Source organism: Rhizobium sp. NPDC090275 (genome assembly GCF_044772225.1).
Lineage (GTDB): Bacteria > Pseudomonadota > Alphaproteobacteria > Rhizobiales > Rhizobiaceae > Rhizobium.
Genome location: NZ_JBIVYL010000006.1, coordinates 1 through 57671, shown reverse-complemented (window position 1 = coordinate 57671; position 57671 = coordinate 1). Strand labels below are relative to the sequence as shown.

At 56.8% G+C, this 57671-nt stretch carries 50 protein-coding genes and 4 pseudogenes; 33 read left to right on the top strand and 21 right to left on the bottom strand.

All coding sequences use genetic code 11. The features are described from left to right. Positions 1-223: 223 nt before the first annotated feature. A complete protein-coding gene (locus ACIQUB_RS16450) occupies positions 224-1132 on the bottom strand; it encodes an HNH endonuclease (protein ID WP_402930664.1) in 909 nt (302 codons plus the stop codon). A 116-nt stretch (positions 1133-1248) separates the two neighbouring features. On the opposite strand from ACIQUB_RS16450, the gene ACIQUB_RS16445 reads away from it, so the two are divergent. The 10 genes from ACIQUB_RS16445 to ACIQUB_RS16400 all read left to right on the top strand — a co-directional run bounded on the left by ACIQUB_RS16445 (position 1249) and on the right by ACIQUB_RS16400 (position 10918). Further along, the gene (locus tag ACIQUB_RS16445) at positions 1249-2142 is read left to right on the top strand and encodes a DUF4238 domain-containing protein (RefSeq protein ID WP_402930662.1); all 894 of its coding nucleotides are present in this window, start codon (positions 1249-1251) and stop codon (positions 2140-2142) included. A 164-nt stretch (positions 2143-2306) separates the two neighbouring features. Continuing rightward, positions 2307-3437: a hypothetical protein gene (locus ACIQUB_RS16440; RefSeq protein WP_402930660.1), complete on the top strand. Its 1131-nt coding sequence runs from the start codon at positions 2307-2309 to the stop codon at positions 3435-3437. A gap of 71 nt (positions 3438-3508) precedes the next feature. Then, complete coding sequence (locus ACIQUB_RS16435; RefSeq protein ID WP_402930658.1) at positions 3509-3766, top strand: hypothetical protein; 258 nt, start codon at positions 3509-3511, stop codon at positions 3764-3766. Then, positions 3763-5172 (top strand): His-Xaa-Ser system radical SAM maturase HxsB, encoded by a 1410-nt coding sequence (hxsB, locus tag ACIQUB_RS16430; RefSeq protein WP_402930657.1) that lies wholly within the window; start codon positions 3763-3765, stop codon positions 5170-5172. The genes ACIQUB_RS16435 and hxsB overlap by 4 nt, the downstream gene beginning before the upstream one ends. Then, a complete protein-coding gene (hxsC, locus tag ACIQUB_RS16425) occupies positions 5169-6257 on the top strand; it encodes a His-Xaa-Ser system radical SAM maturase HxsC (RefSeq protein WP_402930655.1) in 1089 nt (362 codons plus the stop codon). Before hxsB ends, hxsC begins: the two co-directional genes overlap by 4 nt. After that, a complete protein-coding gene (gene hxsA / locus ACIQUB_RS16420) occupies positions 6254-6856 on the top strand; it encodes a His-Xaa-Ser repeat protein HxsA (protein WP_402930653.1) in 603 nt (200 codons plus the stop codon). Before hxsC ends, hxsA begins: the two co-directional genes overlap by 4 nt. Positions 6857-6881: 25 nt before the next feature. Further along, complete coding sequence (locus ACIQUB_RS16415) at positions 6882-7559, top strand: VWA domain-containing protein (protein WP_113198217.1); 678 nt, start codon at positions 6882-6884, stop codon at positions 7557-7559. Next, positions 7559-8329 carry a PP2C family serine/threonine-protein phosphatase gene (locus ACIQUB_RS16410; RefSeq protein ID WP_402930650.1) on the top strand — a complete coding sequence of 257 codons (771 nt, stop codon included), beginning with the start codon at positions 7559-7561 and terminating at the stop codon, positions 8327-8329. Before ACIQUB_RS16415 ends, ACIQUB_RS16410 begins: the two co-directional genes overlap by 1 nt. Further along, a complete protein-coding gene (locus ACIQUB_RS16405; RefSeq protein ID WP_402930648.1) occupies positions 8326-10236 on the top strand; it encodes a protein kinase domain-containing protein in 1911 nt (636 codons plus the stop codon). The genes ACIQUB_RS16410 and ACIQUB_RS16405 overlap by 4 nt, the downstream gene beginning before the upstream one ends. A gap of 289 nt (positions 10237-10525) precedes the next feature. Then, positions 10526-10918, top strand: coding sequence for an SH3 domain-containing protein (locus ACIQUB_RS16400; protein ID WP_402930646.1), 393 nt, complete (start codon positions 10526-10528; stop codon positions 10916-10918). Between the two features lie 261 nt (positions 10919-11179). Here the strand turns inward: ACIQUB_RS16400 and ACIQUB_RS16395 are convergent, their stop codons facing one another. After that, entirely contained in the window at positions 11180-12688 is a 1509-nt protein-coding gene (locus tag ACIQUB_RS16395; RefSeq protein ID WP_402930644.1) for an anti-phage dCTP deaminase, read from the bottom strand. A gap of 55 nt (positions 12689-12743) precedes the next feature. On the opposite strand from ACIQUB_RS16395, the gene ACIQUB_RS16390 reads away from it, so the two are divergent. Continuing rightward, positions 12744-12935 (top strand): hypothetical protein, encoded by a 192-nt coding sequence (locus ACIQUB_RS16390; protein ID WP_402930642.1) that lies wholly within the window; start codon positions 12744-12746, stop codon positions 12933-12935. Positions 12936-13324: 389 nt separating this feature from the next. Here ACIQUB_RS16390 and ACIQUB_RS16385 read toward each other — a convergent pair whose 3' ends face one another. From ACIQUB_RS16385 to ACIQUB_RS16365, 5 genes are all read right to left on the bottom strand, one after another. Further along, entirely contained in the window at positions 13325-15547 is a 2223-nt protein-coding gene (locus tag ACIQUB_RS16385) for a CHAT domain-containing protein (protein ID WP_402930640.1), read from the bottom strand. 147 nt (positions 15548-15694) lie between these two features. Further along, complete coding sequence (locus tag ACIQUB_RS16380) at positions 15695-16966, bottom strand: three-Cys-motif partner protein TcmP (protein ID WP_402930638.1); 1272 nt, start codon at positions 16964-16966, stop codon at positions 15695-15697. A gap of 39 nt (positions 16967-17005) precedes the next feature. Further along, positions 17006-17839: a DUF5131 family protein gene (locus ACIQUB_RS16375; RefSeq protein WP_402930637.1), complete on the bottom strand. Its 834-nt coding sequence runs from the start codon at positions 17837-17839 to the stop codon at positions 17006-17008. A 151-nt stretch (positions 17840-17990) separates the two neighbouring features. Further along, positions 17991-19148, bottom strand: a complete 1158-nt coding sequence (locus ACIQUB_RS16370; protein WP_402930635.1) for an RHE_PE00001 family protein — start codon at positions 19146-19148, stop codon at positions 17991-17993. Between the two features lie 239 nt (positions 19149-19387). Beyond that, positions 19388-20275, bottom strand: coding sequence for a LysR family transcriptional regulator (locus ACIQUB_RS16365; protein WP_402930633.1), 888 nt, complete (start codon positions 20273-20275; stop codon positions 19388-19390). A gap of 103 nt (positions 20276-20378) precedes the next feature. Here ACIQUB_RS16365 and ACIQUB_RS16360 point away from each other — a divergent pair, with 103 nt between their 5' ends. From ACIQUB_RS16360 to ACIQUB_RS16350, 3 genes are all read left to right on the top strand, one after another. After that, a complete protein-coding gene (locus ACIQUB_RS16360) occupies positions 20379-20714 on the top strand; it encodes a helix-turn-helix domain-containing protein (RefSeq protein ID WP_402930631.1) in 336 nt (111 codons plus the stop codon). Between the two features lie 408 nt (positions 20715-21122). After that, entirely contained in the window at positions 21123-22037 is a 915-nt protein-coding gene (locus tag ACIQUB_RS16355; RefSeq protein ID WP_402930629.1) for a recombinase family protein, read from the top strand. A gap of 2441 nt (positions 22038-24478) precedes the next feature. Then, positions 24479-24958: a hypothetical protein gene (locus tag ACIQUB_RS16350; protein WP_402930627.1), complete on the top strand. Its 480-nt coding sequence runs from the start codon at positions 24479-24481 to the stop codon at positions 24956-24958. Positions 24959-26868: 1910 nt separating this feature from the next. Here ACIQUB_RS16350 and repC read toward each other — a convergent pair. The 3 genes from repC to repA all read right to left on the bottom strand — a co-directional run bounded on the left by repC (position 26869) and on the right by repA (position 30471). After that, positions 26869-28092 carry a plasmid replication protein RepC gene (repC, locus tag ACIQUB_RS16345; RefSeq protein ID WP_402930625.1) on the bottom strand — a complete coding sequence of 408 codons (1224 nt, stop codon included), beginning with the start codon at positions 28090-28092 and terminating at the stop codon, positions 26869-26871. A gap of 154 nt (positions 28093-28246) precedes the next feature. Then, the gene (gene repB / locus ACIQUB_RS16340) at positions 28247-29239 is read right to left on the bottom strand and encodes a plasmid partitioning protein RepB (RefSeq protein WP_402930623.1); all 993 of its coding nucleotides are present in this window, start codon (positions 29237-29239) and stop codon (positions 28247-28249) included. After that, a complete protein-coding gene (repA, locus tag ACIQUB_RS16335; RefSeq protein WP_402930621.1) occupies positions 29236-30471 on the bottom strand; it encodes a plasmid partitioning protein RepA in 1236 nt (411 codons plus the stop codon). Before repA ends, repB begins: the two co-directional genes overlap by 4 nt. Positions 30472-31121: 650 nt before the next feature. On the opposite strand from repA, the gene trbB reads away from it, so the two are divergent. From trbB to ACIQUB_RS16280, 11 genes are read left to right on the top strand one after another with little or no spacing between them, the layout of a single operon-like run. Continuing rightward, complete coding sequence (gene trbB / locus ACIQUB_RS16330; protein WP_018899383.1) at positions 31122-32093, top strand: P-type conjugative transfer ATPase TrbB; 972 nt, start codon at positions 31122-31124, stop codon at positions 32091-32093. After that, entirely contained in the window at positions 32083-32463 is a 381-nt protein-coding gene (locus ACIQUB_RS16325; RefSeq protein WP_026283169.1) for a TrbC/VirB2 family protein, read from the top strand. Before trbB ends, ACIQUB_RS16325 begins: the two co-directional genes overlap by 11 nt. Next, entirely contained in the window at positions 32456-32755 is a 300-nt protein-coding gene (locus ACIQUB_RS16320) for a conjugal transfer protein TrbD (RefSeq protein ID WP_018899385.1), read from the top strand. The genes ACIQUB_RS16325 and ACIQUB_RS16320 overlap by 8 nt, the downstream gene beginning before the upstream one ends. 11 nt (positions 32756-32766) lie before the next feature. Further along, on the top strand, positions 32767-35202 hold the full coding sequence (locus tag ACIQUB_RS16315) for a conjugal transfer protein TrbE (RefSeq protein WP_402930618.1): 2436 nt from the start codon (positions 32767-32769) through the stop codon (positions 35200-35202). Then, positions 35195-36004, top strand: a complete 810-nt coding sequence (gene trbJ, locus ACIQUB_RS16310) for a P-type conjugative transfer protein TrbJ (protein WP_402930616.1) — start codon at positions 35195-35197, stop codon at positions 36002-36004. Before ACIQUB_RS16315 ends, trbJ begins: the two co-directional genes overlap by 8 nt. A gap of 4 nt (positions 36005-36008) precedes the next feature. Then, positions 36009-37190 carry a P-type conjugative transfer protein TrbL gene (trbL, locus tag ACIQUB_RS16305; protein ID WP_026283170.1) on the top strand — a complete coding sequence of 394 codons (1182 nt, stop codon included), beginning with the start codon at positions 36009-36011 and terminating at the stop codon, positions 37188-37190. Positions 37191-37211: 21 nt separating this feature from the next. Continuing rightward, positions 37212-37874, top strand: a complete 663-nt coding sequence (locus tag ACIQUB_RS16300; RefSeq protein WP_402930614.1) for a conjugal transfer protein TrbF — start codon at positions 37212-37214, stop codon at positions 37872-37874. A 14-nt stretch (positions 37875-37888) separates the two neighbouring features. Then, entirely contained in the window at positions 37889-38719 is an 831-nt protein-coding gene (trbG, locus tag ACIQUB_RS16295; protein WP_402930612.1) for a P-type conjugative transfer protein TrbG, read from the top strand. A 3-nt stretch (positions 38720-38722) separates the two neighbouring features. After that, complete coding sequence (gene trbH, locus ACIQUB_RS16290; protein ID WP_402930610.1) at positions 38723-39169, top strand: conjugal transfer protein TrbH; 447 nt, start codon at positions 38723-38725, stop codon at positions 39167-39169. 15 nt (positions 39170-39184) lie between these two features. Continuing rightward, on the top strand, positions 39185-40483 hold the full coding sequence (gene trbI / locus ACIQUB_RS16285; protein WP_402930608.1) for an IncP-type conjugal transfer protein TrbI: 1299 nt from the start codon (positions 39185-39187) through the stop codon (positions 40481-40483). A 41-nt stretch (positions 40484-40524) separates the two neighbouring features. After that, the gene (locus ACIQUB_RS16280; protein ID WP_018899393.1) at positions 40525-40746 is read left to right on the top strand and encodes a hypothetical protein; all 222 of its coding nucleotides are present in this window, start codon (positions 40525-40527) and stop codon (positions 40744-40746) included. A gap of 42 nt (positions 40747-40788) precedes the next feature. On the opposite strand, the pseudogene ACIQUB_RS16275 reads toward ACIQUB_RS16280, so the two are convergent. Beyond that, positions 40789-40995: pseudogene (locus ACIQUB_RS16275) on the bottom strand (transposase); the annotation flags it as partial. Between the two features lie 4 nt (positions 40996-40999). Here ACIQUB_RS16275 and ACIQUB_RS16270 point away from each other — a divergent pair. Both ACIQUB_RS16270 and ACIQUB_RS16265 read left to right on the top strand, forming a co-directional pair. Continuing rightward, positions 41000-42024 (top strand): annotated as a pseudogene (locus tag ACIQUB_RS16270) (RcgA family putative transporter); the annotation flags it as partial. Next, positions 42014-43011 (top strand): annotated as a pseudogene (locus ACIQUB_RS16265) (RcgR family putative quorum lactone hydrolase). The pseudogenes ACIQUB_RS16270 and ACIQUB_RS16265, both read left to right, overlap by 11 nt. Before the next feature lie 169 nt (positions 43012-43180). On the opposite strand, the gene ACIQUB_RS16260 reads toward ACIQUB_RS16265, so the two are convergent. From ACIQUB_RS16260 to traC, 8 genes and pseudogenes are all read right to left on the bottom strand, one after another. Further along, a complete protein-coding gene (locus tag ACIQUB_RS16260) occupies positions 43181-43984 on the bottom strand; it encodes a DUF3800 domain-containing protein (RefSeq protein ID WP_402931189.1) in 804 nt (267 codons plus the stop codon). Positions 43985-44040: 56 nt separating this feature from the next. Beyond that, positions 44041-44658, bottom strand: coding sequence for a TraH family protein (locus ACIQUB_RS16255; protein WP_402930605.1), 618 nt, complete (start codon positions 44656-44658; stop codon positions 44041-44043). Positions 44659-44672: 14 nt separating this feature from the next. Continuing rightward, positions 44673-45839: a conjugal transfer protein TraB gene (locus ACIQUB_RS16250; protein WP_402930603.1), complete on the bottom strand. Its 1167-nt coding sequence runs from the start codon at positions 45837-45839 to the stop codon at positions 44673-44675. After that, entirely contained in the window at positions 45829-46395 is a 567-nt protein-coding gene (gene traF, locus ACIQUB_RS16245) for a conjugative transfer signal peptidase TraF (protein WP_402930601.1), read from the bottom strand. The genes ACIQUB_RS16250 and traF overlap by 11 nt, the downstream gene beginning before the upstream one ends. After that, positions 46392-47279 (bottom strand): annotated as a pseudogene (locus tag ACIQUB_RS16240) (BID domain-containing protein); the annotation flags it as partial. The gene traF and the pseudogene ACIQUB_RS16240, both read right to left, overlap by 4 nt. Positions 47280-47444: 165 nt before the next feature. Continuing rightward, positions 47445-49397 carry a Ti-type conjugative transfer system protein TraG gene (traG, locus tag ACIQUB_RS16235; protein WP_402930599.1) on the bottom strand — a complete coding sequence of 651 codons (1953 nt, stop codon included), beginning with the start codon at positions 49395-49397 and terminating at the stop codon, positions 47445-47447. Further along, the gene (gene traD / locus ACIQUB_RS16230) at positions 49387-49599 is read right to left on the bottom strand and encodes a conjugal transfer protein TraD (RefSeq protein ID WP_402930597.1); all 213 of its coding nucleotides are present in this window, start codon (positions 49597-49599) and stop codon (positions 49387-49389) included. Before traD ends, traG begins: the two co-directional genes overlap by 11 nt. A 4-nt stretch (positions 49600-49603) precedes the next feature. Further along, on the bottom strand, positions 49604-49876 hold the full coding sequence (gene traC / locus ACIQUB_RS16225; RefSeq protein WP_402930595.1) for a conjugal transfer protein TraC: 273 nt from the start codon (positions 49874-49876) through the stop codon (positions 49604-49606). 224 nt (positions 49877-50100) lie between these two features. On the opposite strand from traC, the gene ACIQUB_RS16220 reads away from it, so the two are divergent. From ACIQUB_RS16220 to ACIQUB_RS16210, 3 genes are all read left to right on the top strand, one after another. Further along, positions 50101-50493, top strand: a complete 393-nt coding sequence (locus ACIQUB_RS16220; RefSeq protein ID WP_402930593.1) for a DUF1236 domain-containing protein — start codon at positions 50101-50103, stop codon at positions 50491-50493. Positions 50494-50952: 459 nt separating this feature from the next. Beyond that, a complete protein-coding gene (locus ACIQUB_RS16215) occupies positions 50953-51078 on the top strand; it encodes a hypothetical protein (protein ID WP_402930592.1) in 126 nt (41 codons plus the stop codon). Between the two features lie 300 nt (positions 51079-51378). Continuing rightward, a complete protein-coding gene (locus ACIQUB_RS16210) occupies positions 51379-52002 on the top strand; it encodes an acyl-homoserine-lactone synthase (protein ID WP_018902628.1) in 624 nt (207 codons plus the stop codon). A 64-nt stretch (positions 52003-52066) separates the two neighbouring features. Here the strand turns inward: ACIQUB_RS16210 and ACIQUB_RS16205 are convergent, their stop codons facing one another. After that, positions 52067-52783 (bottom strand): autoinducer binding domain-containing protein, encoded by a 717-nt coding sequence (locus ACIQUB_RS16205; RefSeq protein WP_402930589.1) that lies wholly within the window; start codon positions 52781-52783, stop codon positions 52067-52069. Between the two features lie 207 nt (positions 52784-52990). Next, positions 52991-53728, bottom strand: a complete 738-nt coding sequence (locus tag ACIQUB_RS16200; protein WP_402930587.1) for a response regulator transcription factor — start codon at positions 53726-53728, stop codon at positions 52991-52993. A gap of 970 nt (positions 53729-54698) precedes the next feature. Here ACIQUB_RS16200 and ACIQUB_RS16195 point away from each other — a divergent pair. From ACIQUB_RS16195 to ACIQUB_RS16185, 3 genes are all read left to right on the top strand, one after another. Next, positions 54699-55265: a winged helix-turn-helix domain-containing protein gene (locus ACIQUB_RS16195; protein WP_402930586.1), complete on the top strand. Its 567-nt coding sequence runs from the start codon at positions 54699-54701 to the stop codon at positions 55263-55265. After that, positions 55262-56653 carry an amidohydrolase family protein gene (locus tag ACIQUB_RS16190; RefSeq protein WP_402930585.1) on the top strand — a complete coding sequence of 464 codons (1392 nt, stop codon included), beginning with the start codon at positions 55262-55264 and terminating at the stop codon, positions 56651-56653. The genes ACIQUB_RS16195 and ACIQUB_RS16190 overlap by 4 nt, the downstream gene beginning before the upstream one ends. A 538-nt stretch (positions 56654-57191) precedes the next feature. Continuing rightward, complete coding sequence (locus ACIQUB_RS16185) at positions 57192-57464, top strand: hypothetical protein (RefSeq protein ID WP_402930583.1); 273 nt, start codon at positions 57192-57194, stop codon at positions 57462-57464. Positions 57465-57671: the final 207 nt, after the last annotated feature.

The window sequence follows — 57671 nt, the reverse complement described above, 5'->3', positions numbered from 1 at the left end:
TTCTGCCGCTATTTCAACGCACTGAGATTGTGTTCTTGAAGGGGATCGAACCGTCGCCCCTTCCCTCGCAAAACGCTATCTGTCTGAATTTCAGAGAAGAAGAGGATGCAGCGGCCGTAAATGACGGCAGTTGCAAAGCCGCCATAAGCTCTGTTGTTCTGGGGAATGAATGTGGTGGTATTCCCTTGTGCCATCAACACACCACAAGAGAACTTACCGGCAACTACGTCCCGTTGGCCTTTATTAGCGCCCGCAGCTCAACAACACTCAAGCATCGGGGGCCGTAGTGCGCCATGCGGTGGCAATTTGCGCAGAGCATTGCAAAATCTGCTACCCCTGTCGGAGCGTTCACGCCTTCACGCTTTGAAAGCGGATCAACGTGATGCGCTTCGATGAATCCCTTACCATGGGTGCCGTAGGTTTTTTCGAAATCGAAGTTACAGACCTCGCAGACCAAGGGTTTTCTGGAATCCTTAGCAAGCTTGACGATCGCCTTACTTCTCTGGATGATTCCAATTTCCTTGATGATCCGCTTCCCTTCTTGAACAGACGGGTAAACATCGGGGGAGCCCTCTAATTCTGGCACCTTACCGCGATTGATCACGACCTCGAAGCCAAGCGCGCGCATGTCCTCCTCGGCATTCTTATAGCCGTAATGCCGGTGGTTTGCGGTCGGCTGGTGTGCGGCACCATACAGAGCCTTCAGCGGATAATCGATGCCACCCTCGCGGATGTAGCGCGACTTTGGCTGATACCCTTCGGTGTATTTATCGAGGAAGGCTTTGGTACCGATCTCACGGTATTCTCCCATTGCCGCTTCGACACTCTCCCGCGTGGGTAGCTCAATCGGCGATCGTTTGGGATCATCCTTGGGCACGATATCAAAGAAACCTAGCTTCCGGAGATGGAGAATCCCCTGCCGATAGTCCTTCCTGCTGGGGTCTGCATTAGGCATGTGGGCGGCAACCCAGATTGCCTTCATGGGATAAAGCTTGCCGTTGACACGAAGCAGCCACCTGTCTGGAGCGTAACCCTTCTCATACTTATTTAGGAACGGACCGTCTCCGATACGGTCGTATTCGGCCAGTATCTTTTCGACGCTCTCGCGCGTCGGCTTCTTTTCTCCAACCATAAAATCTCAACCCTTAGAATCGTTTCAACATTATATTCTACCCAAAGAAGCATAAAACTTGAATAGTTGTCGGATATAAACAAATATTGTCGTTCTGTTTTCTGAGATTTCGGTATATGTCGAACAACGCGCCACATCGTCACCATTACGTTCCACAGATGGTGCAACGAAACTTCGCCAGCGAGATTGGCGGCTTACACTTTTGGCGCCGAGGTATGGACATCGGCGACGTTCGAATCACAAAACCATCGAACCTTTTCGTTGAGGACCACTTATATACGATCGTCGACAAAATGGGTTCGCGCGATCATTCAATTGAGCATTGGTTCGGCAGACTGGAAACCCTTGCGGCGCCATTCATTCAGCAGTTTCTCGATATAGTTCGGCACGGCATGACGCCAATCATGAATCGGACCCACTGGGACCTCTGGCACATCTACATCTACCATGCTCAGAAACGGACTGTGGCTTGGCACGAGCGCTTTCTTAAACCTGACGACTTTCTGGCCGTATTGAAGGCGACTGCTTCAGAACAGCAGTGGCTTCAGCATATCCGGGCCTGGGAAGAGGATCGGGAGGATACTCTGCGTGAGATGAAAAACGCCCGCATCGCTTCGCAGGCTGACCCGATGCCCCCCGTAATGCTGGAGGAGTTCAGAAGCTTAGGGTTGGTCATCTACGTGGCGCCGCCTCGGACATCGTTCATTCTCGGTGACGATATGAGCGGAGACGCATTGGTCAGTTCACGTGACGGCACACCAGGTCCGCGTAGGGTGCAATTCATGCCAATCGCGCCAGACGTTGCAGTCGGCTATTGCGACACTCGGGGCGTTCATACGGACCACTTAACAGCCGCAGATGTTAGGCGGATGAACGAGGCTATGGCCAAGCAATCGTATCTCATTGCTGGACGATCGAGGGCACAGATCGCTTCATTGTCGCGGATTCCTTATGATCCGCCCGACATAATGAAGGGATGGGCCGAGAGTAGACACGGCGCGTCCCAGTAAAGTCCAGGTGAAAGCTCCTTTGGTCGAATCTGCTTTTTTCGATGCGCGGAAGTTGTACATGCGAACCAGTCTTGCAAGCTCGGTGTTCTCGTGGTTTCGTTTCGGCATCCAATGCCGCATCGGGCGCAAATAGCTCATAGCAGCATCTCCATGAGGTTACTTGCATGAAAGTAGGTCCGGTACGGCAATTGGCGGCAGCTGCGCTGGCTGCCGCGGTGGCTGTAGCCTTCCCCCTCTTCGGCCATGCTCAAGCAATAGAAGACCTTACCCCGGGAAACGACAAAGCCGCTCTTTGGCCCTTCGGAAATCCAAAGGAGACCAAGACCTCCGCAGGTTACACGACCAATAGATATCTTCTGGCGAGCGGCGCTGAGTTAGCCGCAACGTTTGATATCTCAACCAGCAGGATCGTTGCTCTTGAGGAAAGTTGGGCAGGCAATGACAATGGGCCGTCTGCTGGCTTCGGTGATTTTCGCTTTGGCCGGACGACCTTGACGGATATCAGGTCGCGAACGTCCAGCAACGGCATTCTTTACAAGCAAGTTACGCCTGTAGGCGCCGACCAATCAGGCGCAATCAATTTCTCTTCCTTCTATGACGTAACCTCGAGCACAAACGTCGTGCGTTTCGTAACGTCAATTGATCGCGCTGCCCTCGGCAGGCTAAGCAATCGATACGGTGAAAGGGCATACTATTACACTGGATCGGCTGCACTGTTGCGATCGGTAACCGTAGCGACAAGGGAATACCTGGAGAAATCAACGGGAACTGATCGAGTATTGGATTCCCGATACACATCGGTCTCGTGGGCACCGGCGGTAGAAGCCACACCTGCCAAGCCGGCCATTTCCCTCGCCCGTATCAAGCCATCGCAACTGCCCGTTTTCCGAATTTATGACGGCCCAAGAAATTTTCCCGACTTCACCGGCCGCGACAGCAAATTCAGCATGTACAGAACCCGCATCACGAACGGCATGACGGATGGGCCGACTTTTGCCGGAGAGTACTCGGTCATTCAGATCGGGTGTGGGACGAGTTGCTCGTTCGTGTATGTGGCCGACAACAGGACTGGCGAAGTGTTCAATGCTCCGGTGGGCGGCGAGGACAACCTTTCGCTCGAACTGCGATACGAGGTCGGAAGCAAATTGATGACCTCGCAGTGGGGCGACTACAACGCCAACAAGTGTTTTGTTCAATTCTACAGTTTCGATGATGGCGAATGGACCGAGTTGCTGAAAAGAGAGGTCGGAACACTCGACGCCTGCATGAAAACCGTAGTCGACAACATTCAATAGGAATGCAAAATCTAGCTGTTGCTTGGGGAAGCACAACCTTCTAGTGTCCAGAGACAAGTCGGACAGCCAAAATGCAATCGATTCCACTCAGAATAGAAATCCCTCCGCAGTTCCTTCCCTATCTCTCCGACACGATCGTTCGTTTCAGGTACCTACAACCCGACATCGAGCTAGAGATGGGCAAAGGGTTCGTGCTTCTGTCCAAGGCTGACGCGCCTCCGGCCTCGGGTCTCGATCGGGATTTTCTATTCTGTCTGTACCGACAGAAAATCTATGCAGAGACCCTTCCATTGCGCTCCGCGCTGATTGCCGGAGTGACCGGCGCTTGACCGTTTTTCCGCTCAAATTCAAGCCTGCAGCCGATGGAGGCTTTTTCTTCGCCGATGACGCTGGCGGGTACTTCAAATCGGATGAAGACTTTCTGTCGCGGTACGTCAGCGACACGTTAAGCGGTAGCGATAGAGAGTTTCTACTCCGCGGCGGTCACGCTTTCGAGGAGCCTGGTGACCTCGCCTATGCGGGCTTCGAGTTCAGGTTTGCAAGCCGGCTGTATGTGCCCGGACCTTTAGATTACATAATTCTCGTCCCGACACTCCGGTGTAATCTAGCCTGCGGGTACTGCCAGGTGTCGCGCGTCAACGAGAACACTCCTGGTTTCGATTGGAATGCTGACACAGTCGAAGCTGTGATCGCATTTCTCGGAGGCATCTCCGCACCAAAAATGAAGATCGAGTTCCAAGGCGGAGAGCCGACTTTACGCCTCGATATACTTTCGAGGATCCGGGATTTCTGCCGCTCCAGATTTGATCAATGCGAATTCGTCGTGTGCACGAATTTGCAGAACTTGACCGACGAGATCTGGGACTTCCTTTCGCTCCCGGACGTTTTCGTGAGCACCTCGCTCGACGGCGATGTTTCAACGCATGAGTTTCAACGGACATTCGAGTCTCGGCGGACCGCGCAGTTCGTAAACAATCTTGACGCCGCGATCGCGCGTTTGGGCAACGGCAAGGTGAGCGCGTTGCCGACAATCAATCCGCATCGTCCCCCAGATCCAAAATCAGTTATCGAGGCCTATACCTCCAGGGGAATGCACTCCATCTATCTCCGCCCAGTCAATTTTCAGGGATTTGCTCGCAAGCGGTACGATGCCCATGCCTCCTCGTCGATCTGGAACAATTATCATTCACGGTTCATCGACGAGCTCGTGGAATACAATTGGAGGGCCGAAACTCCCGCCGAAGAATACTACTTCGTCCACTGCCTGCGGCGGATTTTGCGCGCCGGGCACAATGGCCACGTCGATCTGCGTAATCCAAATGTTGTTGGTCATGGATATGTGGTCATCGACCACGATGGCAAAATATATCCCACGGATGAGGCGCGGATGGTTAGCAGGGTCGGGCAGTTCGACCTGTCAATGGGTGACGTTTTCAACGGGATGTCGACGGCGACGATAGACGCACTCAATCAAGAGGCGTCGAACAATTTCCATCCGGATTGCGTGCATTGCGCCTACCAGGCATTTTGCGGCGTCGACCTCGTGGACGACCTCTCTCGCTACGGCCGTATCGATGTGCCTAAACACCAGACGGATTTCTGTCAGCGCCATTTTGCGATGTTCGACAAGATTTTCGCGATGATCTATTCAGACGATCCCAAAGTCCGAAAATCTATGGCGATCTGGGCTGGCGTCCCGAACTTTGATCCCTCGCTCGCGCGGTGGCATCGATGATCGACCTTCGCCTGGAAATCGATCCGCTTCCAATCGATGAGCCCCTTGTCGTCAGGCTGCGAAACCAATCCGGAGTGGGTGGAGGCGAACATGATGCCGTACTCATCGACGTCGATAGCTCCAGGCTGGAGTACGACTATAACGGATTTTCGCTTGGCCTTTACCGCAGGGGAGAAGAGAGCTTCGACGGCGACGTCATTATGGCATTGCCGGGAAGTCGCACTGCTCACCGGCTGATCAGGTCGACAAGCCCGCACAACACGTTCTTGGTCACAGAGCAATGCGATCAGTTGTGCGTGATGTGCTCGCAGCCACCCAAAAAGTATCACGCAGATCTCTTTTCACAATTTGCCTTGGCCGCTAGCCTCGCGCCTCGGGGTGCCACGATCGGGATCTCGGGCGGTGAGCCGTTACTCCACAAGGAAAGATTGTTCTCGATGCTCGAAGCGGTCGCTTCCACGAGGCCGGACGTTAGGTTTCATGTTCTCAGCAATTGCCAGCATCTGGACAATGAGGACGTCGAACGTCTTGTTTCCATCGGGACCGACAAGATCCTCTGGGGAATCCCCCTCTACGCGGCGGACGCCCCAACACACGATCGCATCGTTGGCAAAGTAGGCGCCTTCGATAAGCTTCAACGCGGCCTTGCCATCTTGTTGAAGGCGGGTTCTTCCGTGGAGTTGCGCACTGTTGTGATGCAACAGAACAAGGAACGCCTGGCGGAATTGGCAGAGTTCCTGTTCACTCGGCTGAGTCACATCGACGTCTGGGCTATCATGCAAATGGAACGCATCGGCTACGGCCGCATGAACTGGGCAAACTCGTTCCACGATACGTCAACCGACTTCGACGGCATTGCCAAAGCGATCGATATCGTCTCGGCGCGAGGTATCTCCGTCGCACTCTACAACTTTCCGCTCTGCTCGGTACCGACCCAGTACCGAACATTCGCGCTTTCAACCATCTCGGACTGGAAGCGAAAGTACCTCGATTTTTGCGATAAGTGTGGCGCACGCGTAGCTTGTGGTGGTTTCTTTGAGTGGTATAGTCACAACGAGGGGTTTTCTGCGCTGGGTTCACTATGAAGAAAAAGTTGTTTCTTATTCCGTCGTTGATCGCGGCGGGTTTTCTGCCATCCAAGGCTGGAGCGGTCGTTCCCGGAGATTTCGTCACTAAGAAAAACGGGCAGCCCTCGGTTCTCGAGCGGCTGAAGCTCAAGCACATATTCACGTTGGCTGGACACAGATCTCACAGCTCGCATCGCTCCCATTCAAGTCATCGGTCGAGCAGTGGCGGCGGCTATAGCTATCGCAGTTACAGTTCGCCTAGCTACTCCGCGCCATCCGTCCCGACATATACGGCGCCAGCACCGACCTACACCGCTCCCGCACCCGTTTACACGCCGCCCGCAGCGCCGGCTCCATCGGTTGCAAGCCCACCGGCTGCGGCGGCGCTCGCAGCTCCACTCAAGACATTGCCGGGCAACACTGACAAGTTCAAACGCATTGCGATGCAGGTCCAGACCGCGCTTACGGCCTATGGCTACTACTCCGGCCTGATCGACGGGAAGGTCGGTCCGAGTTGCAAGACGGCGCTGGTGGCTATGCAGACGGACTACCGCCTCAAGGTAACCGGAACTATCACGCCGGAGGTGCTCGACGCCTTCGGGATTGTCGCGAATTGAATTCCTAGCAGGAGAGACTAGTACAATGAGCAATCCGTTCGAGCAGCAACCCTTCGAAGGCGCAGAGTTCGTCGATAATCCTGAGCCTCGGTGCCCGTGCCTGCTCATTTTGGACGTGTCGGGCTCCATGAACGGCAAGCCGATCCGCGAACTCAACGACGGCCTTGTGCAATTTCGTGATGAGTTGTTTGCAGATTCTCTCGCTGCAAAGCGCGTCGAAGTAGGGATCGTCACTTTCGGTCCGGTTTCGATCGTAAACGACTTCCAGGGAGTCCAAACCTGGTACGCCCCCCAGCTGCAATCACAGGGAGACACTCCCATGGGTGCGGCAATCGAGCAGGGCCTACAGCTGCTGAGAGATCGGAAGAACCAATATCGCCAAAACGGCATCTCCTACTACAGACCCTGGGTTTTCTTGATCACCGATGGTGGCCCGACGGATTCCTGGCAAGGAGCGGCAAACGCTGTAAAGGCTGGCGAAGCTGAAAAGGCATTCTCGTTCTTCGCGGTTGGCGTTGAGGGAGCCAACATGGAGATCCTCAGCCAGATCAGTGCGCGGGCGCCGCTCGCCCTTAAGGAACTCCGCTTTCGCGACCTTTTTTCGTGGCTCTCGAGCTCCCTCAGCTCGGTCTCCCAGTCAAACCCTGGCGATGCTGTGCCGTTGTCCAACCCCGCGACGCCGGAAGGCTGGGCTTCCGTCTAATGCGTGCATCCTGGCGTTGGGCCGGAGCTCGGTCAATCGGCACATCACACATTAAAACCGGCACACCATGCCAGGATTACGCGTGCGCCAAGGAGTTTCTGACGCACGACGGACCTGTCATGGCGGCCGTCGTGTCCGACGGTGCCGGCAGCGCGTCTCATGCAGAGATCGGCTCGAAGACAGTATGCTTTGCCTTTTTGAAGGCATGCAGATCGTTTCTGGCGCGGTCCCCATTGTCCTCACTCACAGAGGAAGATGTATGGGATTGGATGGACGCAATCCGCGAAGCAATCAACACCAAAGCCAAAACCATGGACGCCCGACCCCGCGATTTTGCGGCAACCTTGGTCGCTGTTCTCGTCGCGCCAGACTCTGCAGTAGCCGTACACGTGGGCGACGGAGCGATTGCACTTAAACGATCGGGCATCGACGAATGGGAGGTGCCGTCCTGGCCCTTTCAAGGCGAGTACGCGTCGACGACTTCGTTCGTGACCGACGATCCGCAGCCGCGGCTGGTCGTCTCATTTGTCGAAGGAACTGTCGAGGAGTTCGCCGTCTTTTCCGACGGCATCGAACGTCTGGTCCTTGATCACGTCTCAAAGACTCCGCACCATCCCTTTTTCAACCGAATGCTTGCCCCGCTGAAGGCGTCGCGAGTTCTGTCACGCGATCCGGATCTGTCCGCCGCTCTCGAAAATTATCTGGAGAGCGCGGCCGTCTGCGAGCGCACGGACGACGATAAATCTCTAGTTCTAGGATTGAGGATATGACGACGGTTGTATCGTCCGACGGCCGCCGTCTCACGCTCGGCACAATGATCGGAAAGGGCGGCGAGGGCGCGGTGCACCACATTGCAGAAGCGCCAGAACTTGCGGCCAAAATCTACAATCCTGGAAAGGCACGCGAGCGGCGCGATAAGGTCGCCGCAATGGTCGCCGGGTCACTGCACCGTAAATCGGACTATGTTGCCTTTCCAGTCGACACCCTGAAGTCGTCGTCGGGCGAGTTCGTTGGCTTCACCATGAAAAAGGTTGCAGGCTACAAGAGCGTTCATGATCTATATGGCCCCGGAAGCCGCAAGGTAGAGTTTCCAACCGCGGATATGAAGTTCCTTCTCCGGTCAGCGATCAACTTAGCGAGTGCTGTTGCCAGCATCCACTCGACCGGATGCGTAATCGGCGACATCAACCATTCGGGCATTCTCGTTTCCAACAAGGCAATGGTCTCCCTTATCGACAGCGACTCGTTCCAATACCGCGCGAGTGGGATCACATATCGTTGCCTAGTGGGCGTGGCGGAATATACTCCGCCGGAGCTGCAAGGAACTCTCTTCGACAAGGTCGACCGCAATACAAACCATGACAACTTCGGTCTGGCCGTCTTGCTATTCCAGCTTCTCTTCCTCGGCCGGCATCCTTTCGCGGGCCGGTACCTCGGAAAAGGCGACATGGACATCAAGACCGCGATCAAGGAAGGTCGTTTCGCTTACAGCTCACGGAAATCTGAAACGATGATGGAACCACCGCCATTCGTTCCGGCACTGGGTGATTACGGTGAAGACGTTCGCAAAGCATTCGAGGATGCATTTCTTCCCCCGAGCAGACAACCTGCTGGTCGACCGACCGCCGCTGCGTGGTTGAGCCTCCTAAAGGCGACAGAAGCCAGCCTTGCGATATGCTCAGCAGACAAGTCACACGCATACCCGCGTCAACTGAGCGGATGCCCTTGGTGCAAACTCGAGCGCACGATGGGGACCTCCCTGTTCCCCGCGCAGTTCTCACCTGGCGCACCGATCATGGACATCGGACAGCTTCTGACGGCAATAAAGACAATGCCTGCTCCCCCGCGAGCACCCGATCCGGAGCAGTTAATCGGCCCCCTGCATAGCCTCAGCCGTTCAGTGGCCGGGAATCGAGCGCGCCAGGAGCGGAGTGCCGCGGTCGCGGCCGCCGCCGTGGCCGCGTGCGTCGCCTTCTATCTCATGTCAGCTGTTAGCGGATTTTGGGGCTTTGCACTTCTTGTAGGCGTGGGATTTGTCGCCATTCGATCTATGGACATCAAGGGACGGTTTACCGCAGAACTAAGCGGCGCGAAGAGCGGATGGGAAGAGCAGCGGAAAATCTGGGAGAGCAAGGCGGGGCCAGAAACCTTCGAGAATCGACGCAGCCACTACCTCACACTCGGCTCGGCCCATGCAAGTCTCCCACAAAAAGAGCGTGAACGCCTTGGGGTGTTGGAAAAGAAGAAACGTCAGCTGCAGCTTGAAAAGCACATGGAGTCGCACCGGATCGACCGAGCCAAGATTCCTCGCGTCGGCCAAGGCCGGAAGGCAACCCTAGCATCATATGGTTTTGAGAACGCATGGGATGTTCAGCGGCGATCGGTCACCGGCGTTCCCGGCTTTGGTCCTTCGCTGGCGAATGACGTCGAAACGTGGGCAAGAACGGTCGAACGGAAATTCGTGTTCAACGCCTCGATACCCACCGATCCTGGCGCAGTACGGGCCGTAAAAAACGAGATTGCAAAACAGCGGGCAGAGATTGAGCGGGAACTCACGAAAGCCCCGGCTGACCTCAAGCACATATCGGAAAGCGCGAATGCGCTTAGGGTTAACCCCCCACAGGCCTTGGTAGATGCCTATACGCGTCTCAAGCAAGTCGAACTTGACGTGAGCTAGCGCGGCCATGGCGACATCGTACCAAGGCTTCTGGCTGATAGTTGGAATGACTGTAGCTGCAGTCGTTATAGCGAACGCTACGTCCACCAAGCATGGTTCGCCTAGCTATTCGAGCAGCGCGAGGAGCGTGCCTGCCCCTTCGAGTAAGTCGACGACGCAATCGTCATCCACGGCTTCATATCAGCCGTCGGGGCAGAACTCTGAGCCACCCCCATCAGCCTCCCTCCCCTCTGCATCTAACAGTCTTTCTCACCCGCCGGTCACCCGGTCGATTGATCTGGACATCCAGATGGCGTTCGATGATGCCATGAAGGTTGCACTCGCGGTCCCTGAACCGCGGACTGTCGAAATCGATGAAGGCGAGAACAACGATGCGGCAGCGGCGTCGCCGCTTTCGCCGCTTGGGGCTAGAGAGGTTCCATCGTCACCTAAGATTTTCGATGAGACCGCAGAAGTCGCAAACCAGATGCAAGGTGCATCCCGTGAACGGGTAAGGACGACTACAGACCTAAACCTCCGCGAGGGGCCCGATCCAGCATATTTGAAGGTTGAGACCCTAGCGAACGGTACAATACTGCTGGTTCTGGAAAAGGATGGCAAATGGTGGCGCGTAAAGTCCACCACGACGGGAAAAGAGGGCTGGATCAACGGGACATATGTTAAGTCAGCGGACATGCAGTAAGGAAGTCGTCTAACCATTCGAGACGACGGTCTTGAACGGACTCGAACCGTTGACCTCTTTGAAAATCTGCCCCAAAAATGGGATGCTAGTGTCCATGCCCGGCAACCATCTTGAACAGGGGCGTTGATGAGCGTGAGACGTTGATGTGAACCCTCAACCACGATCGAAACAACATGAAGCTGCGCCGAAACCCTTGCCCGTAACCGTCGAATGCAACACGTAAGTCTCACAGTGCTTGGGGACTAGCGCGGACAAGTGAGACTACGGGGCTAGTATCTCGCTCAGGGCCCGAGTTCCGCTCTTAATGACCAATAACTCTAGGTCGGCATAAAATGGTGCCTTGAAATTGACGTTTGGTCGCGCGTTCCCATTTATAAATTCGACGAAAACTCCATTCCGCTTTCGAGAGGAACGCTCAAACAGTTCGCGGTATCTCCTCGGAGTAACGCCGTGAAAGTGTTTAAAGCGCACTGAATCGTATTCGTCGAAAACTCCTCGATTGGCGCCCTCGATCTGAATAGAATCGGAGTGCAGATCGAATGCCAAACTCTTGGGATAAGGCTCAAGAAAAATCACTTCGGAGATTCCGGTCGCGACAATATGCTTAGCACACATATGGCAAGGAAATGTTGTGCAATATAGCACTGCATCTTTCAATTGAATCCCCAGCCGAGCCGCATCAGTAATGGCCGACATCTCTGCATGGACGATCCTGCCATACTCTAAAGCGTCCATAAACTGACTGTCTCGGATCGGCTTCGACTCAAAATACGCCTCAAAATCGCCGCCAGGGTTGCTAATCTCGAATAACTCCCGGAGCAACTCCTTCTTCCGTCGATCATTGGAATCTTCTCCGTAGATGTATTCTCGAGCATCGAAGGGAGGTTCATCACACCAATATGTCCCTCCTGTTGCTTTTGGAACTTCATTCGAACCCATGCTTAGTATTTCGCCTGTAGGCCGAAATATGGCGGCTCCGACTTGCCTTGAAAGATCCAAAGTTCTAAGCGCCGCAGCTTTCGCCGCAAACATCGAGTATTCCATCTTTGTTGGTGAAATATAATTCGCGGAAAACAGGAGAAAGCAAAATCGTTCTATTTGCTTTTTTACAGAGTCCTTTCCCAGCTCATCCTGGTTCACTATGAAATCGGCGTCATGGAAGATTTTTCCAACGCGTTGACCATGTGAATTACTGGTTTCATTTTGATCTCTTACCACAAGATTGTTAGCTGTTGACCTGAATGAATCTACATCGGGGCTGTTTTGCTCGTGAGCAAGTTTGCGGGAGAGGTACTCGATCCGAGAGAGCTTCTTCGAGTAAACCGAAATTTGAAAAAAGCCGCGTCCATAGACCGACCTCATTAAATCGACTTCTTCTTTGCGCTTGAATTGATGAATAATGAAAACTCGACGTGAATAACTAATTTTATCTTCGCGTTTAAACGCCCTTTGCCTTAATCTTGTTATCCGAAATATCGTGTATGCCGCCAAAATAGCGTCGTCATTAAATAATGACCTTACGTGATTCCCGAAATTAATGTATTCGTCAATTCTAATATCTGTGGGTCCACTGGATAGTGGTAAATCTATATTCATAGATCTTTTTATATTTGGAAAATAGTCTGTGACTTTGACTGGAATTACCTGATAATTCTGTGAAACGAAGAAATCTGATAGCGATCGAATTGTAGACGAGATATCGACGCCCACTGGAGCAACGATTCCGATAAACAGTTCGGGGAACTCAATGCTGGACAGCGGGTTTTCCAAGTTAACTCAACCTTAAAATTTTGATAGCATGATCAGGTCAACCGGAGAACAAACCATGCACAAGCCACGTTCGTCTGATATTAAAGCGGGTAAGCTCGGGCACTATGTCGATGATTTGGTTTCCGAAAACAGCTCGTATTACCAGCGATGGTTGATCGCTGAAGGCGATGTTTCTAACGCTAATCTGATTCGCAGCAAAGATGCCGATGAACAAATTTCAGTGCGGAATTCTGAAACTGCTGCATGATAACCAGTTTCGGCGGCTCGGATTCCGCCACCACATTTTCGATGGGAACCAACTCGGCTAGCTGTTGTTGAGACGAACGCGCATTTGTCTCAACCGATTTGGTTAAAATTGAGTGCTTTCCATTCGATTATCCGACCTCGCTGTTGATCCTAGATCAGGTCGTTTCCTTTAATGAAGGATCATCTCTTATTGGTTTATAATGCATTTTTCTGGAAGAAGTGCATAGTTGGCTCGGAAGGTTCCCGTAACTTTGGCGAGATCCGTCTTCAACTGCTCCGTCCGTTTCAGTAGCAGCAATCGTTACCTCGCGGCATCTGGCCCTTAACGCCTTGCTGAAGAAGTCGGCGGCGTGGTAGAACGCCGCTTAGGTTCTCCGATTAGCCAGACCTCTAGTTGTCGGATGTCCCAACACCTTCCTGCAAAGCAATTTCGATCAATGACTCATCGCTGAGGATGATCGCTTCGGGATTACCCAACTGCGTGTAGCGGATTGTGTCTGACTTAGCGATTGCAGCCAAGACGGATGGACGGATCGCGCTTGGCGCGAGGCCACGCACACCGGCGAGGCGATCTATAAGCTTGTCAAACCAATGAGAATCAAGGCCGTTTATTTCGACATTGGCATGCCCCTGCAATTCGTCGAAAGTGGCGGAACCTGGCGGCCCGGTAAGTTCGCTGATTATCTCGGTCGCCAACGACATGCGCAACATGCCGCTTACAATCTCCGTCCAGGTGATCGCACGTCCATATGCCCGCACGGCATTAGGCGTAAACTCAGCCAGGCGATGCATCAGCCGCCCTATGAGCATCGCAGATCTCCGGCCATCAACAGGAAGGAATGTGGCGAGGACGGTTCTTGCCCCTAGAACAATGAAGCCATTGGCGACAGTCGCATGGCTCGATGCGTCTATACCATGCGTATCGCAGGCACTCAGGATGACAATCGGCGGGCAGCGTACTTTTCCGCGAAGGCTCCAGACATCAAGTGACTGGTTTCCGATTTCCAGCCTTCCCACCGGCTTTTTATCGTTTGGGGCACCGTGACCATCGAAGATCAAAATTGCCCCATCAAATTGGTTCAATGCCGCCTCCAATTCCTCGACACTCGATATCTTGACGTGAACGAGTTCGAGCTCTGGCCAGGCATCACGAATGATATTGATGGAGCCTGAAAGGAGATCTCGAAGCGGATCAGTTGGCGCGAAAGACGAAACAACCAACACCTTGCGAAAACCTGAAGCCGTCACGAAGACTGGCTCGAATGATAACAGCTGTCCCATCAACACGTTGCCCGGCGTTACTGGTATCCGCGAGCACTCCCTGCGAAAGGACAGTGGAAGGTCATCGATTGGCAGCCACTCCAAAGGAGCGTCCGACACAATCTTCAGCGGCCCGTTGGTCCGTTTTATGAAATCTACTCTCTCTTCTCCTACTGCGGCACTCAACTGGCGCTGGATCTCGGCGAAGAGCCGCGGCGCTTTGCGTCGAGCCTCGGGCCGCTCGGCCCGTACGTTACGAGCATAGTCGGAGAGCGCGGTGAACACGTGGTTCACAGCGGGGGTCATTCTGATGACGGGTGTCGTCGTCTGTGCTGCCAGCAGTCCAACAGCGAGTGTTTGGGTTCGCAACTCGTCGGCACGGATTCCAGAGACAACTCTGGCCATTTTTGAGGTTGTAAAAAACCTTTTGTCATCTTCTGCATGCGTGGGGCTTAATCCCCTTTGCTTCTGGAAATATCGAAGGGCGCGGCGCAACGCTTTGCCCTCCAAACCCTGCACATGGAGCCTGTCGTAGAGACCGCGAAAGAAGGCGGGCTCGAAAAGGATGGCTCCGCTTGTGGCAGAGCTCAATGCGAAGATATCGTGATTTCCGACAGCTTGCCGAAATTTGAGGACTGCTCCAGCGCTTTCTATGATCGCGTCAGTATAATCCTTCTCATCGTCAGAAGCGAAAGGAACAGACGGCCGAAGTTTATAACCCACCCTGGCCATCGCCATATGGTTCGGGATTGCGATATTGTGACCTTTGACGTCGTAACTTTCCAATGTGGTTTCGGGCCAATCCCAAGGGACGTCGGACTGAGCAACGATCTGCGACTGCTTTCCAGTAAGGTTGTTTGCTTCAACTCGCAGCTTCCTAATGCAGTAATCGCGCAAGAGTCCGAGTTGGAAATTCTGGGCTGAGATGCCAAGCCCGTCGTACTGGCTGATGTGCAACGCTGCAAAGTTGACCTTTGCCCGCCAAGCCTCAATTCGCCGAGCGACGGCTTCGTCACCCGCTCCAGAAAATAGGACACAGCAAACGGGCAGCTGATCAACAGTCAGCTCTTCTAGTGCCGCGATATCGAGTGGATACCACGAGAGGCGCCGACCTCCTGCGATCCGTTGAACCGCAATATCTGCGGGATCATGTGTTCGCTCATCGATATCTGCCGGCATGCTCGTTACCGCGCGCATTGCCCAATGCAGACTAACCCAATTTCGACCGAAGCCTTGAAAGGGCGATATCTGAGCTGGCAACTCGTCGTCACCAAGGATCATAAAATAATAGATGCGAAGCGGGTCAGGCCACTCAATTATAGCCACTCGTTCGGCGTTTTCCCGTAACTCCATCGTCAGTAATCCTGAAAGTGTAAATATCTCAAAAGAAAGGAAAAGACGCCGGCCGAAATATCATCTTCAACAAGCTTTAACTCAACCAGGTTGACAAGTTGGTCGGGGTGAACACGAAGATGGATACCTTATCCGAGCTCACGAATTTCAAAGCGCCCGCGCCGGCCACAAGCGCGTTTGCTGAGAGACGCCTATCGTGTCTCTATAGATCGGAGAAGATGTGCGCTTTGGTGAATGCGCCGCATTGCGGAGATCCAATTCCTTCTCATCGACCAGAAGCGCCGTAACCTTATCGATATCGCTCAGGCGAGCGGGCGTCTCGTTGGCGATCGATGTTACGAATGCACCATAAGATACCGGTGCGTCACCATGCGTATCGCGGATCCGACGGATGAAGTCGTCGGCAAGCCGATCCTTCATGACTTCCTCGTCCTTAGGTCCAAACCAAAAATCCGGAGCATTGCCGGGATCAAGATTCGGATTGAACCCAAGCATCTCCAACCCACCGTGCCCCTGGTGCAGGGATTGGTTATTGATCAGCCAATGGCTGTCGACCATCACGTTCCTGGCCTTCAGGTGGTTCGAGAGATGCACCAGCCATAGATCCTTCCGGGCCTCTTTTGATCTAAGAAAAAATGGGCTTTGAAATTTCGCGCCTGTCATGCCCGAGATATGCCGCAGCAGCAGACGTTGGATGACATAACGTCCGCCATGCTCGCCTTTGTGACGAAGGAATTCGCGGAGCTGGTCTTCGGATATCTCAATCGGCGCAAGACGGTTAACGGTTTGAGGTTTGTCGGTGAGATAATCGATAAGCCAGCCGACGGCGAATGTGAGGATGCACTCGCCCGCTGAGAATTGGAGTATCTTTCGAACGGTTTCAAAGGCGACGTCCGAATAGCCTTTCTGATCCAGGAGGAAGATCGAGCGCCCTACTCCGCCCCGCGTGCGTTGCTCGATCCTGCGACAGATATCCGGAAACACGACCTCGAACTTTGCGTGATGAAGGAATACCGAGTTCCCGATCGCAGCAAGGTGCCCTTCCTTCGTCAACTCCTCGCGCAGAAAGTCGATGTGGTCCTTTTTGCTATCGACGAAATGATATTCGGCATCGATGGTGAGCGACTTTGTCCGCCCAACGTTAGCTTGCTCCTGAGCCTTGTTTACAGCATCCAGGAAGAGAAGTGGGGTGCCGCGGATAAGCTCGCCGGCATCACTAAATCGACCGCCGCCGCAAAATCCGTCAACCAGCGTGATGCGCTGCCTCTCCTGGGCGTGGCTGACAAGCGTTGCTGGGAAATAATTTTGAAGATAGGTCTCGATGAGACGCAATTTTGCGCCGCTGTGAGCGCTAAGGGGCGGCAGTTCACCGCCCAGCTTCCATCCGAATTCGGCGATTGTTACGACTCCCCATGCCAACCAAGTCTAAGTTGCGTTCGACATGTAGAGCTGTCAAGTTCAGGCAGCTCTTTCTGCCTTTTCGCAGCCCTTTGGAAACTCCCTCACCAACCTGCCATCAACGAGTCCTCCCCCTTTGCCATGAGGATCAACTTCTTTGACTTGCGCTGGCAACATTCCTTGCTCTTGCACAAGCGGATTATTGCCAGGCGCTCCCCATTGTTTGTGAAAAGCTGCGATATCGTATTCCTGACAATCGGCAATAATGTCTCGCGCCCATTGGCTCACCATAGGGCGAGCGCGCGGGCCACTTTCTCCGCCACTGATAAGCCAGTCCGGCCGCGGATCGCCATGTGATATCCGAAGCGGGCCTATCGCCGGCTCGTAGGACACAAACCAGACGCGAGCAGGGATGAGGGAGAGGAACCGCTTTCTTTGATCGAAACGGGATTGATCCTCGGCGGTAAAGCCTAGCCAGACATTCGAGTATCCCTTGCTCCCCCAATCGGCCGGCAGCATTTTCTGAATGTTCTGAGGGCGCTTTGTCAGCAACTGCCAATCCAGCGAGGGTGTTTCGCGGATGACCTTGAAGAGATCTCCACGCCATGCGGGATCTGCCTGGTTATCGAAGACGTCGGCCAGCGAAGCACAGAACACGCGCTGCCGGCGGCCGTGCAGGCTCGCAAATTCGGCGGCTTTGCGTTGCCACATATGCGGAGCCTTCCAATAGCTTTCTGTCGTCCGCTTCCGCGGTGCGTTACCCCACTTCACTTGACCGGATCGCTTGGCCCAAGCCTCGGCGTAGCAGTTGTCGCAACCGGGGCTAATGTTTGTGCATCCTGTCCACGGGTTGAAAGTGTGGTCGGTCCATTCGATCGTGGAATTCATCGCCATGGTGACACCTCTCGCCAAAAATCTGCAAATCGCTTGGTGATTCTACTTTCGTTCTCTCCTGTCACAAAATGATTAAGGTTGTGATTGCCTTTAAAGGACGCGTTACCGGCTGGCTCCCTTCTGGGCCGTCGCCTGAACGCGTGAGTTTAGTTTAGATTACGCCCCATGCACGAAACCTCCCCCTGCCCGTCATCTCGCGCAGGCCGAGCTCCACGACGATCCGCCGCGCCGCCTGCTGCGTGACACCGAGCGTCTCCGCCACCATGCCAGCGGAGACCAATGGCTTTGCCATCACCAGCTCGACTAACTCCGGCAGTTTCGACGATGTGCGCCGCCCGGCAATCTTCCGCTCCATCATCGTGCGCGCCAGTGCCAGCCGGTCGTGCTCTTTCAGCCCGATCTCGGCGACAGCCAGCAATCCGTGGGCGATCGCCAGCAGCCTTGTGTCGCGGTCACGATGCCGGCGCCGATCGACCGAGATGGTTTTCAGGCCAACATTGACCGCCACCAGATGGCCACCGGTTGAGATGTCCGCCTGGCGCAGCAGCGCCGCGGCCAACAGCCGGCCGAGCCAGGGCGCGTGTTGCGACACGGATAGCTCGTTCCAAGCGTCGAGGGTGACGATCGCCGCCAGCACAGGCGGCAGCTCCTGCGCCTGCCGGACGACGTCGCGCCATTCATCAAGTCGCGCATTCTCGTCCCAGTCGAGATCGTAGACTAGCGCCTTGCTGTCCGCGGCGCGGTGGCTTGCCACGTGGCTCGGGCGCTTTGCCTCCTCAATCGCCGCACTTGCGCGAGCGAGGATCGCGTCAATGTCGGCGAAGACGCTGGCGTCCGGGTCGGACGCGCTCGCGTCAACATCGTCACGCTCCCCCTCCCCTCCCCCAGGCGGTTCGCCGCCAATCTCGTCAGCCCCACGCCCGTCGTCGTCACCCAATGATGGTCCGGGCCATGCCCGGGCGTGCCGGAGGGTGCGCAGGCCGTCGGAACTAAGGGCCCAGGCCGGTGGCTGGCTGGCGATGCGGCGGCGGCTGCGCAGCACGTCGCGGGCGATGGTGAGTTCATGGGTCGGGGCGCGGACGTCGGCACCAGCGTCATGGAGGACGAGATCCTCGAGATGGACGAGTTCGCCGTCGAGCCACAGCGAGGCGCAGGCGTCGGCAAAATTCTGGCGTTCGATAAGGCCGGCGCCGACAGTCGAGCGGGCGATGCGCTCGTCGAGCCGGCATAGGGCGGCTGTCGCCTCGGTGACAGGCTTGAGCAGGCTCTGGATGGGCAGCTGGGTGAGATCGTAACGCATTGAATTCATGGTAAATCATTCGTTAAACGAATGCTAGATGATAGTTACTATTCGTCACTGCGTATGGTTGATAGTTGCGTGTTAAAATATCGATAATGATCGGTTATCGATAGGAAAGCGGTGCACAGCTGATCTCTTAATGTGTGCAACGGAGACCGATCAATTCATTGCGATTCTCAAGGTCGAGAATCGCCTTTTAGACGTGCCCGGTCAATCCTTCGGTGTCTTTAGCGCACGCCTTCCCAACATCACCCTCGCCGCACCATCGATTTCGCGATCTCGACGATATCATCACGCGACGCCGTCGGATCCTCCTTCGACCAGGCAATGCCAAGCCCGATCTTGAAGTCGATCCCCCTCACCTTCTTAAGCACGAAGCTGCGGTTCGGGATATCGGTGGTCCACTCGGGTGCAAAGCCGATGCCGAGGCCCGCAGAGACGAGAGATACCAGCGAATAGGTGTCGTCGCAGCTATAGGCGACGTTCTTCGTCAGATCGTACTCCTCGAACTTCTCATTGAAGTACCGCTCGGTAAAGGAGAGGTTCTGCCGGTTGAACGCAATGATCTTCTGATCGCGTAGATCTACGATCGAGATCTCGTTGAGCGAAGCCAGAGGATTGCTCTCGGCTACCGCCAGCAGATAGCGTTCATGGGCAACCGAGAAGAAACGCAGCGATCCGATGTTTTCGACCGGCCTGATGAAGCCAAGGTTCAATTGCCCCGTCTCCAGTCCGCGGATGATGTCTCCAGTGTTGCCTGAAGCGATATGGATGCGGACATCGGGAAACTTGCGGGCGATCTTGCTTAGGAACAGGGGTAGCATCCCCATGGTTGCTGGATAGACGTTACCGATCTTGATCTGGCGGATGCGATTGCCGCCTGCGGCCCGCGTCAGCTCGGTCGTCAGTTCCATCTCGCTGAGGATGCGAACCGCGCGATCATAGAAGGTCTCCCCTGCCCTCGTCAGCTCAACCCGACGAGTGGAGCGGATGAACAACGGACAGCCAAGCTCCCTCTCCAACGCCATCACATGATTGCTGAGCGCCGGCTGGGCGATATTCATCTTGATCGCAGCCCGCTCGAAGTGAAGCTCCTCGGCTACGGCTCGGAAAAGGGATAGTTGGCGCAGTTCCATCGATAACCTCGAGCGGATTAAAAATCGAACACTACATATTGTAGTTATAACACTCCAAAACGTTCATGGCCAGATTGTTATCAATCATGAACAAATTGTTCGTATGGACACACTGGCAAAACGTCTGAAGCAAAGAAGTAAGCACCTTGGGATAACGGTCGCTGAGGCGGGTCGCCGTGCCGGTCTCGAGGAACGTCGTTTCGCGCACTACGTTGCAGGTCGACGCGAACCCGACTTGGCCACACTTGTTCGCATAGCAGAAGCACTGGACACTACACCAAACTGGCTGCTGGGGTTCGACGCACATACCGAGAGCGAAAAGTGGCTAAGCGAGCTGTTGGATCGTTTCGCTAATGCCGCAATGGGAATGGCTCCTGAAGAACTCAAAATGGTCGTCATCCAAGCTGAGGCAATTACAGCCGCGAAGGCGAAGCGTTAAGCGTCGGTCCCAGCTGACCAATCCTTGCGACTTGGAACGTTAACACGCGGATTTGCTTTGTTGCAGAGCGAGCGTCTGAAATGGTCGCCCCGAACGCCTGAGGCGATACCCGCCTTCCGTATGTTGCCTAGTGGCTGCGGAACAACCGACCTTATCACAGTGAAACACAAGCATCGATGTGATTTGGAGAAAGGTGACCCGAGTGCGTGGGTTAAGTCGCATTTTTCCACTGTAGAGCGCCGCCAGATGACGCTGTCAACGTGAAATGAGTAACCATGAGCGCCACCCAGCAAATCGCGCTGTGTGGCCCGCTATTAGTAGCTTCATACACGCTTGCAAAAATAGTGTTATTGGCACACTTTACATCTGTACAGATTATATGAGCTCGGAGATCGGCCTATCACCGCGGTGCAAGAAGAAGTAGACAATCACAAGTCTCCTACCCGTCTCGTAGGATACGCACGTTTCTCGTCCGCTGGTGATCAAGCCAACGATCGACAGGTCGATGATCTCCGGGCGGCCGGTTGTGACCGCATCTTTCAGGAGCATGGGTCCGGCTCGCCACAAACGAGGCCGGTCTTGGTCCGCCTACTTGCAGAGCTCAACGCTGGGGATGCTTTGGTAGTCGCCCGCTTGGATCGAGTGGCACGCTCAGCTGGCGACCTCCTGGGGCTAATTGAAAAACTCAAAGATCGAGAGATCGGCTTCCGCTCTCTCGGTGACCCCATCGACACGGCTGGGCCGCTGGGTGCCTTCACCATCCAGGTTCTTGCCGCGATCGTAGATCTTGAAAAGGCGCAAAGCGCCGAGCGCGCGAGAGATAGTATCAAGGCAGCAAAAGCTCAAGGTCGACTACCTGGCAACCCCGGCCTTCGGGGAAGACGCCCGGAAGCGATTGAAGCTGCGTCCAAGGCACGCGAGAAGCTTTACATCGATAGTCTCAATGCCTCGTCGGAAACCTGGCTTCCAGTCGTTAGGCAACTGCGCCCGAAGCACAGCTGGGATAACGTCGTCGACGTTCTCAACCGACGCGGCCAAGATTGGACGGTAGAGCGTCTTCGTCGAGCGGTACACCGTCTGGTGCGCGAGCAGCTAGCAGAAAAGGAGCTCCTTGACCGCTCCCCTCGCCGCGCTCCCGAAGACCATCTGATGAAGAAGGTAGCGGCAATCACGATCGCTGATCCGAGCTTATCGCTTCGCGACATTGCAAGTGAGCTTGAGAAAATGGGAGAACGACCGGCACGTGGCGGGAAGAAGTTCCAGGCCTCATCTGTTCGAGATCTGCTGGACAAAGCCCACCGATTTGGTCTCATCCGCCGTTAGGATCAAAAAGCCCGGCGCCTGTGTCTACCTCATTCCGTCCGACAGTACTATTACACCAAGGCGGTTGCTCTTGATCCTCTCTCATGCTTTCGGGCGTTAGGGTGTCCATCAAACGAAGCGAAGAACTGACCCCTGCAAACGTAATCGACCTGATCAGTCGTCTCGCTCCCTCGGCTGACATCTCTTGAAGTCCGTCACGCCGGGAACCTACGCAGAGCCGATAGCCTTTTTGGGGGATGGTCGTTACCGGTGGTTGGCGACCCAACCCGAGCGCGGTCGCCCACTGCTGACAGGGAAATATTCCCCGGTCTGACCCGGACAATCGACCTTGCTGGTCAGGATCCAGTCCTACCGATCGCTTCTCGACGTCAGGTCAAAAAGCGCGCATGTGGAAGACCAATATCGCCAAAGCCTGCCGGATAAGGCGGAAGCCTCCCGACGGGCTCAAGCCGTTCTTCGAATGATCCCTCGCCGGGGGCTCATACGAGTGCCGATACCAATCGCCGAACGCAGCAAACGCCAGCCCATGAGCACCACTGGAAAGCCGCAGCGTCAAAGGCGCCAGAGCATGACGTATGGCACATGGCACCCGAATAAACGCTGATCAGCGCCGAGGCATCATGGCCCGGCATTCGTGGCCAGCACCAGTTTTCAAACCATCCGGTTCCATATTGGCTGCGCCTCAGGATCGAGCGCTACAGATTTCGGGGCTCAGATACGTTCGATCTCATTGCTCTGCTGAGCACCCAATTGCCTTTTTTACGATGTCGCGTTCGCAACGGCATGCGATGGTTTCCATAGCCACCCGGCTCAGTGGATGTCGATCAAGGTAATTTTTGGTTGGCCTACCCTACCAGAAAGCCACACGCACAATCAGCCAACACAATTGCCGTCCAAAGAACGCATGTTGCGTTGGGACGACTGGCCATCTTGGTGCCTGAACAGACACGACGGCCCCGCCAAACAGCCCTCGCACACACTGGCGCCAACGTCAGGAGATCGGGGCACCCGATTGCGCCCCGCGAAGCTTTCTCTCGGCCGACAGCCTCTCGTCGGACAGCAAGCATCCAGCTAAACTTCGCAAAACGCCTCTACACCGCACGCACTCCTTTGCCGAACGTCCTGCAAGCTGGCACCGGATTCTGTTGAGACTCAGCCTCAAAATTCATCGCTCATGGGACGCACCAATCCCCGCGAGCCCAAACCTTCACATCTAGGATCGCTTGCCTTGCGCTGATGTTGATGGGCTTCCTGCGTCGTCTCGAAGCCAGTATGCCCCTCCGCCTAACGGCAGAGACTTGGGACAGGCAGTCACTCAGTGTAGCGCAGGGTTTGCATTGACCACCTGCGGAGGAGCGGGAAGCAGGCGTCAGGCGCCATGCAAAACTGGGCCGATAGAGGCAAACAGAACTCGCCCTTCCCCAAAGAAGGGCCTCGCGAGCGCACAGACCATGACAAATGCTTCACCATGTCTGCGCGGAGGGGAGCAGTGCCTGACGCCCGCTGAAGAGCCCCGCACCCTGTCCGGCCGTTAACAGGTGTCCCCATACTCTTCTCGCAAAGGTCTAGTAGCTGAGAGCTTCCGCCGCGGAAAGGCAAGTGATCGAGCGAAGCGACCGTCGTGGACTAGTTCGTTGGTTGGGTCGGCCGTTGCAAGGTACAGCATGGTTCCCAGCAATATTTTTAGAGAAATTGATGAGAGCCTGCGTGGGCCGCGGCCCACAGATTTAACTATCTGAATTTACTACATAATCCAAGTTGATGAAATATCGCAAGGATCTCAGCTGGCCTCCGTGGGCCGCGGCCCACGACCTCAACTCACTGAAATAACGTCATTTTCTGAAGTCGATTGCAAATCGGCTTTTTTCACGCCCTTTTCTCCAGCCGCGCAGCGTCATTGAAGTATGCGAACGGCGCCCAACCAACCACTGATCTCCCACTCGCCTCCTACCACCTGCGAACCACGACGCGCGTGGAGGTCAGCGTAAGCTAAGGGGGCACTTCGAAGTGCCCGTCGGCGTTCTCGTCACATCCGAGCTCCAACAAGCGAGCGGCGAGAGGAGGGGGACATAGACCCCACGCAGCAAACAGCGACCAGCGCTCACCAGTCAGCGATCAGCGATCATTGGAACCTTTGACGTCGCTAAAACCAGCGAGCGATCGGACACCTCCCTATCGCCAGCCACCCACGGAGAACATTCGTCGCTGCTGCAAGTCGAACGAGACCTGCACGCATAAGCATCGCGCGGAAACGCCATATCTTGCTCGTCAGAAGAACGGTCCGCGACCGGGATCGCGACAACTGGATGTTTGGCTGAGGTCACTCGCACCTCTCAGCGATCCATTCATACCGCCGGGGTCGGATGGCTTCGACGTCGTCATCAAAAACCCGGGAATGACGTTTCTATTGATTCGTCGGCGGAAGCTCACAGGAGATGATCATGGAAGCGGGGCGGACGAAAAGCGCAATCATGTGGGCAGCGGCCGGACTTGTTGGACTGGGGCACGCCGCAGCCTCGGCGAACTGCGTGTCGATTATCCAAAACGAAAACTGGCCAGCTATCGCACGCGCGATCTCCAATGTCAGGCTCTGCGAACAATTGCCGGTCGGACCTAACAAAACGAGGAGTTTCGAGGTGGCCTATGCTGAAGTCTGTCCGCAGGCGGGCGGGCTGACAACCGTGCGGGCGCAGGCCTATCTGACATGTGAGGCCGACGTCAGTTCGTTGTTTCAGGTCGATGCCGTGGAAGGAAGAGTAAACGTTGCCGTCACCCTGGAGCCATCAACTTGCAGGGTCACCGACGCTCACCTCAATATCGATGATGGTCTTGGAGGCCTCCTGTCCGGTCTAACCGATACCGACGACCTGGCGCGTAGCTGGGCACAATCACAAGCCACGCGGTTGTGCCGATTGCGGTAAGAGGAGCGGACGAGAGGGAAGGGGCGCTCTTTGAACCACAGCCTGCTCAAACCCCATCGCAGCAAGACCGATCGCCCCTGAAGTCCGTGTCGGCAGCGTAAGAAGCTCTCTCGTATTAAGAGACAGAAGAAACACCAAATGTCTCCCCTCCGTCTCGAAAGACATTTGCAATTGGCAGAGGGGAGAGGGTAAGGTAACCCGGTAGCGAAACATATTTCCTGGCCTCGTATTCCCGCCCAGGCGCCCCGCGGACCGATAACATTCCCCGAGAATGGAGAACGAGCGTTGACGCTCCATGCACCTAAGCATCTCACTCCGGTCGCCTCTTCCTGAACTTGCTAGGCTGCCTCCTACATAACGCGACCGCCCGATCGCGATTGAGCGTCATGCGCGACGTAAATTCGATGCTTCGATCTCAACCGCAAATGAACCATAAGAAGCAACGCGCAGCACATTCCCACTGAAGTTGTGGCTGCTGCACTGGTCGCAGCCCCATTGAGCCGCAGGTTATCTTCGTTCGCTCGGTGGCCAGACGTCATTGCCAATTGAAGGTTTTCGCGACGATCATCCGGCAATGGCGGCTCCTCTTTGCCGATCCCCCCTTCGAGATCGGCAAAGGATCCCAATCGCCGCTCTGCAAGCGAGCCAGGCAAAAGAGGTCCAAAAGACCTAGAAGCATTGATAATAGGACCGGTCTTATGACTCCCATGCTGGACAGCCGTATCAACACCGGGGCTATGTTGCCGCCATGTCACGGATCACTCCACACGATTCCGTTCAGCATTGGGTCGGAAACCGGGACGGAAGCATCGCGGTCGACGCGCGCTCATCTCGGCGCTAGTCCGGGGACGCAAGTCGAGCGAAGGCACTTGAGAAAGGTCGGCCTCAACGCGGGTATAAGTTTCTCGCTTCGCCCGAACGACTCGACCGTCATCAGCATCACCGCTGGATGCCTCAGCTTGAAATATGATGCCTCCCATCTCGAAGAATGACGGATCTCACCAATCTCTGCTCGAGCAGCGAAGCCGACTGAGCGCAAAACGCAATTCCTCCTCGAACTAGATCGCAACACTAAGTCCTGCACCCGATGCAAGACAGGCGCGTGCCGGCCGACCTTATGCCTCCCAACCTAAACAAGGGCCACACGCGCTATCCCAAAAGCCCCTTCAAGATCGTTATCTTGTTTTGCGGTAATGTCAGGCAAAGCTGAGCCGGAGGATGTCCCGCCGAAGCATTGATCAAACCATCGCAACGCTGGTGCCAACACCGTTCGTGGAATTAATGATGCAAATGGTTGCAAGGACGCCGATGTCGCTCAGACCACCCACCACATTCCTCCTCTCCGAGATCCAGGATTGTCTCATTTTTGATAGGCTTAGTAATGTCTGACTCGGCGCGACGGAACTCTGACTTTGAATAACTAGGCCTGGCAGTAGGTCGCAGATCTTGCCGATCGTGTGACATGATGACCACGCCTGGTCGACTTGGGTCGAGACCAATGAAACTCCGACTCTCGTATCCCCGATCGACAGCGACTGCCAAAAAAGTCTGACGAGAGTCATCAGGCTCTTCCAGGGCATATTTCGAACAATCTGCGGCACGCGGAGCCCCTTCCTTCCGGAAGAATGCCCGAGGCAAGCGCTGCCTTCATCTCTTCCACCCTCCGTAGTGCTTGCCGCCAATGACCGCTTCGCTTGCTGCTTGTTGCAACGATACAGCAATCAGAGCCTCCAACCTTGCTCCTGTTCCCGATGGATGCGCCCTATAGGAGCGCGCAACGGCTCCACACCTGCAGCGCAGTACCGCAGTTTCGTCCAACTCGAACGTGAACGAGACAAATCCCGGGGCCACAGGGATATCTATCCCCGCGACCATGTGTCTTGCTGCTCGTAAAGTTTATTCGCTAGAACTCAAACCCTCCGCTCGGAATCGGCATTCGCCTTCAAGAGAGCCATGAGCATTGGACCAAGAGAAAACGCACCTCTTTGTGCCCGGCCGGTCAAATCTCTCAGGTATCCACCAGGCGAATTGATCAGGTTGGCTCGCTCGAGCATGCAGGCGACTGACACCGCTGCGTTCTCTTGCCCCATGACATCACAAGCTTGTTGATAGGCCGAGGGCGTGATCCCCAACATCGATCGGACGACCACCCCGGCTGACATGAAGTCACGCCACGACGTGATGCTCCCGCCGGGCCCGTAACCGACAATCTGCGGGCATGCTCTCAACACGGTACCCAGCGCGAAAACCTTGAGAGGTTCTCGTAATTGTTTCTTTGCCCGAGTATCTTCCACCGATTTCGCTTCCAGCTCCATTTCAGAGCTTTGTTCAAATTCATTAGGAGAATCGGGATTCGAATTATGTATGTGCCGCTCAATATGAGCATCATTGGTGCCCGAAAAAACCGATTTATCGTGCTTTTCCAATCGATTGAGAATCTCTGTCCGCAAGACGAGCATTTCATCCAGGGCGCGGGTGACCTCACCTAGCGATGTGACGCGCGGCAGGCGTCTAACGATGGCCGCATAGGCTGCTTCTATGGCATACCAATCACCGCCTTCGACATCTTCTTCGATGGCAGCGGTAATCAGCTTTCGAACATCGCGTCTGCAGATCGTCAGGTCCTCTTTCGACTTACGCAATCTTGTGCGAGCCGCGATCACCTCTTGGGCCATAGCTGCAAGCTCTTCTGCGCGGGCCAGAAGGGGGGCGAGATCGAAGCCAAAGGCACGTTCAACGTCGCCGGCAGCATCCTTGCGTGCATACCGTTTGCCGTTGGCACTGTCTTTGCGCACGATCAAACCCGCCTCGACCAAGAGGGCGAGGTGACGTCGCAACGTTGAACCGGGCATGCCATTGGCCCTGAGGGAGAGTTGGAGGTTGGAAGGATAGACAACTAACTGTCCATCCTGGCGCAGTTCATTTTCAGGATAAAAGCTCAACAAAGCGTCGAGCACTGCAAGGCTGTTCGATTGAAGGCCCAGCTGCTCCATGGCGGCAGAGGCGTCCCGCTTAACTTTCCACTTGTCACAGGTCTTCCCCGCCTTCAGCTCAGCAACCGATTGTTGCCGCCTGATCAAGGCAAGCGTCATCGGCCGCCGCCCGAACGGCGTCGCCACACTTTCCGTATGCATCGTCCTTTACCTTTCTTCAGGCAAAAGCAATTCGCTCATCAAAACGATGCCAAAGACTCTTGACGATGAATCCCGGAAATGCGATTCTACTGGTGCTTAGACAGATAGGGGCTTCCAGGACGGCGACGTTTTGGGGGCTCTTTTCTTTTGCGGGTTACGCTTCCTTTTTTGGCTGCAGTTTTGTGCGGTATTCTGCGTAGATCGAGGGCAACTGCTCCAGTACGAAGGCGGCAAAGTCTGGCATTGCCTTCCTGTCAATCGTCAGTTCAACCTTGGTCTTGTTTTGTTTGACTTGAGCAAGACGTTGTCCGTCCGGCCCAGAAAGCACGTCTGGAGCACCGCGTGTGATTCGACGCGGCTTCAGATGGGCGATCATGCTCTTGAACCGATCCTGCGACGGCAGGCTCTTGAGCGTATGCGCATAGCGCGTCGCATCTTCCGGTGAAGACGCTTTCTCAACAAGCTCGGTCAATTCGATCCAGCTGCGTCGCCCGACGCCGGGTGCCCGGCCAATTGCGTCGATCAGATCAGCTGGCAGCGCATCGACGATGTTGAACATCCGCGTCAGATCGCTTTTGTCTACAGACATCGCCGCCGTGATCACGTCGCGGGCGAACCGTTCCTTGAGACGCGCTGCAAAGCGGGCTTTCTCGATAAACGTCAGGTCCTCACGCTCGTTGTTTTCCTGCCCCTGAGCAATGACCAGCTGTTCGTCGCTCAGTTCGCGAACAATTGCCTTGACCTGAAGGCCGAGTTCAATGAGCGCACGCAGGCGTCGGTGGCCGAAGGCGACCTGATAGCGGCCCGATTGTTCAGGATGAGGGCGAACGAGGATCGGAACCTGTTGGCCTTGCTCTCGTATGGAGGCGACGAGACCATCGAGGTCCCCTTCCATTCGATCCTGCACGAAGGACGGTTCAATGGTAGCGGCATCAAGCTCGATGACAACCTGGCCTTCAGCCAGCTTCCTCTCGATTTCATTCGCACGGCGACTGCGATCGTTGAGGTCGCCAAGCGACTTGCTGATTGCGGCCAGTGGCTTTGATCTCGGCGCGTCGAGGTGTGGTCGTGATGGTGGCGGCGGAGCAGCTTGCTGCCCGTCCTTGGCTTCATTGTGAAGCATCGGGAGGAGGTTTTTCCGGCTCATGATCTACCCCATGTCGCTTTGATCAATGATTCGATCTCAGCGTTGACGTTGTTCATCGATTCCAGTGCCCGGTCGTACGTGGATCGGGTGAACTGGGCGCGTTCCACCTCGAATAGTGTCTGGTTGGTGATGCCTGCATCGGATACGGCCGTGCTCTTCAGCATCGGATTGACCAACACGTTTTCGCCGAACATCGAGCGAAGGAAGGCGACCATCTGGTTCTGCGGGCCATCGGTCGGCTCAAACCGGGTAATGAGGTAACGCATCCAGTTGTTGCGATCCTCGGCGCCAGCTTCGGCGATTTCATCCAAAAGGGCGCTTGTCATGGCGAGGAACTGGTTCATGGACATGACGTCAAGCATCTGCGGATGGATGGTGATCAGAACCGACGTTGCGGCCGTCAGTGCCGACAGGGTAAGAAAGCCCAGTTGCGGAGGGCAGTCGATCACAACGACGTCGTACGCGTCCTCCACGTCCTTGATTGCAGCCTGCAGACGGGCAAAAAACAGGATATCGTCGGGTTTGCGTTGCAGCAAAGCCTTTGGAGTGTCGTGTTCGAACTCCATGAGTTCCAGATTGCCTGGGATGACATGAAGATCAGGAATATAGGTTCCGCGAATGATTTCCTGGATAGGACGGCGCTCCTCGTCGTAGCGGATGGCGCCATAGACAGTTTCGTTTTCGCCAACGTCGAGCTCGGGCTGATTGCCGAACAGGGCTGACAAACTGGCCTGCGGGTCGAGATCGATCGCAAGGACGCGATAGCCGCGCAGTGCCAGATACTGAGCCAGGTGAGCTGCGGTCGTCGTCTTTCCCGAGCCGCCCTTGAAATTCATCACCGAGATGACCTGCAGCTCCTCACCTTCGCGGCGATGCGGCAAGTAACGGCCGTTCGAACGGGCCGGCTTGTCGAGATGGGCGCGCATGGCGGCGATATCCTGCACTGAATACATGCGTCTGCCACCGGCGAGCGCCGGACTGAAGTCGCGCTCCGAGCCGACGGAGGCTTTCTTTTCCAATTCGACCGCACTTGTGCGAAGATAACCTTCGGCTACCCCGAGCAGCTTTGCGGCTTCCGAGGGAGAAAACGACCGAATGGTCTTGCGCGCATGTGGCGTGAAGATATTCGATTGGTGCTCTTGAAGCTTGGCCGAAAGCGACGCCGAATGGCTCGCGATCTTCGATCGGAGCGGTGAAGAGCGGCTGTCGCCATTGTTTGTGGTCTTGGTCATCATTTCGTCCATCAGGGCACGTATGCGGAAAACGCCCGAAAAACGTGAAAAATACGCATCTGAGGAGTGCATCGATTCTCTGACCCTTGCAAGCCTTTTAAAGTTAACGAGATCTTACTCCACGCACTGATTGGATGGATGCTCCACCCTTATGCGGATCTCAATCAACAAAATCAGCGGTTTACGTTCAATTTTGTTATCCAGTCTCGATGTGCGTTCGAAAGCATCCGGGCGCTGTAAAACCTTATGATCCAGCAAGCCGGCTACTAACCGGATGGGTTGGGCGTCGAATTCGATGCGAATCGTCGTCCTCACTTAGGCTGTGGCCCTGTCTTTTCCTTCCAGATTATCTCCTGGCATTTGAAGTCTTGCTGACCAGCCTCGGCTTTCCTGAAATACGCAGCCGATTGACACGCATCGGCTCGTCGGGCTGGAGATGACCGTGATCAAGGCGACGGGACATCAACCATTACAGCCTCGTCTGCTCCGAAGTCGCGAACCTACGCCGAAGCCTGTTCGATGAACTACTCGCAGATCTGCGAGTAGACGCTGGTGGCTTGAGCCCGCTACCAACCAGTCACCAGGTCCTGATCACAGAAAAATTTCGGATGGACCCTTGGCCAACCCGCAACCTGCGACGGGATACCTCTATGACCGACAGCAGCCGCCATTCGATATCACGCCTGATCAGCAAGCTCGAACATGCCCTCGGCCCGGAGCTTTGTCGTATGATCGACGAGCCGGATGTCATCGAAGTCATGCTGAACCCCGACGGCAAGCTCTTCATCGAGCGTCTGGGTGGGTCGATCAATACGCTCGGCAACATGGCGGCTTCGGCGGCTGAAACGGTGATTGGCTGCGTAGCGCACGTCCTCGGCGTGGAAGTTGACAATAGCAGACCGATCATTTCCGGCGAATTGCCAATTGGGGGCCACCGTTTTGAAGGATTGTTGCCTCCCGTGGTAACCGCACCGATTTTTTCAATCCGGAGACGATCATCGCGACTGGTTCCCCTCGACGAGTATGTGCGATCGCGCAACATCACCGTATGGCAAGCGGATGTTATTCGGGAGGCGGTCGCGCAGCGAGCGAACATCGTCATTGCAGGCGGTACCGGATCGGGAAAGACGACGCTGGCGAACGCCATTCTTGCGGAGATCGTAGCCTTCTCACCCGAAGATCGTCTGATCATTCTCGAAGACACCGCCGAGATCCGCTGCGAGGCCGACAACGCCGTCAGCCTGCATACAAGTGAGCTGGTCGACATGTCGCGGCTCCTGAAGACCACGATGCGGCTTCGTCCCGACCGCATCATCGTTGGCGAAGTGCGCGATGGTGCAGCGCTGACCCTCCTGAAAGCCTGGAACACCGGACATCCGGGCGGCATTGCGACCGTGCATGCAAACTCAGCACGCATGGCGCTACAGCGCCTTGAGCAATTGACTGCGGAAGCAAGCCTGCAACCGATGCAGGCGGTCATCGGTGAGGCAGTTGATCTCATCATCGCCATCCAGAGAACACCGAAAGGGCGACGGTTAAGCGAAATTCTAAGCGTCGCCGGTTTCAGCGACGGCCATTATCACATCGAGGCTCGCGATAAGGATACCCGTCATGCGGCTTAGAACAACGCTATGTATCCTCGCGGCAACTCTGTTGGTGAGCTCACCCGTCCTCGCAAGCTCGGGCGGATCGCTTCCCTGGGAGGGGCCGCTGGAGCAGATCCAGCAATCCATCACCGGACCGGTCGCCGGCTATATAGCGCTTGCAGCCGTGGCAATTGCCGGCGGCATGCTGATCTTCGGCGGCGAACTCAACGATTTCGCGCGGCGACTGGTGTATGTGGTGCTGGTCGCAGGGATCCTGCTTGGCGCGACAACGATCGTCGGCCTGTTCGGCTCGACCGGCGCTTCTATCGGTGGCTCGTTTGGCGTCAAGCAAACCGCGATCCCGAATGCAAACCGGGTTGGGGGAGGGGAGGGGCGTCATGGCTGACGCCGGCGCCGGGCTCCATCGCAACCGGATCCATCGCGCCTTGTCGCGGCCGAACCTATTGATGGGAGCGGACCGAGAGCTCGTGCTGCTGACCGGGCTCGCGGCAATCATTCTCATCTTCGTCGTTCTGACCGTGTATTCGGCCCTGTTCGGCGTCGCGATCTGGATCGTGGTCGTCGGCGTGCTCCGCATGATGGCGAAATCCGATCCCATGATGCGCAAAGTCTATGCCCGCCATATGCGCTATCGGGCGCATTACCTTCCGACCTCCGCGCCCTGGCGCCGATACTAAGGGCCCCCGCGATGGTCGCGTTACGCACATTTCGATCGACAGGTCCATCATTCGCGGATCTCGTTCCCTATGCCGGCCTTGTCGATAATGGGATCCTTCTGCTGAAGGACGGTAGTCTGATGGCCGGGTGGTATTTTGCCGGTCCGGATTCCGAAAGCGCGAATGACTTCGAGCGCAACGAGCTCTCCCGTCAGATCAACGCGATCCTCTCGCGCCTCGGTACGGGCTGGATGATCCAGGTCGAGGCCGTGCGGGTGCCAACGACGGATTACCCGTCGGCTGAGCGCAGCTATTTCCCCGATCCGGTCACGTCGCTGATCGATGACGAGCGTCGGCGGCATTTTGGACAGGAGCGCGGACATTTCGAAAGCCGGCACGCGCTTATCTTGACCTACCGACCGCCAGAACGACGCCGATCCGGCCTGACCCGATACATCTACTCGGATACCGAAAGTCGCTCAGCAAAATATGCCGATACCGCTCTCGATGCGTTTCGGCGCTCGATCAGGGAGATTGAGCAATATTTCGGCAATGTTCTCTCGGTTCAGCGCATGCAGACCCGAGAGGTTCCCGAACGCGAAGGTAGTCGCGTCGCGCGCTACGACGAGCTCTTCCAGTTCATTCGGTTCGCCATCACCGGCGAGAACCATCCCGTCCGCCTGCCAGAAATTCCCATGTATCTGGACTGGTTGGCGACGGCAGAGCTTGAACACGGGCTGACGCCGCGGGTCGAAGGTCGATTTCTCGGCGTGATCGCGATCGACGGGCTTCCGGCCGAGAGTTGGCCGGGGATCTTGAATAGCCTCAACCTCATGCCGCTGACATATCGGTGGTCGTCGCGTTTCATCTTCCTCGATGCGGAGGAGGCAAAGCAGCGCCTGGAGCGAACCCGCAAGAAGTGGCAGCAGAAAGTGCGGCCGTTCTTCGACCAGTTGTTCCAGACGCAGTCTAGGTCGATCGATCAAGATGCGATGGCCATGGTCGCCGAAACCGAGGATGCAATCGCCGAAGCCTCGTCGCAATTGGTGGCATACGGCTATTACACTCCTGTCATCATCCTCTTCGACGAAAGCCGGTCGGCGCTGCAAGAGAAGGCGGAGGCGGTTCGTCGCCTCATCCAGGCGGAAGGCTTCGGAGCTCGCATCGAGACGCTGAATGCGACCGATGCCTTTCTCGGCAGCCTGCCAGGCAACTGGTACTGCAATATCCGCGAACCGCTTATCAATACGCGCAATCTGGCAGATCTCGTTCCGCTGAACTCGGTCTGGTCAGGACAGCCGTCCGCGCCATGCCCGTTCTATCCATCCGATGCACCACCTCTCATGCAGGTGGCATCCGGCTCGACGCCCTTCCGACTGAACCTTCACGTCGACGATGTCGGTCACACCTTGATTTTCGGGCCAACCGGGTCCGGCAAATCGACCCTTCTCGCGCTGATCGCCGCGCAATTTTGCCGATACGAGAAGGCGCAAGTCTTTGCCTTCGACAAGGGAAATTCAATGCTGCCGCTGACGCTCGGCGTTGGCGGAGACCACTACGAGATCGGTGGCGAAAGCGGGGAGGGGGCCAGTCTTGCCTTCTGCCCGTTGTCAGAGCTTTCGACCGACGCGGATCGGGCCTGGGCCTCCGAGTGGATCGAGACCCTCGTTTCGCTTCAAGGCGTGACGATCGCGCCAGATCACCGTAATGCGATCTCGAGGCAGATTGGATTGATGGCATCGGCGCCTGGCCGCTCGCTCTCTGACTTCGTCAGTGGCGTCCAGATGCGCGAGATCAAGGATGCCCTCCATCATTACACGGTCGATGGCCCGATGGGTCAGCTCCTCGATGCAGAAGAGGATGGCCTGACGCTCGGGCGCTTCCAGTGCTTCGAGATCGAGCAGCTGATGAATATGGGCGAGCGCAATCTCGTGCCGGTCCTGACCTATCTTTTTCGACGGATCGAGAGGCGGCTCGACGGCTCGCCAAGCCTCATCGTTCTGGACGAGGCATGGCTGATGCTCGGTCATTCTGTGTTCCGCGACAAGATCCGGGAATGGCTCAAGGTGCTGCGCAAAGCGAACTGCGCCGTTATCCTCGCGACGCAATCGATCTCCGATGCTGAGCGCTCGGGCATCATCGACGTGCTGAAGGAGTCTTGCCCGACCAAGATCTGCCTTCCGAATGGCGCTGCCCGGGAAACCGGCACCCGCGAATTCTACGAGAGGATCGGCTTCAACGAGCGGCAAATTGAGATCGTCGCGAACGCCATCCCGAAACGCGAATATTACGTGACGTCGCCCGACGGCCGAAGGCTGTTTGACATGTCGCTGGGTCCGGTCACGCTCTCCTTCGTCGGCGCTTCTGGCAAGGCCGATCTAGCCCGCATCAGGGCGCTATCATCGACCCATGGCCACGAATGGTCGGGTCAGTGGCTCATCGAAAGGGGTATCAACCGCAATGATTGAAGCAATCCAGTTTTTGAAACTCGGCAAATCGTTGGTGACCGGGTTGGTCGCCGCCGGGCTGACCGCGACGCCCACTCTCTCCTACGCAGGAGGCGCGGTCACCGGCGCGACCGAGATGACGCAGATGCTCAACAATGGTGAGCTCATCCATCTTGTTGGTCAGTCGACTGAGCAGATCAACAATCAGATCAAGCAGATTACCCAACTTGCTGAGCAGATTCAAAACCAGCTCAATATCTACCAGAACATGCTGCAGAATACGGCCCAGCTTCCAAACCACATTTGGGGTCAAGTCGAAGGCGATCTTAACCAGCTGCGCGACGTCGTGAATCAGGGTCAGGGCATCGCCTTCTCCATGGGCAATGCCGACGATCTCCTGAAGCAACGGTTCAAGAGCTACTCGGATTTGAAGGCCGACCTCCCGAACGCCGAGAGCTTCTCTTCTACCTATCAGACGTGGTCGATTACCAACCGCGACACGATTTCCAGTACCCTCAGGGCGGCAGGCCTTACCGCCGATCAGTTCGACAGTGAGGAGGATACAATGGGTCAGCTGCGATCAATGTCGCAAGCGGCGGACGGGCAGATGAAGGCGCTTCAGGTCGGCCATCAGATTGCCGCTCAGCAGGTCGCGCAGATGCAGAAGCTCCGCGGCATTGTCGCCCAGCAGACGACGATGATGGGGACTTGGCTGCAGAGCGAACAGACGGACAAGGACCTTGCACAGGCGCGAAGGGAGGCATTCTTCGGTGGCACGGCACCACCTACCTCTGGCGGCGAGAAAATGAAGATCGAGTGGTAGCCTTATGACCATTTTCATCTCCCCTCGACGACGAAACCTGCTCCTGATCGGCGGCTTCCTCGTCATGTCACACCCCGCCCTCGCACAAGAAGGCACGGTGCTGACAACACTCCAGACCCAGATCACATCAGCAGCCAAAGGGTGGGAAACCACCACCATGGATGCGGCGAGATCGCTGTTTTGGATCCTCGCAGTCATCGAGGTCGGCATTGCAGCGGTATGGCTGGCGATCCAGGCAGCATCGCTGGACAGTTGGTTCGCCGAACTGGTGCGGCGCATTATGTTCATCGGCTTTTTCGCGTTTGCGCTGACGCAGGGACCGGCCTTCGCCAAGGCGGTCGTAGACAGCCTTTTCCAAATAGGTGCCGGCGGGGGTACCGCTTCTCCTGCTGATGTCTTCAATGCCGGCTTGGCGGTGGCGACTAAAATGTCGGAGAAAATTCAGTTTGGCGTCTTCGAGGATAACGCGCTGGCAATCTCCTCAGCTTTTGCAATGATCGTCGTTGTCGTTGCGTTTTCTCTTGTCGCGGCAATTTTCGTGTCGGTCATGGTCGAGATGTATCTCGGTCTGCTGGCCGGTATGATCATGCTTGGTCTTGGCGGCTCGTCGTTTACCAAAGATTTTTCGATCCGCTATTTTGTTTACGCCTTCTCAGTTGGCATGAAGCTGATGGCGCTGGTGATGATTTCCCGTATCGGCTCCGAGGTTTTGATCGGCCTCGCAAATGAACCTCAAGTCGGTGACCAATTTCGAACCGCTCTAGCGATTGCCGGCGTCTCCGTCGTCGTCTTCATCATCGCGATGTATGTCCCGAACATCATCCAGGGCGTCGTGCAGGGAGCTTCGGTCTCCGGCGGAATGGAGACAATCCGCCATGGCGGACAGGCGGCCTCGTTCGCAGCGGGTGGCGCGTTTCTCGGCGCCGGTGCGGTCGGCGCTGGCTTTGCCGCCGCGCAGGCAGCGCGTGCCGGTGGCTCGTCAGCAGCTGGCTCGGTGCTCAAAGGCATGGGCGCAAGTTTCAGCTCCGGTGCCATGGCCGCCGGGTCCGCTGCCAAGGAGAAGGCGATCGGGTCACCCGGTGCCTATGCCGGCTCGCTTCTCGGCCTGGCCAACGCGAAACTCGATCAGGCAAGGGGCAATCCTACAGCTCCGCCACCTCCTCCGGAACGACCGGACAAACCATAATTCACGGACAGGATCACACACATGGCAGGGCATCCCGCACCTGAGAACCCGTATCTTGCCGCAAGGCAGGAATGGTCAGAACGTTACGGCTCCTACGTCAAGGCGGCCTCCGCCTGGCGGGCCGTTGGCATCCTGAGCCTGGGATTGGCCGTTATCGGCGTCAGCTACGCGCTCTATCTCAGCACGCAGGTCAAGCTCGTTCCTTACATCGTCGAGGTCGACAAACTCGGGAACACGGTTTCCGGCGGCTTCCCGCAGCAGATCGAATACGCCGACACGCGGGTCGTTCGCGCGACCCTTGGGAACTTCGTGACCAGCTTCCGCTCGATCACTCCGGATGCGGTGGTCCAGAAGCAATATATCGATCGCACCTATGCACTGCTTAGAACGAGCGATGCGTCGACGCAAAAGGTCAATGCCTGGTTTCGCGGCAACTCGCCGTTCGAAAAAGCGGTCAACGCGACAGTGGCGATCGAGGTGAACAACATCGTCGCGCTCTCGAACCAGACCTATCAGATCGACTGGACAGAGTACGAGCGCGATCGGAAAGGCAGGGAGGTCGCAACCCGGCGCTTCCGAGGGATAGCGACCGTGTCGATCACCTCACCACAAGACGAAGCAACAATCCGGCTCAATCCGATCGGCATCTATGTGACCGATTTCGACTGGACCGCGCAACTTTGAGGGCAGGATCTGCAATGAGGATCAAACATAAACGCGTCGCGCTTGTTTGCATGCTGGCGCTTGCCGCATCGGCCGAGATCTCATCCACTGCGATCGCCCAAAGCCTGACGGGCAACGAGGCAAAGGGGACGAACCTCTCCGGTAAATGGCGAGGGCAGGCCGGACTGGTGACACGTGGGCCGGACGGTAAGGTGATTTTCCTCTTCGGTGAAACGCAGCCGTCAGTCGTCTGCTCACCCTTGCAGGTCTGCGATATCGAGCTGCAGGGTGGGGAAATCGTCCGCGACGTGCTGGTTGGCGATACTGCTCGGTGGAAGGTCGAACCGGCAACCTCTGGCGCCGCAGGCGGTCAGGCGATCCACCTGATCGTCAAGCCGTCCGAGCCGGGGCTTGTCACGTCCATGGTGGTGACGACCTCACGGCGCACCTATCATATCCAGCTGAAATCGCACCCCTCGCAATACATGGCCCGCGTCGGGTTCGAATATCCAGAGGATGCCGCCACGAAACTATCCGACATCAACGCCCGCATCCAGGCAATGACTGGGCCGGAGGGCGGTGTCGCGCCCGAACAGCTGGCCTTCTCCTATGTCTTGAGCGGACGCGCTCCATGGCGCCCCAAGCGCGTCTATTCCGATGGGCAGAAGACCTACATCCAGTTCCCCCGCGCAATCTCCGGTCAGGATGCGCCGGTCCTGTTCGTCGTATCGGGCGGCCAGAACCGCATCGTCAATTACCGGATGAAGAACGACATGATGATCGTCGACTACAATATCGACAAGGCGGTCCTGATATCAGGAGTCGGCTGGAAACAGCAGAAGATCACGATCCGGCGGGGAGGATAAATCATGCGGCTCCATCGCCTCATCCCCACTGTAATCGCTCTCGGCCTAACTGGATGCCAGACGGCAACCGACGGGCTCTCCACAAATGCTGCACCCGCTGAAATCACCGGGCCTGCCGCTGGCGCTATTGCCGGCGACATGGCGGGCCGGTTCGCCGAGCAAGCCGGATCGACGACCACTCCCATCAAACTGCACAAGGACACGTCCGAATTCTCCGTCGCGCTCGAGGCGGCGTTGAAGGGTTGGGGCTTTGCCATCGTCACCGATGGCAAGGGCGCGGGCGCGAAGGATTCAACCAAGCCGGTCGAGCTGGCTTATTCGATCGCTGCGGTAGACGGGCAGGTGCTCGCGCGCCTGTCGACGGACGCCATGTCGCTCGGTCGGGCGTATTCAGTCAGCAATGGCGTGGCGACGCCGGCAAGTCCCCTTTCCCTCATGAAGCGAAACTGACAGGCGGAGACGATCATGGTCCAATCGCTGCAACTGGGAACGTCAAATCAATCGGCTGACGACAAAGGGATGAAGCGCCTCAATCGCGTGCCCCTGTTCGTCGGTATCGGGATCCTGGTTCTGTTCCTCGCCGTTCTGGTTTACGGCCTTTCCTCGCGTGGGCTGCGGTTTGGTCAGCACGATCCAAACGATGGCGGATCCGGCGCGCCGGCTTCGACCTTCGCCGATCAGCTTAAGCGGGGTGTCAAGGATGGCATTATCGGTGACCGGGAGGTACAGCAGCCAGTGTTTCAGCCAACCCCTGTTCCGCAGCAGCAGGGAGCTGCTCGCCCGGTAGAGGCAGAACCGAAGGCCGAACCACGGCAGCCCAGCAGGTCTCGCATGGAATCCGACGAGGAGTGGAATGCAAGGATGCTTCGCGAACAGCGAGAACAGATCTTCCGCGAACAGCAGCGCCAGCGCATGGCAAGCCTGCAGGCGAGGGGGGCGGCCCTCGACTCGCCACTGAAGGTCGACATGTCAGATGTCTCGGCACAATCGCCAGTCGCGCAATTTGCTGGAGCGCGTCAATCGAACACCGCGTCGAGCGGCGCGCAAGATCTCTATGCTGCAGCGTTGAGAGCGGGCGCGGCCGGTCAGGTCGATCAGAACGGACAAACGTCCAAGGAAGATTTCTTTAACGCTGATATCAAGGATCTCGGCTACCTGCCCAATCAGGTCGTGCCACAGCAGTCGCCATACGAGCTCAAACGTGGGTCGGTGATACCTGCCACGCTAATCACGGGTATCAATTCTGACTTGCCCGGCCGTATCACGGCCCAGATCAGCCAGAACGTTTATGACAGCGCAACTGGCCATCACACACTTGTGCCACAAGGCACGAAGCTTCTTGGCCGATACGACAGCAAGGTGTCATTCGGACAAAACCGCGTTCTCGTTGTCTGGACCGACATAATCTTCCCGAATGGTTCGACCCTGCAGATCGACGGCATGGCTGGAATCGACGCTGAGGGCTATGGTGGTTTTAACGACAAGGTCGACAATCACTATCTAAGGACCTTCGGGTCGGCGGCGCTGGTCGCGCTGATAGGGACGGGGATCGACATGTCGATGCCTGAGAGTTCAACTCTCGCTACGAAGGACACAGCTTCAGACGCGGCACGTCGGAATTTTGCCGAGACTTTTGGAAGGGTCGCGGAACAGACAATCTCGAAAAACCTCAATGTCCAGCCGACGATCAAGATCAGGCCGGGATACAGGTTCAATGTGCTCGTTGATCAGGACATTATTTTCCCGGGAAACTACAGGGGTTAAAGTCTGACATACTGCCGGGCTCAGAAGACAAGGAGTTGTCGATGGTCGATCGAATGTCAGAGCGCGCGAAGGTCGATCTCGACCGTGTGATGCAACAGCTCTACGATATTTCGCCAGAGGTTGATAAGCTCGCTACAGACTGTGCGCATGCCCTGCAGTCAAATGTTGAAGCCGACGGCGACTACATCTCAAAGCGGACCGTGAAGGCATTCACCGACATTCGCGAGGGCATTGCGCAGATCGTGTCCCATGAGATGGTGTAACTGCCGACGAGGCCACCGTACTCTCCGGCCAGGCCGGGAGGATCAACGCGCCACGGCTGGCAAGCTGATGATTGGATCATCGCTCATTTTGCCGATGGCTTCTACTGTCATGTAACGCGACCGTTGCACCGCCCACTCATCGTTCTGCTCGAGGAGCATTGAACCGACGAGCCTGACACTGGCATCTCCGTTTGGAAAGATGCCGACGACATCGGTCCGCTTCTTGATTTCTCCATTGAGGCGTTCGATTGTTATCTTGGGGATTCACAGCGCCGCTTACCTCCGCGCGGACAATGTCGCGAAAGAGGTCGGATTTCTCTGGGCGCCGAATTGGACCATCCTTTTCATGGTGCTCCTACCGCTGTTTTTCGCAATCGTGGCCGAGCTGCTCGCCTTCTGGAATGGAGAGGCACGCCTGAAGCTGTGGACGTGGAGCCACACGAGCACCTGAGACGATGGACGGGCTAGTCAGGTGCAGGCGTCCTCTTTGTCCTACTGGGCAGTCTTCCTGATTTGCGTGTTGTTCGCCGGCGTTTTCCAATCGATTGGCGTTTGCCTTGTCCCACTACTGGAAGGCGGAGCAGACTACGCGACAAGCTGGGGTACGATGGCAATTGTGCGCCCGGAGGTCATTTCGGTGCCGGTGGCGATCGCGTTCACCGCTCTCGCCTTTCTCTACGTGTGCGTGTGCTTCTATTTATTTTTTGCCGGGCTAATTTTGCTCTACACGATGGTACACGATCTCAAGAGAATTGGCCTGGACGCAGCGGTCTTTGAGCAAACTGGATCGCGAGGCGAGGTGCACAGGCTATGCTTGAGACTAATGCGCGGAGTGTTTCGTTGCACGGTTCTCGGCCTACTTGTCGCGTTATGCACGAAGGCCCAGAGCTCCTATCTAACCTCGAACGCCAAAAACATCCTCGATTGGCTGGCCGGGGATTTCTCTTCAGTGCTGGCTGGCCGCGATGCTGCGAGCAATGGGTTCCACATCGGATGCCCACCCATTACAGTAGCCTGCTTGTCGCCCTCTCGACCATCGTCGTCTTTGTCTACGGTTCAATCTCGATCCGAGCTATCGCTGGGCGATTTCATAAACCTCTCCGGACAATGGCGGCGGTCGTGACTTTGCTGTTTGCTGCATACCTGCTGATCGACGCTTTCGTAGGATTCTCAATCCTTTTGGCTATCGGTGTGGTCGTCGCGGCCTTCAGCCTGATTGAACCTGGCCTAGGCAGCCGGCGAGCCAATGACGTAGGAAGCAAGCAAATTGCATCTTAGGTGGCTTGATCAGTGGCATGAACAGCGCGCGCGACGCGGTGAAGACGGTAAGGAAGCGACGCGTTTCATTCTGGATGCCGACCGTGCCTTTCCCGGTGAGAACATCGAGAGCATTTCCGAATTTTGTGACCGCGCGGATAAAGCGTCGATTGACCCTAAGTTTTTCGATGAGCCAAATCGCGGCAATCATCGGTTCGAGGTGAACGAGGATTGGGTTAAATTCCCCTCGGACATATCCACCGATGTCGCAGAGAATAATATCGTCTGGGCGAAAATCACCAAAGGCGGATCCCTCCGCAAGGCACGTGTGATCTTTCACCATTTGAATGCACGGGCCCGAAACGCGAAATTTGCCGGCTTTTTGTCATGGCGCGGGATCACGGTCGTCGAGATCGCGATGCCTTATCACCTCGAGCGTGGCCGGCCCGGCTCCTTGCACGCGGACTATATGTTGAGCGCCAACCTTGGTCGTACGATCCAAGCAGTGAAGCAGGCAGTGTGCGATGGAAAAAACTCATCTGCTGGCTGAAGGGTGAAGGCTACCAAGAGATCTCTGTCCTTGGCATGAGCCTTGGATCTTGGGTTGCAGGATTGATTGCGGCCCATGATCTGAGCATTTCGAAGGCTTCGCTATTTCTGCCAGGTGGGAGCCTTGCGGACATGGTTTGGACCGGTCGCGCCACTCGAACTATCCGCAGCAGCCTGGAGCATGAGATCGAGCTGGCTGATCTCAGGAGAGCATGGGGTCCACTCAATCTCGAGAACTACACGCGTTGTTTGTCGCGGCCGGGGCTCGATATCCAGATGGTCTTGGCCAGAAGAGACAAGGTTGTGATGCCAGCGTTCTCAGAGAGCCTGATATCCAGCTTGAAGAACGACGGTGGCCGACCACAGATCTTGAAGCTGAATTGTGGCCATTATTCCCTTGGACGGCTGCCGTACATCCTGCATGCGGGTCTGAGTTTGAAACGGTTTCTCTATCGATAGGACCGAATGCCCTGCTAGAGCTTCAGAGCGTGTCCGCACCAAATCTGACGACTCGCCCAAATCAAACTTGCAAAACAGTTTTACGTGCACTACTTTTCCTGTAGAGCAACGCTCCGGGGTCAGCGCTAGGCGCTGGCCGAAACGAATTAAGGTCCGCAAGGACCTTTTTTCATTTGAAGAAGCTGTATTTGATTCTGAGGCTCGACCGGTCCTGTTCTAGAACGAGCGCGTCGATCAGTTTGCCCGACCTCATGAGATCGACATACGGTTTATAGGTGGGATCGTATCCACCCTTGGCCATCGGATAGAGCATCAGGTCAGCGACCTGCTTCATCGCCGCCTCCTTGGTCCGGCGCTTGGGTCCACCTCTGACGGTCCGCCGGAATTCCTCTGGAGGAAGCGAGCCATAGGCATTTGCGCCGTCGCTCGCGAATGGCATTCCGTTGGCCTTGAGCGCCTTGGCATAGGTCATCAGATCCCGGTCTTCGTGCTTGCCGCTCGCCTCGGAGAAAACCCGAAGGGTCCGGCCTTGACTATCCGCGAACTTTGCCGCCCGCTCAATGAGGATCGAGTAGGCGGTTCTACACATCAGCCACAGTCGTTCCTGATATCTCTCGCGATACCGCAGATATCCCGGTCGATCGATGACGGCTGCAATCCCAATCACGGGGAGGGAGAGGATAAATGCGTCGAGTTCCGGAAAGAAAAGCCGAGCCTTCTCAGGATTCCTCCACCAACCAAAATCTCCGCGACCGCCACGAATTTTGTGCGAGTGCAGCGGGTAGTCGATCCCATGCTCAGCGTAGAATGCGGAGTGTAGCACCTTCAGTTCACCGATATCTTCTTGCTTGATCAGGAACCCGCCCAAGCCAAAGCAATCCATGCCGTCCTTTCGCTGCTGAGGAGGCTCATGGTCGGGATCTCGGCTGCCGGTGTCGTCGATAAACAGGTGATATTCGGGAGGTGCTGTCATTGCCACTCAGTTTATCCGGCAGAAATAGGGAAAGCTTTTTGGCGCCCAAATCAGACTTATCTACCTCCGCCTATCCGGGAAATGTCGATCCTCATTCCTGCCTCGGCGGCCTCACCCGGCTCCGCTGATTGTGAGCTATCTTCACTTTCGGGAGCAGGCTCCGCGCGATCATCATCATCAGATGGCTCCTCGGAGGCTGTATTCATGAAGGTCGGACCACCGGGATCGTTGGCCAGGAACACGTTGTCGCCCTCGAAGGTTTCCGTCTTCCAAGCGTAGATTGCATCATCGACCAACTGCGGAAGGAGCTCGCTATTTGTGGGGCGGCCATACCATTTGGTGACGATGCGGGCGACCTTTGCAAATATGCCGGTCCCCGTTCGCAAGTTCGAGCAAACGTCAAACATGTCTGGCCGAAGCTGTGACGGGTCGCCAACGCCAACGCCCGCGGGAAACTGGGTGATCCCGACGCGAACGATGGCATGACCGACATAGTCCTTGACCACACCCATCGCCTCGTCGGGAGAGCGAGGCTTGGGGATGAGAACCAGCCGACCATCAGCCTTCACGGTAACGGCCAGTGGATCGTCGGAACCGACGGCCGAAATGAACTGTTCGACGATAGCGGGGGCAAGAGTTGGGTCCGCGCATTTCGCGATAAGGGCAGCGTCCATGGTCTATCTCCAGATCAGGTGTTGAAGGACATCACGAGAGGTTTGCCGAACAGCCGTGCCCAGGCTCGCGTGCTGGCGCGCTGAATGGCGACGATAGATGTCCCCTTGGTCCACCAGTCGTTTCCGACGGCGATGATGAGGTCTGGATCATGGAGCATCGACTGCAGGACGGGCCAGACGATCAGCTGCTCATAGCAGATGAGCGGAGCCACGCGCCGGCCGCCAATCGAAACAATCGGATTTGCGAAGAAATCCGCTCGTGCGCCGCCGCTCTTTCCAATCAGTCTCAGCCAGGGCTGCCACATCGAGCCAGGCACCGGCATGCGTTCGCGATAGAGGATCTCACTTTCGGTGGCCGAGACGCGGACCAGGACATTATCGTATCCCTGCGCATCGACCACGGCTGCGCCGGCGATGACGCTCAGATCGCCACCAGTGAGCTGCTGCCGCCACAAGCGCTCCACCGACGGCGTCCAAAACCCAAGGGCACTTTCAGGCAAGAGTATGTAGGCGGTGTCAGGCCGGCGCAGTAGGCGCAACGTTGCAATCAGGTCACTATGGCGAGCAAGACTGGTATCGCGGCCCAGACTATTTCCAAGCTGCAGGTCGACGCCCTGCCACCCACGCCCTATGTCGGGACTGGTCCAGAATGCGGCGGACCAGAGCCAGAGACCTACGAGGGTGATGGCTGCAGCCGGTCTATATTGCGTCGTCATGATCGCGAGGCCGGCTGTGACTGCCGCAAGCCCTGACCATCCCCATCCTGGAAAGAGAATGCCTGCCGCAGTGACCGGATGGGCCCAGCCGACAATGCCGAATGGCGGAAGGGCCATCAGAACCATCGCGATCGTGTATCGTAGGGCTTTCCCGGCGAAGGATCGACGCGACCACAGGACGACATGAACGAACACAAAGCCGCTTGAGGCGACAAGCCACAGCATCACGCCCGGCCAGATGTCCGATTGATAGAAGGCAACCGCGCCCTGCGGAAGACCACGTGACGCCGCTAGAAAATAGGCCGCCGAAACGAGACCAGCGGTACGGCGACTGCGTGCCATCGACCAGAGCGCTGGAAACGCGATAGCTGCCGGAAGCGCCAATGCGTTTCCGCTCCAGGCAATATATCCGGTCGTGCAAGAAGTCAGAACAAGGGCGAGCGGCTGGATCCAATCAGGGCGCATAGGTCAGCACCTGCTTTGCAACACCAAGCACACCAGAAGCGGGGACCGGCCCGAAGTATCGCGAGTCCCAGGACCCGAGAAACGGTGAGTGTAGGAACAGGAAGCCGGCCGGAATCGTCCCTCCCGCATACGGGCGCAGAGGTCGTCCTTGGCCGTCCCGAGACACGAGGTTCGAGCTTTCGATCGGCCGCCCATCGATCTTGACGTCGCCGGCGACATCAATGCGCTGACCGGCAATCGCCGCCACGGTCTTAATGAGCGGACCAAACCCGCCCGGGCATAGGCCCGCGCGAAGGTAGCCTCTCGCAAAACCCTCCGAGACAGCTTCGGTCTCAGGCGGGCAAACGAACAGCATGTCGCCGACGTGGACCGGGCGATCGAGGCGTGCGACACGCCAGAGACCGAGCGGCTCGCTGGGCGTTGTGTTGATCCGCAGGCCGCCGACAACCCCGCCGATGACCACCGCAAGGGCGACACCACATGAGGCAGCGATCAGGGCGAGGGCAGGGCGCCTTTGGCGCACTATGGCAGCGGTGGGTTTTTCTTGAGACGTCATTTCAGCGACAACCCTCTCGTCTGGGTTTGGCGTATGGTTTCGGCCTGTTCGAGTGCCACCGCTTTCCGCTCATGCGTCGCAAGTTGCTGAACGGTCCGGATCGTGTCCCAGGCGGAATGCAGCTCTTGTTTCTGTGCCGGCTGCATGCCTGCGGACGCTGCCTCGAACGCCTTGCCATCTGCGGTCTTTGCCGCAAGTGGCAGGAAGGTTCTTTCGCCGAAGCGGTCCGACACGGCTCTGGCAAATCCTTCGAGCTCGGCCTTCACTTGTCTGTCCGCGAGAGCGAACTCGAGACCGGTGGGGATATCGTTTCGATCGATGGCATCGCGCACGCGGCCGAGCACCTGCTTTGCCGATGCCGAGAGGGCAGGGATGTCGAGCGAGAGCTTCGTGCGGACCGCGCGTTCTTCCTCTTCATAGCGGCTGGCCGCCTCCGCGCGTTTTGCGATGAAGCCCTGCAGATCACGGGCGAGAGCTGGCGCGTTGAGGATTGCCGTATCGCGTGCGTGCTTCTCGGTGCTGCCTGCAAACAGGCCAGTCTTGCCCTTCAGCGCGCCGAAGCTTTCCGGCCGCTCGGCAATCCGCATAAGCGTCGTTGCGGCAACCGTCTCATTCGTCAGCATGGCGTCGACATTGACCGCCTTGAAGGCGGCCTCAGGATCCGCAAAGACGTAGTGGAAGCGAGCGGAAACCTCCTGCCAGCGGTCCTTCAGGACGGGGTCGGCCGAGAGCCTGTCTTCGACCACCCGAACGATCGACCTGGGGACGGTCGTCGTACCTGAGACCATGGGCTTTACCTCCTTGATTGCAGACGGTGTCGATGCGGTCGACTTCGCTCCGACAAGGCCAAGCCTTGCCGCAATCGCGCCGAGGTGCGCGCCAAGCTACGGAGCTGGCTTGAGGTCTTCGCCCGCTTGGAGGCGATCGCAATTAACAAGCAGTCCATCGACCAATACCCAAGCTGACCCAAAATATCCGCGCCGTAGTTGCCGCTTCCACGGCGTCGTCGCCACCGTCCGTCACGATGAAAAGGCATTGCTCGACGAACCTTAGTTCGGTACAGGCGAGGCCGGAGCTTCGGAGCCCTCACCACGCTGTTGAAACCTGTTCTTGCCAACGCACGACTTCATGTCCAGCCGACGAAACCAGATCGCGCGACCGCATCGTAATGGAGCATTGCCCGCGGTGAAGATGATCTGCTCGTCCGCGCGCATGCGCAGGACTTCGTGCGGCTGGATCAGCTGCCTGGAGGCAAGTTGCTTCGAGCGTGTTCGTGAGGACCCGCGCGATTGGAAACTGCGACTGACCTGGTCGATCTCGACGGTCGTCGTACCACACCTGCGCGATATGTAGTCAGCGGTTTCTGGATCGTTGATGGCGGCAAACGAGATCCAACTTGCGCTCTCGAACCACTTGCTGGACGCGTCCCTACCGCCATAGGTCTCCCGCAGTTGCCCGATCGACTGATAGATCATCGTCAGCGTGATCCCGTATTTCCGACCAGCATCGCGTGTCGTCTCCAGAACGCGCATGTAGCCCAGCCTTGCGACCTCATCGAGCAGAAACAATGCTCGCCCTTTGATCGCTCCATCCCGATTGTAGATTGCGTTGAGGAGGGAGCCGATGATGACGCGCGCGAGGCCAGAATGGGTCTCCAACGTCTTAAGGTCGATGTTGATGAAGACGTCGGTCTCGCCATCGGCCAGCGCCTCGGTGGAGAAGTTCGAGCCCGACACCAGCGCGCCGTAGTTCGCATAGCTCAGCCAGTGCGTTTCCTTGATGGCATTGGCGTAGACGCCGGAGAATGTCTCAGGCGTCATGTTGACGAAGGCAGCGACATTCTCTTTGACGAAAGCCGACGCTGAATTGTCGTAGATCTCCTGCAGGCGCGCGCGAAGCTTTGGCTCGGGCTCCGACAGATTGGCACGAACCTGCCTTAAAGTCTGGTGCTTTGCGTCCGTGTGGCCGGATAGACAAACGTCTGATATCATCGCGGTCAATAGCTGTAGTCCGGATGAGCGGAAGAAGTCGTCGCGGACGCCACTCGCGCGAGCGCTGTCGCTCATGATCCACGATGCGACGGCCGCGATATCCTCTTCCTTGGTGGCGCCGTGACGACCGATCCAGTCGAGCGCGTTGAAGCCAGAACCAGCGTTCTTCGGGTCGAGAACGATGACGCGCCGACCCGCCTTGCGCCGGTGCTCCATAACCATCGGTGCCACCTCATTGGATGGGTCGAGCACGACAAGCGAGCCGCCCCATTTGAGCGCCGTTGGCACTGTAACAGACGTCGTCTTGAAACCACCCGAACCGGCGAAGACGATCCCGTGCGATGAGCCGAAAGAGCCGTCGAAGCACAAGAGCGGCGCGGACCCGCCCTTGCCCCAGGTCGTGGGTTCGCCCGGTCGAAACGGTGTCGCCGCTGGATCGTCTCGGTCGACACGATAACGCTCGCCGATGACGATGCCACCCCCTTCCGCGAAAAGCTTCTCCGCATCCTGCATCGTCATCCAGTCCGCCTCGCCGTGCAGGGCGCGCTTGCCCCGAATGCGGCGCGGCTCACTTCGCGAAAAGGCTGCATTTCCCATCCTGGCAACGCGCAAGGCGAAGAACGCGATAAGAAGTGCTGCGCCCGCTCCTGCTAAGGTCGAAGGATCGGCATAGGACGGAAGCGTCCTTCCCGCGGGGACTTGGCCGGCGAAGGCCAGCAGGCGCAATCCCTCTCTGGTTGCTGCAACGACGACCACCCCGAGGCCGCCCACGGCGACGCTCCAACCGGCCGCCTTGACGTTGATCGATCCCCTGGTTCCGAGGAGGAACAGGAGACCGCAGGCGCCAGCGAGCGCATAGGGCAATGCCAGTCCGATCCGCCCGAGCATCAGCTTCGCCTGGTCGGTCGTTCCGAACGCGGCGAGCCACCGTTCGATGCCGGAAAGGAACAGCGCAATTGCCATCATTGCCAAGGGTGGAATGGCAGCGACGAGAATCCGCTTAGGTGTCATCGGCAAATGCCTTCGCACCGAGTTCACTCAGGCGGGTTCGCTCCGCCTCGTCAGACTTCATCCGAGCGCTGGCATCGATCAGAAGCCCGAGCAGCAACGCCCGCTTCTCGTAGCGCAAGCCCGCCTTGACGATCAGGCCGCCGAGCTCGATCTTTTCCCGCGCGTCCTTCTTGCGGGCTTCGGTCGCTGTCATCTTTTGCATTCGCTCAAGTCTCCGAAGATTGGCCCGCAGCCTCGCCAGCGCCGTTCGGCGGCGTGGTCGCAGGCTTGTGTCCCTGAACGAGTTTCGTTCCTGCGCGAAACCGGCCGGCGACCTCCTCAAAAGCCGACAGAAGATCAGCCTCTTCCACCTCGATCTCTCCGACCCCCGCACGCAGCGCGATACGCCCGATGCGCTCGGCGTCACGTGTCTCGGCCTGCTTCAGCTGCTCCTGCAGGCGAGTAATCTCTTCACGGATTTTGGCGGTTGGCCTCTTCATGGGTTTCGCGTCCTCGTGGCTTTCAGACCGATGAAACTGAAGCTTGCCCCGAATTTTCCCTCGCTGGATAGGTGCAATGTTGCACCTCGCAAAGGCGCCAGCCGATGTGTACCCGCCGATTGAGGCGTGCAAGACGCCACAGAAAGGGATCTCAGACCTAAGTCGGATATCCGGAACAAATACCGGGCGATCGCCTTTCCCATCCATCAAATGAGAAGAGGAGAATGGAAATGAAACGATTTATTCTTGCAGCGGCAATGAGCTGCATCGCTGCCTCGGCCTACGCCGATGGCGCGGTCACCGGAGCCGTTGGCGGCGCCGCCACAGGTGCCATCGTTGGTGGTCCCGTCGGAGCCGGCGTCGGCGCAATTGTCGGTGGCGTTGCTGGCGCGACGATCGATCCTCCGCCAGCCGAAGTGGTTACCTACGTTCAGCAGGCCCCGGCGCCGCAACAGCCGGTAGTGGTACAGGAGCGGGTCAAGGTAGGCGTAGCGCTGCCCTCTGATGTCGTCGTGACGCCCGTTCCCGAAAATCCGCAATATGGCTACGTCATCATGGGCCAGGAGCGGGTCATTGTTGAACCGCAGACCCGCAAGGTAGTCCAGGTCATTCAGTAGTGGCATTCGGTCGGAGGAATTACCTCTGGCCGAAGGATCGCAGGCGCCGGTTTACCCCGGCGCCTGTTGCCTTTGGAGGGCCGGAGTTCAACGCAGCTTCATCGTGGTGCGCTTGTTGTTGATTTGCTCTCATCAGAAGGAGAAATTGGCCTTCAGTCGTCGGACCGACCCTTACAGTTGTGGGCAGCGTATGGGCGTCGACTATCTTTTCCTTGACCGAAGCGGGCGGCCGACGCTTGGGCTCAAGATAAGTAACGCGCTTGCTTGGTCGGATCGTCGGTGGTCCGCGGGACGCCACCGACGGCGCCATAGGGCAGCCGCTCAGTGGAGCTAAGCCTGTGTGAGTTCCAATTTAAAGCCGATTGATTGACCGATGATCCTATTTCTACCGGAAGGCAGACCCGGAACCGGGAATAAAGCTCATTTTATGTCCGTCTCATCTATAACAGGAGGCTCGTCATGACTGACCGCCAAGAGACGTCTACCATTCCCTTTACGGTGAACATTTCGGTAATCGCCCTCGTCGTATTCCTCTGCGGTGTTCTCTATTTCTTCGGCTACGCGATGTCGGGTGGCACTCCATAGATCAGTAAGAGTGTAGCGGGCGCCGAAGTCATCGATTCAAGAGATGTCCCAAACTGAGTGCGCGCGACAGACGCGGCAGTCACTTAGGCTCCTGAATTTTGCAAGTGTTTCCGATCTCTGTCGGCGTCGGTCTGCTCGATAAGACCGGGAGCGAGCTCTGTGGTCTCGTCGATCACGACATGTTCCTCCAGACGGCTTTCGTCGGAAACTGAGATTGCGGTCGACCCGCAGATCTGCGACTAGAATCCAATATCAAAGACCATCACTCTGTCTCAGTTCAAGAAAAGGGAGAGTGACGAAATGGAAGTCATAGATATTCGCGTGCCGTGCACAGCCGGCGAAGAGGCACTGCTCAACGACATGTACCGGTTGCGGGCCAGGATTTTCCACGGACGGCTCGGCTGGGATGTCGAGTGTCAGGATGGCCGCGAGTTCGATCAGTTCGACCACTGCGGGCCGACCTATATCCTCGTCCTCGATGAGCAGGCAAGGGTCGTTGGGTCGGTCCGCCTGTTACCAACGAATGGCCCAAATATGTTGATGGATGTGTTTCGGCAATTGCTGGAGAACGGGCAACTCGCCACCAAACCGACGATGATCGAGAGCTCGCGTTTCTGTGTCGACACGACCATGCAATCGAGCCCGCGGGGCGCAACGCATGAAGCTACGTTTTGCCTGCTTGCAGGCATTATCGAGTGGTGTCTGCGCAACGGATGGACCGACCTCGTGACGGCCACGGACCTTCGCATGGAGCGTCTGCTGAGGCAGCGCGGTTGGCCAATGACAAGACTAGGAGAACCTCGTTTAATAAACGAGACAGATAGCGTAGCCGGTCGCTTTTCGATCAACCGCGATACCTTCGAGTTGTTACGACCGGTGTCTTATCGTTCGCGGCTTTCATCGACTAGCCGCCAAGCGGCCTAGCCTAGATAATGGTTCGCCACGTCGCGGCGAACCATCACGACGGTGAGACCTCGGCATACGCCAATCAGACCAGCCGCATTGCCATTGCGACGCAGAGTGCCTCCTGCAGGTTCCTAACTCCCAATTTTACCCTGACGTTATCGAGGTCAAACCTGACGGTATGGAATGAGTAACCAGTTATCGACGAGATTTCATGCATCGGCATTCCAGTTGACGCCCACCGAACAAACAGTGCTTCGCGATCCGTCAGGCCGGGTTTGCGCATCATCGTCGGGTGTGGGGAGTCTCTAAAGCGCTGGTGCAGGAAGGCCACTGCGGTCGCAGCCAGAGCAATGTCAGACGCCACGATATCATGTAGCGGTGCTTTCGACGATGTCGCAAATGTTAGCATGGCGACCTGACCGTATCCCGTCGTGATCGGAATTGTCAGCCCGCTTCGGATCCCAAAGTCGGATGCTTGGTCCCAGAAACCTCGCTGATCAGGATTGGCGAATTTTCGCTCGGCATCGACAGACCATCTGAAAATCTGCATCAGACGCTTTCCCATCGTGATGATCGGATCAACGATCATGTAGGAGCGATCGAAATAGAGCGACTGCCACTCAGCCGCGTAGTTTGAGATCGCAAAATTCTGCGTGGTTGCGGCGCGTAGGCTGAGATAGGCAAAACTATCATAGCCGTTTCGCTTGGCGACCCGCCCGATAGCCCTTTGAAGGGCAGGTTCGGACCCGCTCGAGAAAGCACAGTCGATAACGCTTGCAAGTAAGGCCCGTGAGCTCATCCCATCTCTCCCAGGTTAGGACACGGTGACAGGACACGGTCGAGCGAGCAAAAAAAGATGCAGCCGGCGCACACGTTCGACCGTGTCAGTGATGCCTTCTCCGGCTAAATATATTTATTTTGATATGAATATCGTCGGTCAGGGAGAGCTTCAACACGTGCGCGAAGCCGTAACAAAACTTAACAAATCCCAAGCAGAGGCGTGGTGTTAGTCCCATAGCACATCGGCCACCAATATGTATCCTCCAAGCCGGACCGTCTTAAGCAGTGTGGGACTATTGCTGTGCGGTTCGAGCTTTTGCCTCAGCCGACTGACATGCACGTCGATCGTGCGTGTGACTGGACCCGCAAGCCCGGTGTGTGTGAGCGAAAGGAGTTCTTCACGCGTCATGACGCGTCCAGGATTTCGACAGAAGGTCAAGATAAGATCAAACTCTGTCGAGGTGAGATCGATAGTTGTTCCCTTCTGGTCGTGCAGGACGCGCTCTCGCGGGTGAAGGACGAACTCGCCAAAACGAATGACCGTGGGGTCGACACGAGAGCTGATCGCGCAAGCGGTACGCCGCAACAACGCCCTTATCCGCGCCTGACATTGTGACATCGCAACAGAGGCAGGAAAACAATCGTCGGCTCCGATGTCGAAAGCCATCTCGATCATATCTTCGCGGTCCCCCGGAAGAATGACGATCAATGGAATGTCGCTCGTTTCGCGGACTTGCCCGCACAGTTGAATACCAGACTCGGCGTCGCCGGACGCGACGACGATGACCAGATCAACGCGGGCAGAGATCAGTAGGCGTCTGAGCTTGGGGATTGAAGACAGCTGAATGACATCGAACGACATGGCTCGAACGGTCGAGGCCAGATTGTCATCCGGTGCTGAGCTTTCCAAGGTTAGCAGAGCGACACCGACACGCGGGCCGGCGCTTGAAGGGGCGTCATCCAATGGGGCTTCCAGTCGGTACATCTACCAGTCACAGCAACCGGTGCTGTACCTATAGTTGCACTCATGGCAGCTGGCGCCAACTCTCAGATTTGATAGTAATGAAGTGGCGCAGCCTATTAGCTATCCCGAACGCCGCACTCACGTTCTTCGAGCGCTAGTATCTTCGTCTGTCGCCTTCCAGGGCAGCCAACCTTGTACAGGTGGCAGCCGGCGCATGAAGAGGGCTTGAACCTTATATTCTCGGTGCCCGGGACATTGTGCGAGAATAGCGGTTCGGGGTGGTCTGGCCTTTTGCACATCGTTGATCTCTCCGTGATCTGGTCTGCAATGGATCGTGGCCTGGACGGTGTTTAGACACCAATCGAGATCGGCGTGTATTCATCTGGGCGCGTTATCAGTCTGACGTCCGGTTGGTTCGAGTTACTGAAGATCGAAAAATGTCGCGATCGAGTACGACGCTGCATCATCTGAAAGCCGCTTTTCTGCCATACCTGGTCGCTGTCGGTCGGGCGAAGACGATCAACTCAATCGGAAAGCCTCCTTGATGGTTGCTGACAGCGAAATGGACGAAGGCGTTATCCAGACGTCCACTCGACAACTCTCGTTGGGCACGAGCGCCGACGGAGGCCCTTTCATGGTGGCCTCAGTGGAAAGCGGGCGCTCAGATCTCGGTTTCCGATCACTGCACGATATTCAGGAGCGGGGGGTGGCATTTTGAAGGGTGTGGTCTGTCCGACTTTCTTTCGTGACATCGATACAATTCTTAATCCGCCGGTTGCAAAGAGCGATTGAACCACATTTGACCTCGTGAGATCGTTGGGCCATCTGTTCAACACACGAGCCAACACAACAAGCCATGCGACCGACAATAATTATCGGATCGCGGGAGCCTGGCGCATTTTCAGCAGTCGTCCAGGCCCTCGAGCGATCAGGGCTAAACACAGTCTTTTGTCGAACCGCGCGAGACACCGTGGCCGCCGTGAGGCGGCTTGACGTCGACGGTGTTCTGATCGACGCCTGCCTACCCGCTTCTCTGCTGGCCTGCCGTGAAATTCGCGACAGTCGAACCTCAACTCGCCTCCAGCTCGTTGTCGTGGTTGTTCGGCTAGCCGGTAGCCAGCGTCGAACCTATCGGAACGCCGGTGCCAACCGGGTGTTCACCGCGTCCAGCGCCGCGCGCCAGATCGCGTTTGCCTTGGCTCCGCAGCGGCGACAGGTGCACCTCTCGTATGGTGGAATCTCACTCGATCCAGCTGTTTGGCGCGTCTGGCATAACGGCGCAACAGTTGAGCTTCCTCGCATCGAATTCATGATCCTGGATCTTTTCCTGCGCCACCCGGGCCGCGTGTTCTCTAGACGGGAGATCATCGCCAGATGCTGGCCAAGCCATATCTTCGTGGACCCACGAACCGTCAATGTTCACATCGCCACGCTGCGCAGGCTCCTCGGACCCGGGTTTCACGGCAACCCGATCCGCTCGGTGCGTAGTCTCGGTTACGGGCTGGCCGGTCCCCCAGATGGAGGTGGCGCGTCGTGACAAAGCAAAAACTGGACACGGCGATTGTCAACGGACAGATCGTCACCGGAGACGGTGTAACCGAGATTGAGACCGGCAACGTTTTAATCGGTGGCCAAGTGATCCTGGACGTTATCGCGGGTGTGATCGATCGTCCCACGAATGCGCGGGTAATCGACGCCACGGGCTGTAAGATCCTGCCGGGAATTATCAACGCTCATGCCCATGGATGTACGGTTGGACCGACCATGCCTAGCGGATCGCGCGCCTTTTCGCCAAGTGTCATCGAATACCATCTTAACCGCCATCTCTTGTCGGGCACGACCACGCTTCTCAATGTGTGCGGGCTTGCTCTGACCGATGAGATCGCGACGACGCCTATAGATCATCCCCTCGAGGTGGCAGTCTCGACAGCACATACGCCCGCCAACCTCGCGGCCGCAATCACCGTCGATGGTACAGGCCTGGGTGAACGCCATAAACAAATGACAATCGAAGCCATGGTCAAGGCCGGTGCCAAGGCTTTAGGCGAGGCCGGCGGTGGCCAGACGCTCGGTGGTGGCGCCCAGGATTACCGCTTCATTCCTGACGCAATTTACAAAGCGACCGCCATCCGCATCCATCCAAATCTTGCCCGCGAGATCAAAGAGGCGGTTGTCGGTCGTAAACTCGACCATGCTGTTGCCGATCTGAATGCGGTCGACGACCTGTTGCATGGATCGGTGCTTCAGTCTGTAATCGATGCTTCAGCGCTCGCTGAGCTCGTGCGCGCCACCGTCATGCCACCTGTATCGCTCTCGTTGCAGGGTCTTGCGGAGATCGCCGAAGCCTCCAGTCGTCTTGAGTTGCCAGCGATTTTCCACCTCGCGACGCCGACGGCGGAAACGCTGATGCGTCTGGCTATAACTTATCCTAAGGCGCGGATGATCGCGGCTCACAGCAATCATCCGTCGTTCGAGGCCGACGAATGTGTCTCCGCGGCGAGAGGTCTTCGCACGAATGGGGTGACCATCGACGTGTCAACGCTCGATTGCATCTCTACGCGCTGGCGAAATTCGCCAACGAACCTCGACCGTCTCGTATTGGAAGGACTCGTCGACACACTATCAACGGATTTTGCCGGTGGCGACTGGGACTCAATTCTGGACGCAATCAATCGAATGGTTCGGCTCGGCCATTCCAGCCTTGCAGGGGCCGTCGCCCTTGCCACGGGAAACGTTGCCAAAGCTCTGCCGGAACTCGCATCGGACAGAGGATTGATTGCGCCTGGACGGCTTGCCGATATCGCGATCGTTGAGGGGCATAATCTTTCAAGGGTGAGGCACGTGATCAAGAAAGGCAGGATCGTGGTGCGCAACGGGGACATCTGCGGCCGCCACGAACGGCGCCAGCAGCGTCGAAGACCCTGAGCGCGCGATGACGAACTTGGCCAGACGCTTGCCGTCGACGTGCGTAAGCAATCAAGACGAAGTTCAGCCCAGATGGCTCTCTCGTTCGCTGGCGACCGTCAGAGCCGTTCGAGCGCCTGTGTGATTGGGCGAAGATCCACGACGCTCGCATAATGCCGCGGTTCCAGCCATCGCCTGATCAAACGAAGGCGTGCGCGCCTAGCATGCCCTCCTTCAGCAGTAACCCGTTACGCTACCGTCGAGCTGTTGAGACTGAAATGCAGTTTCGGTTCAATAACCCAGACCATTGCGCTCGCCCTGTGAAAGATCCCAATAAGCAATCCTGAGTAAAGGTGACTGCGCGTCTACCTAAGATCTTCACACTGACGTGAGAAACTCTGTTCGACGAAGTAAGTTTTATCAGCGGTTGGCAGCTGCGTTCACCGGTGCGACGATGGTCTGACGCCTCCTCAGACTGAAGTCGGAGATCCAACTTTTTGTGGAACTCAAAGACCTGTGGGTCATTTAACTGCGGTCTGATAACCCGAGGTAATGCCCCATGAAGAAAATCATCCTTGCTGTCGCTCTTGCTTTTTCGTCCATCATTGCTGTCCCCGCGGCGTCTTACGCAGATACCGTCGTCATTCGTACTGATAACGGTCCTGGCCTGCACCGCGGCTGGGAGCGTGGTCACCACCGTGGCTGGGATAATGATCGGAGAGCCCGCATGGTGCGAGACGACTATCGTCGCCATCGCTCTTGCTCCACGAAACGGGTTGTAACCTATCGTCATGGTGAGCGAGTGGTGCGGACCACCAAGGTTTGCCGCTAACTGACCCTAAGGTAGCCTTACGGAGCCGGAAAGTGATCCTTTCCGGCTCCTTCGACGTGCCACCCTGGCTACTGGGTCTGCTGCCGTATTCGCAAGTGTATCGAGGTGGCGTCTAGGCTCAGGACTCGTTAAATCAAATCCAGAAGATGACAATGGCTGCGATGCATATGGTTGAGAAGAAGGTGTGGGCGCAGCGATCGTATCTGG

Excerpts from the sequence above, each read along its gene's own strand:
- ACIQUB_RS16450 (WP_402930664.1), bottom strand. The coding sequence starts at position 1,132 with ATGGTTGGAGAAAAGAAGCCGACGCGCGAGAGCGTCGAAAAGATACTG.
- ACIQUB_RS16445 (WP_402930662.1), top strand. The coding sequence starts at position 1,249 with ATGTCGAACAACGCGCCACATCGTCACCATTACGTTCCACAGATGGTG.
- ACIQUB_RS16440 (WP_402930660.1), top strand. The coding sequence starts at position 2,307 with ATGAAAGTAGGTCCGGTACGGCAATTGGCGGCAGCTGCGCTGGCTGCC.
- ACIQUB_RS16435 (WP_402930658.1), top strand. The coding sequence starts at position 3,509 with ATGCAATCGATTCCACTCAGAATAGAAATCCCTCCGCAGTTCCTTCCC.
- hxsC (WP_402930655.1), top strand. The coding sequence starts at position 5,169 with ATGATCGACCTTCGCCTGGAAATCGATCCGCTTCCAATCGATGAGCCC.
- hxsA (WP_402930653.1), top strand. The coding sequence starts at position 6,254 with ATGAAGAAAAAGTTGTTTCTTATTCCGTCGTTGATCGCGGCGGGTTTT.
- ACIQUB_RS16415 (WP_113198217.1), top strand. The coding sequence starts at position 6,882 with ATGAGCAATCCGTTCGAGCAGCAACCCTTCGAAGGCGCAGAGTTCGTC.
- ACIQUB_RS16410 (WP_402930650.1), top strand. The coding sequence starts at position 7,559 with ATGCGTGCATCCTGGCGTTGGGCCGGAGCTCGGTCAATCGGCACATCA.
- ACIQUB_RS16405 (WP_402930648.1), top strand. The coding sequence starts at position 8,326 with ATGACGACGGTTGTATCGTCCGACGGCCGCCGTCTCACGCTCGGCACA.
- ACIQUB_RS16400 (WP_402930646.1), top strand. The coding sequence starts at position 10,526 with ATGGCGTTCGATGATGCCATGAAGGTTGCACTCGCGGTCCCTGAACCG.
- ACIQUB_RS16390 (WP_402930642.1), top strand. The coding sequence starts at position 12,744 with ATGCACAAGCCACGTTCGTCTGATATTAAAGCGGGTAAGCTCGGGCAC.
- ACIQUB_RS16385 (WP_402930640.1), bottom strand. The coding sequence starts at position 15,547 with ATGGAGTTACGGGAAAACGCCGAACGAGTGGCTATAATTGAGTGGCCT.
- ACIQUB_RS16375 (WP_402930637.1), bottom strand. The coding sequence starts at position 17,839 with ATGGCGATGAATTCCACGATCGAATGGACCGACCACACTTTCAACCCG.
- ACIQUB_RS16370 (WP_402930635.1), bottom strand. The coding sequence starts at position 19,148 with ATGAATTCAATGCGTTACGATCTCACCCAGCTGCCCATCCAGAGCCTG.
- ACIQUB_RS16365 (WP_402930633.1), bottom strand. The coding sequence starts at position 20,275 with ATGGAACTGCGCCAACTATCCCTTTTCCGAGCCGTAGCCGAGGAGCTT.
- ACIQUB_RS16360 (WP_402930631.1), top strand. The coding sequence starts at position 20,379 with ATGGACACACTGGCAAAACGTCTGAAGCAAAGAAGTAAGCACCTTGGG.
- ACIQUB_RS16350 (WP_402930627.1), top strand. The coding sequence starts at position 24,479 with ATGGAAGCGGGGCGGACGAAAAGCGCAATCATGTGGGCAGCGGCCGGA.
- repC (WP_402930625.1), bottom strand. The coding sequence starts at position 28,092 with ATGCATACGGAAAGTGTGGCGACGCCGTTCGGGCGGCGGCCGATGACG.
- repB (WP_402930623.1), bottom strand. The coding sequence starts at position 29,239 with ATGAGCCGGAAAAACCTCCTCCCGATGCTTCACAATGAAGCCAAGGAC.
- repA (WP_402930621.1), bottom strand. The coding sequence starts at position 30,471 with ATGACCAAGACCACAAACAATGGCGACAGCCGCTCTTCACCGCTCCGA.
- trbB (WP_018899383.1), top strand. The coding sequence starts at position 31,122 with ATGACCGACAGCAGCCGCCATTCGATATCACGCCTGATCAGCAAGCTC.
- ACIQUB_RS16325 (WP_026283169.1), top strand. The coding sequence starts at position 32,083 with ATGCGGCTTAGAACAACGCTATGTATCCTCGCGGCAACTCTGTTGGTG.
- ACIQUB_RS16320 (WP_018899385.1), top strand. The coding sequence starts at position 32,456 with ATGGCTGACGCCGGCGCCGGGCTCCATCGCAACCGGATCCATCGCGCC.
- ACIQUB_RS16315 (WP_402930618.1), top strand. The coding sequence starts at position 32,767 with ATGGTCGCGTTACGCACATTTCGATCGACAGGTCCATCATTCGCGGAT.
- trbJ (WP_402930616.1), top strand. The coding sequence starts at position 35,195 with ATGATTGAAGCAATCCAGTTTTTGAAACTCGGCAAATCGTTGGTGACC.
- trbL (WP_026283170.1), top strand. The coding sequence starts at position 36,009 with ATGACCATTTTCATCTCCCCTCGACGACGAAACCTGCTCCTGATCGGC.
- ACIQUB_RS16300 (WP_402930614.1), top strand. The coding sequence starts at position 37,212 with ATGGCAGGGCATCCCGCACCTGAGAACCCGTATCTTGCCGCAAGGCAG.
- trbG (WP_402930612.1), top strand. The coding sequence starts at position 37,889 with ATGAGGATCAAACATAAACGCGTCGCGCTTGTTTGCATGCTGGCGCTT.
- trbH (WP_402930610.1), top strand. The coding sequence starts at position 38,723 with ATGCGGCTCCATCGCCTCATCCCCACTGTAATCGCTCTCGGCCTAACT.
- trbI (WP_402930608.1), top strand. The coding sequence starts at position 39,185 with ATGGTCCAATCGCTGCAACTGGGAACGTCAAATCAATCGGCTGACGAC.
- ACIQUB_RS16280 (WP_018899393.1), top strand. The coding sequence starts at position 40,525 with ATGGTCGATCGAATGTCAGAGCGCGCGAAGGTCGATCTCGACCGTGTG.
- ACIQUB_RS16260 (WP_402931189.1), bottom strand. The coding sequence starts at position 43,984 with ATGACAGCACCTCCCGAATATCACCTGTTTATCGACGACACCGGCAGC.
- ACIQUB_RS16255 (WP_402930605.1), bottom strand. The coding sequence starts at position 44,658 with ATGGACGCTGCCCTTATCGCGAAATGCGCGGACCCAACTCTTGCCCCC.
- ACIQUB_RS16250 (WP_402930603.1), bottom strand. The coding sequence starts at position 45,839 with ATGCGCCCTGATTGGATCCAGCCGCTCGCCCTTGTTCTGACTTCTTGC.
- traF (WP_402930601.1), bottom strand. The coding sequence starts at position 46,395 with ATGACGTCTCAAGAAAAACCCACCGCTGCCATAGTGCGCCAAAGGCGC.
- traG (WP_402930599.1), bottom strand. The coding sequence starts at position 49,397 with ATGACACCTAAGCGGATTCTCGTCGCTGCCATTCCACCCTTGGCAATG.
- traD (WP_402930597.1), bottom strand. The coding sequence starts at position 49,599 with ATGCAAAAGATGACAGCGACCGAAGCCCGCAAGAAGGACGCGCGGGAA.
- traC (WP_402930595.1), bottom strand. The coding sequence starts at position 49,876 with ATGAAGAGGCCAACCGCCAAAATCCGTGAAGAGATTACTCGCCTGCAG.
- ACIQUB_RS16220 (WP_402930593.1), top strand. The coding sequence starts at position 50,101 with ATGGAAATGAAACGATTTATTCTTGCAGCGGCAATGAGCTGCATCGCT.
- ACIQUB_RS16215 (WP_402930592.1), top strand. The coding sequence starts at position 50,953 with ATGACTGACCGCCAAGAGACGTCTACCATTCCCTTTACGGTGAACATT.
- ACIQUB_RS16210 (WP_018902628.1), top strand. The coding sequence starts at position 51,379 with ATGGAAGTCATAGATATTCGCGTGCCGTGCACAGCCGGCGAAGAGGCA.
- ACIQUB_RS16205 (WP_402930589.1), bottom strand. The coding sequence starts at position 52,783 with ATGAGCTCACGGGCCTTACTTGCAAGCGTTATCGACTGTGCTTTCTCG.
- ACIQUB_RS16185 (WP_402930583.1), top strand. The coding sequence starts at position 57,192 with ATGAAGAAAATCATCCTTGCTGTCGCTCTTGCTTTTTCGTCCATCATT.